The organism is Geodermatophilus sp. SYSU D01036, assembly GCF_054050435.1.
Genome location: NZ_JBJGZJ010000013.1, coordinates 1 through 55,901 on the forward strand (window position 1 = coordinate 1; position 55,901 = coordinate 55,901).

The following is a 55,901-nucleotide window of genomic DNA, read 5'->3' on the forward strand; positions in this document are numbered from 1 at the left end:
AGACCTCGGCGGCGGGCCGGTCGGCGAAGGTGAGCAGCAGGGTCGGCGTCCGGTGCCGGGCGCGGGACCACAGCGTGACGCCGGGGAGCTCCGCGACCCCCTCCTCGATGCGCTCCGGGCATCTCCGCGGTAGTGCACGGGCGTCAGGACTCGGCGATGCGCTTGATCGCGGCCAGCGTCGCCGGGATGCCCTCGTGCGCCGCGCGCGTGCGCTGCTCGATCTGCCGCGGGGCGTCCTCGCCGTAGCGCTCGGCGAAGAACTCCAGGCCGGCGGGCAGGAACTCCCACGTCTCGGTCAGCCGGGTGCCGCCCTCGACCGGCTCGAGCAGGTAGCCCCACCGGACCAGCCGCCCGCTGACGAGCCACGCGAACTCCCGGCCGCGGTCGGCCGCCACCACCTGGCTGCGCGTCTCCCAGGTCCGCTCGGGCGTGACGTTGCGGCCGGTGAACCAGTCGCCGACCTGCCCGGTGGCGCCCTCGTCCCACCAGCAGGCGGCGCAGATCGGGCTCCACTCGCCGGTGCGGGTCACGTCGCTGACCAGGTCGTACACCTCCTCCGGGGAGGCGGCGACGACGATCGAGTCGGAGTGCGTCAGGGAGTCCACGCCCGGGAGTGTGCACGGGCGGCGCCAGGCCGCCGGGCATGCTGCCCCCGTGCACACGAGCTACGACGTCGCCGCCGTCCGCGCTGACTTCCCGGCCCTGCGCGCCGGGGCCGCCCACTTCGACGGGCCGGGCGGCTCCCAGGTGCCGCGCCAGGTCGCGCACGCGGTGGCGGCCACCCTGGGGTCCCCGATCGCCAACCGCGGCCGGCTGACCGAGGCCGAGCGCAACGCCGACGACGTCGTCCTGGCCGCCCGCGCCGCCGTCGCGGACCTGGTGGGCGGGGACCCGGGCGGGGTCGTCTTCGGCCGCTCGATGACCCAGCTGACCTACGACCTCTCCCGCACGCTGGCCGCCGCCTGGGGACCCGGCGACGAGGTCGTCGTCACCCGCCTGGACCACGACGCCAACGTGCGGCCGTGGGTGCAGGCCGCCGCCGCCCGCGGCGCGACCGTCCGCTGGGCCGACCTCGACCCGGACACCGGGGAGCTGACCGCCGAGGCGCTGCGGGCGGTGCTGTCGGAGCGCACCCGCCTGGTCGCGGTCACCGGCGCCTCGAACCTCATCGGCACCCGGCCCGACGTCGCGGCGCTCACCGTCCTCGCCCACGACGCCGGGGCGCTCACCTACGTCGACGGGGTGCACCTCACCGCGCACGCGCCGGTCGACGTCGCCGCGCTCGGCGCGGACCTCTACGCCTGCTCGCCGTACAAGTTCCTCGGCCCGCACCTGGGCTGCGTGACCGCCGCGCCGGCGCTGCTGGAGACGCTGCACCCGGACAAGCTGCTGCCCTCGACCGACGCCGTCCCGGAGCGGTTCGAGCTCGGCACGCTGCCCTACGAGCTGCTGGCCGGGACCACCGCGGCCGTCGACTACCTCGCCGCCCTCGGCGGCCCGGAGGGCGACCGGCGCGCCCGGCTGACCGCCGGGATGGCCGCCGTCGAGGCGCACGAGGACCGGCTGCGCGAGCGCATCGAGGAGGGGGTCGCGGAGCTCCCCGGCGTCACGCTGTGGTCCCGCGCCCGGCACCGGACGCCGACCCTGCTGCTCACCTTCGCCGACCGGCCCGCCGCCGAGGTCTCGCGTGCGCTGGCCGAGCGGCGGGTCAACGCCCCGGCCGGCAACTTCTACGCGATCGAGGCCTCCCGCCGGCTGGGGCTCGGCGACGCCGGCGGGCTGCGCGTCGGGCTCGCGCCCTACAGCGACGACGACGACGTCGACCGCCTGCTCGCGGGCCTGCGCGCCGCGCTCTAGCGCAGGTCGGGGAAGCCCTCCGCGAGCTGGGCGAACGCCGTCCGCAGCGCCTCCGCGAGGGAGCCGTTGCCGCCGGCCAGCCAGACCTCGAACGCGGTGGTCGCGGCCGCGCGCGTGGCGGTGGCGACCAGGCGGGGGAGCAGGTCGGCGGGGCTCTGGCCGCGGCGGCGGGCGACGTAGCGCGCCACCACCTCGTCGACCTCGGCGTAGCGCAGCTGCGAGTGCGCCAGCAGCGCCGGCTCGGTGAGGATCAGCCGCATCCGCTGCCGCAGCACCGGCAGGTCGGCCTCGGCGTAGTCGTTGACCTCGACGTAGGCGCCGAACACGGCGGGCAGCACCGGGACGTCGTCGCCGGCGGCGTCCAGCAGGGCGGCCAGCCGGGACACGTGGCCGGCGAAGTCCCCCCACACGGCGTCGGCCTTGCCGCCCACGTGCCGGAAGAACGTGCGCCGGCTGGTGCCCGCGGCGGCGGCGACCTCCTCGATGGTCACCTGCTCGAAACCCGCGGCGGTGAACAGCTCGAGGGCCGCGCGCTCGATCCGGGCGCGGGTGCTGCCGAGGCCGTCGTCCACGGCCGGTGGGACGGCGGTCATCGTCGGCGGGCTCACGCGCCCATCCTGTCCCACCCGGCCGCGCCGGTCAGCCCCTCGCCGGCCGGCGGCCACCCCCCTCGCTTGCCGGTGGCACCCGGTGTCTCTAACGTCCCCCGCATCCCGTTCCGCCGCTCTCCGGAGGCCCCGCATGCCCGAGACGACCGCCCAGACCGAGACCCAGGACGCGGTCGCGACCGCTGCGGCCGAGGAGGAGCTGGTCGAGGAGTCCCTCGTCGAGGAGGTCTCCATCGACGGCATGTGCGGCGTCTACTGAGCCGACCGGTCCCGTGACCCCCGCCGCTCCCGCCGCGGACGTCTTCGACCCGGCCCGACCCTGGCGGCGCACCCGGTCGGTGGCGCTGCGGCCGGAGCCGTTCGGGGCTCTCGTGTACCACTTCGGCAACCGGAAGCTGTCCTTCCTCAAGTCGAAGACGCTGGTCAGCGTCGTGGAGACCCTCGCCGACCACCCCAGCGCCGACGCCACGCTCGCCGCGTGCGGCGTCCCCGAGGCCCAGCGGCCCGCCTACGTGAGGGCGCTCGCCGACCTCGCCCGTTCCCAGATGATCGAGGTGCGCGCATGACCGCCGTCGTCCCCCAGCGCCCCACGGGTGGCCGGCTGGTCGACCAGTTCGAGTACGGCCTGGACGCCCCGATCTGCCTGACCTGGGAGCTCACCTACGCCTGCAACCTGGCGTGCGTGCACTGCCTGTCCTCCTCGGGCCGGCGTGACCCCCGCGAGCTGACCACCGCCGAGGCCGAGGCGGTGATCGACGAGCTGCAGCGGATGCAGGTCTTCTACGTCAACGTCGGCGGCGGCGAGCCGACCGTGCGGCCGGACTTCTGGCACCTGCTCGACTACGCCATCGGTCACGACGTCGGCGTCAAGTTCTCCACCAACGGCGTCAAGCTGAACGCCGAGCGGGCGCGGCAGCTGGCGGCCACCGACTACGTCGACGTGCAGATCTCCCTCGACGGCGCCACCGCCGAGGTCAACGACCGCGTCCGCGGCACCGGCTCGTTCGCCACCGCGGTGAAGGCCCTGGAGAACCTGGCCGAGGCCGGGATGCGCGACTTCAAGGTCTCCGTCGTCGTCACCCGGGAGAACGTCTCCCAGCTCGACGACTTCAAGGCGCTGACCGACCGCTACGGCGCGCAGCTGCGGATCACCCGGCTGCGCCCGTCCGGGCGCGGCGCCGACGTCTGGGACCAGCTGCACCCCACCCTGGCCCAGCAGCGCGAGCTCTACGCCTGGCTGCTCGCCAACGGCGACCGGGTGCTCACCGGCGACTCGTTCTTCCACCTGTCCGCCTACGGCGAGGCGCTGCCCGGCCTGAACCTGTGCGGCGCCGGGCGGGTGGTCTGCCTCATCGACCCGGTCGGCGACGTCTACGCCTGCCCGTTCGCCATCCACGAGCAGTTCCTCGCCGGCAACGTCCGCTCGCCGGGCGGCTTCCAGCGGGTCTGGCAGCAGAGCGAGCTGTTCGCCGAGCTGCGCAGCCCGCAGACCGGCGGCGCCTGCACGAAGTGCGCGCACTTCGACGCCTGCCGCGGCGGCTGCATGGCGGCCAAGTTCTTCACCGGCCTGCCGCTCGACGGGCCCGACCCGGAGTGCGTGCAGGGCTACGGCGAGACCGCGCTGGCCGCGCGCGACGCCGACCTCGTCGCGCCGCGCAGCCACCTGGACCACTCGCACACCGGCCCGGTCCGCGGCCAGCCCACGCTGCTGGGCATGCCGTCGCTCCCGCCGGCCAAGGCGTGCGACGAGTCGCCGCTGGCCGGCCTGCAGCCGGGCTGAGGCCTCAGCGGATCGGCGCCACCCCGGCGGGGCCCGGCCCGTCGGGGAGCAGGCCGGGGGCGAGGTCGGCCAGGGTCATGGTCAGGAGCAGGGCGACGAGCAGGGCGAGGGTGAGCACGGGGCACCTCCGGGACGACGTGCCCCCAGGCTGACCGCCGTCCCTGACCGGGCCCGGTGACCCGCCTGGGAGTCCGCTGGGTGCCCCTGGCCCCCTCGCAGGGCCCCGGCCCGCGCGGAGCGTGGGCCGGGGGCCGAGGGGGTCCTCCCTCAGGGGAGGTCGACGACGTCCTTCTCCCCGGTGTCGGGCTTCGAGCCGGTGGTCTTGGCCTTGACGAAGCTCAGCGCCGTCGCCAGCCGGTTGCCGGGGCTGTCCCAGTACTCGGCGGTGTCGCCGTCGACCTTCACCAGGACGACGGACGGGTCCTCGGGCCCCTGCGGCAGCCACGCCTCGACGCCGCCGTTCCACAGCTCCTTCTTCTTCGCGACGTCGTCGACGACGCGCGCGGTCCCGGTCAGCGACACCCAGGTGCCGCCCGAGCCGATGCCGACGTTGACCTGCGGCGAGGCCTGGACGTGCGCGAGCCACGGGGCGTCGTGCTCGGCGAAGAACCAGAGGCCGCCGTCGAACTCGACCTCCTGGAGCGCCATGGGCCGGCTGGTCAGCCGCCCGTCGGGCATGGTCGTGGTGAGGAAGCCGAACTTCTGCCCCTTGATGAGCCCGGCGACCTTGGCGGTGGCGTCCTGCGAGTCGGTGGTCATGCCCCTGCCCTTCCCCGGATCGGCCGCGCGACACGGGCGACACCCCGGCGTCCCGGAATGCACCGGCACCCGGTTGCCTTGCGCAACGTCGTGACGACGATCCAGGACCGGCCGGCGACGAGACCGGCCACGACCCCCGACCGGCCCGGGACCGCCCGCACCGCGCTCACCCTCGGCGCCTTCGTGGCCCTCGGGCCCCTCACCGTGGACATGTACCTCCCGGCGCTGCCCACCATCGCCGACGACCTGCGGACCAGCTCGGCCACGGTGCAGCTGACCCTCACCGGCACGCTGGTCGGCCTGGCGCTCGGCCAGCTCGTGCTCGGGCCGCTGTCGGACGCCCTGGGCCGGCGCCGCCCGCTGCTGGCGGGCACCGCGCTGCACGTCGTCGCCTCGCTGCTGGTGCTCGTCGCGCCGTCGATCGCGGTGCTCGGCGCGCTGCGCTTCCTGCAGGGCGTGGGGACGGCGGCCGGCGCGGTCATCGCGCTCGCCGTCGTGCGGGACCTGTTCGAGGGCCGGGCCGCGGCCACCATGCTCTCCCGACTGTTCCTCGTCCTCGGCGCGGCGCCGGTGCTCGCGCCGACCGTCGGCGGGGAGGTGCTCCGGGTCACCTCGTGGCGCGGCGTGTTCCTGCTGCTCGCCGTCTACGGCCTGGCGCTGCTCGCGGTCGGCTGGTTCGCGGTGCGCGAGACGCTGCCGCCCGAGCGGCGGCGCAGCAGCGGCGTCGCCGGGACGCTGCGCGGCTACCGGGCGCTGCTGCGCGACCGCGCCTACGTCGGGCTGGTGCTGGTCGCAGGGCTGACGATGGCCGGGCTGTTCAGCTACGTCTCGGGCTCCTCGTTCGTCTTCCAGGACCAGTTCGGCCTCGACGAGCAGCAGTTCGGCCTGCTCTTCGGCGCCGGCGCCGTCTGGCTGATCGGCGCCACCCAGCTCAACCCGGTCGTGCTGCGCTGGTTCTCCCCCGCCCAGGTGCTCGTGACCGGCGTCGTCGTCGGGGCGCTCGCGGGCGCGGTGCTGCTGGTGCTCGCGGGCACCGGCACCGGCGGGCTGTGGGCGATCGCGCTGCCGCTGTGGGCGGTGCTGTTCGCCTCCGGCCTGGCGCTGCCCAACGCCCCGGCGCTCGCGCTGTCCCGGCACGGCGAGGCGGCCGGCACCGCGGCGGCGCTGCTCGGCGCGGTGCAGTTCGGCGTCGGCGCTGCGGTCGCCCCGCTGGTCGGCGTGCTCGGCAACGACGCGGTCGCGATGGGCGTCGTCGTCCTGGCCGCGCTGGTCGTGGCGATCGCGGTCCTGCTGCTCGTCGTCCGGCCGTGGCGGCTGCCCGTCGACGCCGAGGCCGTCCCCGCCTGAGCCGCCCGGCCGCGGGGAACTGCCTAGGCTGACCCGGTGCCCGACCTGGCCGGCGCCGCGTGGCCGGAGCTGCCCGAGCGCCCGCTGCTGGTCGTCCCGCTCGGCTCGGTCGAGCAGCACGGGCCCGGCCTGCCGTTCGCCACGGACACGGTCGTGGCCGAGGCGGTGGCGCGGGCGGCGGACCTCGACGGCGTCCTGGCCCCCGCCCTCCCCTACGGCGCCAGCGGCGAGCACGAGGGCTTCCCCGGCACCGTCTCGATCGGCACCGAGGCGCTGACCACGCTGCTGGTCGAGTACGGCCGCTCCGCCTGCCGCTGGGCCGGCCGGCTGCTCGTCGTCAACGGGCACGGCGGCAACCTCGACGCGCTGCGCCGGGCCGTGCCGCTGCTGCGCGCCGAGGGCCGCGACGCCGCCTGGTCCCCCTGCGGCGTCCCGGGTGGCGACGCGCACGCCGGGCGCACCGAGACCTCGCTGGTGTTGCACGTGGAACCGGGGTCGGTCCGGTGCGGGGCCCTGGTCGCCGGCGTGACGACGCCGATCGGCGACCTGCTGCCCCGGCTGCGCGCCGAGGGGGTGCACGGGGTGAGCCCCACCGGCGTGCTCGGCGACCCGGCCGGCGCCTCGGCGGAGGAGGGCGCCCGCCTGCTGGCCGGCCTCGCGGCCCGCCTCGCGGCGGCGGTGGCCCGCTGGGACGTGGGCGACGACGGGCGGCTCCGCTAGCCCCGCGGGCCGCGGTCCCCCCGGCGCGCCAGGATGGCGGGGACACGACACGGGGAGGAGCCGCCGATGACCCAGCAGCCGGCCGTCGACCGGGGCGCGGAGGTGGCCGCGGGGCGCGGCGCCGTCGAGACCAACGGCATCAACGTCATCTCCGAGGAGGAGCGCCGCGGCCGCCCGCGCCAGCTGTTCTGGCCGTGGTTCGGCGCCAACGTGAGCGTCCTCGGCCTGGCCTACGGCTCGTTCCTGCTCGGCTTCGGCATCTCCGCCGGGCAGGCGCTGGTCGCCGGGACCGTCGGCATCGTCGTCTCGTTCCTGCTCTGCGGGCTCGTCGCGATCGCCGGCAAGCGCGGCTCGGCGCCCACCCTCGTGCTCAGCCGCGCCGCGTTCGGCGTGCACGGCAACCGGGTCCCGGCCGCGCTGTCCTGGGTCCTCACCGTGGGCTGGGAGACGGTGCTGGTCAGCCTCGCCACCCTCGCGACGGCGACGGTGTTCGGGCAGCTGGGCTGGAGCGGCGGGACGGCGACCCAGGTGGTCGCGCTGCTCGTCGTCGCCGCGCTGGTCGTGGCCGGCGGCGTGCTCGGCTTCGACGCGATCATGCGCATGCAGGCGGTGATCACCGTCGTCAGCGGCGTGCTCACCGTCGTCTACGTGGTGCTGGTGGTGGACGACGTCGACTGGTCGGCGGTGACCGCGGTCCCGGGCGGTACGACGGCGGCCGTCGTCGGCGCGCTCGTGCTGGCGATGACCGGCTACGGCTTCGGCTGGGTGAACGCCGCGGCCGACTACTCCCGCTACCTGCCGCGGACGGCGTCGACCGGCGGCGTCGTCGGCTGGACGACGTTCGGCGGCGCGCTGGCCCCGGTGGTCCTGCTGGGCACCGGCCTGCTGCTGGCCGCCTCGGACCCGGAGCTGTCGGGCGCGATCGGCGCCGACCCGATCGGCGCGCTCGGCGCCATCCTGCCGACCTGGTTCCTCGTGCCGTTCGTCGTCGTCGCGGTGCTCGGCCTGGTCGGCGGCGCGCTGCTGGACATCTACTCGTCGGGGCTGTCGCTGCTGGCCGCCGGGGTGCGGGTGCCCCGCCCGGTCGCCGCCGGCATCGACGGCACCCTCATGGTGCTGGGCGCGATCTGGGTGGTGTTCCTGGCCGACGCGAGCTTCTCGGTCCAGTTCCAGGGCTTCCTCATCACCCTCGGCGTGCCGATCGCCGCCTGGTGCGGGATCTTCCTCGGCGACCTCGCGCTGCGCCGCCGCCACTACGCCGAGGCCGACCTCTACGACGCCCGCGGCCGCTACGGCGCCGTCCCGCCGGTGCCGCTGCTGCTGCTCGCGGTGGGCACCGTGCTCGGCTGGGGGCTGGTCACCAACACCTACGCCGGCTGGCTGGACTGGCAGGGCTACCTGCTCGGCCCGCTCGGGCTCGGCGGCCGCGAGGGCGACTGGGCCTTCGCCAACCTCGGCGTGCTGGCCGCCTTCCTCGTCGGGCTGCTCGGCACGCTCGCGCTGCGCCGGGGGGCGGTGCGGACGCAGGAGGCCGCCCCGGCGGTGCCGGGACGGCCTCCTGCGTACTGAGCCGGTCAGCCCTGCAGCGTCTCCGCGAACAGCGGCACCGCGTTGTCCAGGGCGTACTCCGTGCCGAGGACCGAGCCGCTGGAGAAGGCGTTGACCAGCGTCTCGTCCTCGAGCACGAGCGCGTTGCCCTGCTGCACCGAGGGCAGCGTCTGCCACAGCGGGTTCGAGGTGATCTGCGCCGGGTCGACGAAGATCGGGAAGACGACGGTCAGCGGCGCGTCGAGCACGGAGACCTGCTCGTCGGAGACGGGGACGAAGAAGCTCTCCGTGGAGAGGTCCTGGATCGCCTGCTTGTTCGTGAAGCCCAGCGCCTCCATGAAGTCGACGCGGGTGTCGCCGCGGACGTAGGCGCCGAAGCCCTCGGAGGTGTACGCGCCGACGGCGACCTCGGTGCCGTCGAAGGCCGGGTTGGCCGCCGCGGCGTCGGCGAAGCGCTGCTCGAGGTCGCTCCGCAGCTGCGCGGCCTCGTCGCTCTTCCCGAGCGCCTGCCCGACCAGCTCGAGCTGCTGCTGCCAGGTGGTCACGTACTGCTCGGCGCCCTCGGGGATCCCCACGGTCGGCGCGATCGCGCTGAGGGAGTCGTAGCGCTCCTGGGTGCCGTCGGAGCGGGTGTCGAGGATGAGGTCGGGCTCCAGCGCGGCGATCGCCTCGAGGCTGGGCTCGAGCGTCTCGATGATCTCCGGCGCCTCGTCGTAGAGCCCCTCGGCCCACGGGCCGACGCCCTCGCCGCCGAAGCCGAGCCAGTCGCTCGCGCCGACCGGCTGCACGCCCAGCGCCAGGGCCGTCTCGGCGTCGGACCAGCCGAGGGCCACCACGCGCTGCGGCTCCTCCTCGATCTCGACGTCGCCGAAGGCGGTGCTGACGGTGACGGGGAAGGCGCCGTCGCCGCCGGCCGCGGGGGAGGACGCCGAGGACCCCGCCGTCGAGCCCCCGTCGTCGGAGCCGCAGGCGGCCAGCGCCGCGGCGGTGGTGAGGGCGGCCGCGGCCAGGGCGGCGCGCCGGGTGAGGGGACGGGACATGGACGGGCTCCTTCGGTCGGTCGGGGTAAGGGTAGCCTGACCAAACCTGGCCGCGGCACCGCGGGCGGTTAGGGTCCGGCCGTGACGCCCCCCTCCGGCTGGCTGGTCGTCGTCGACCCGCAGCGGGTGTTCGCCGACCCCGGCTCCCCGTGGGCGGCGCCCCGCTACGAGGAGGTCCGCCCGCGCATCCGGCGCCTGGTGGCCGCCTTCGGCGACCGCGTCGTCCTCACCCGGTTCGTCGCGCCGCGGGAGCCCGCCGGCGCCTGGGTCGACTACTACGAGCGGTTCCCGTTCGCGCTGCAGCCGCCCGACGCCCCGCTGTGGGACCTGGTCGAGGACCCCGGCCCGGCCCGGGTGCTCACCGCGACCACCTTCGGCAAGTGGGGCCCGGAGCTGGCGGAGGTGGTCGGCGCCGGGCCGCTGACCGTGGCCGGCGTGGCCACCGACTGCTGCGTCGTCTCCACCGTGCTGCCCGCCGCCGACGCCGGCGTGCCGGTGCGCGTGGTCGCCGACGCCTGCGCCGGCAGCACCGACGACGACCACCGGAAGGCGCTGGGCCTCATGGGCCTCTACGCGCCGCTGGTCGAGGTCACCACCACCGACGCCGTGCTGGCCGGGTGAGGCTCCCGCCGCCCCCGGACGCCCGGCTGCCCGACGGCTGGGCGGTGTGGCTGGACCCGCGCACCCGCCGCCTGGAGGACGGCGCGGCGCTGCTCGGCGGCTCGCCGCTGCGGCTGCTGCGCCTCGCGCCGCGCGCCCGCGACCTGCTCGCCGGCGACCGCCTCGTCGTCACCGGCCCGGCGACGGCGGCGCTCGCGGCGCGCCTGCAGGACGCCGGGGTCGCCGTCCCCGAGCCCGCCGGCCCCGCGCCCGGCCCGGACGGCGTCACCGTCGTCGTCCCGGTGCGCGACCGCGCCGCCGGTGTCGCCCGCCTGCTGGCCGCGCTGCGCGCCGACCCGGACACCGCCGCCGTGCGCGTGCTCGTCGTCGACGACGGCTCAGCCGACGCCCCCGCGCTGGCCGCGGCCGCCGCCGCGGGCGGGGCGGAGGTGCTGCGGCACGACCGCCCGCTCGGGCCGGCCGCCGCGCGGAACACCGGGCTGCGCGCCGCGACGACCGCCGCCGTCGCCTTCCTCGACTCCGACTGCGTGCCCCGGCCCGGCTGGCTGGCGACGCTGCTGCCGCACCTCGCCGACCCGCGGCTGGCCGTCGTCGCGCCGCGGATCACCGCCCTGCCCGCCGCGGACCCCGGGTGGGTGACCGCCTACGAGACGGCGGTCAGCGCCCTGGACATGGGCCCGGACCCGGGGCCGGTCGCGCCGCTGTCGGGCCTGTCCTACCTGCCCAGCGCGGCGCTGCTGGTCCGGCGGGCGGCGCTGGGCGCCGGCTTCGACGCCGGCATGCGGGTGGCCGAGGACGTCGACCTGGTGTGGCGGCTGGCCGCGGCCGGCTGGCGGGTGCGCTACGAGCCGGCCGCGCGCGTGGACCACGAGCACCCCTCGGCCACCGGCGCGTGGCTGCGCCGGCGGGCGGTCTACGGCACCGGGGCGGCGCCGCTGGCCGCCCGGCACGGCCGCGCCGTCGCGCCGGTCGTCGTGAGCCCGTGGTCGGCCGCCGCGCTGGCCCTCGCGCTGGCCGGCGGGCGCGCCGGCCGGGTGCTCGCGGCCGCCGTCCTCGGCGACGCGACGGTCCGCCTGGCGCACCGCGTCGCCGGCCCGGGCCGCCGCTCCCCGTACGGCCTCGCCGCGGCGCTGGTGCTGCGCGGGACGGCCGCGGCCGGCCGCACGCTCGCCCGCTCGGCCACCCGGCACCACTGGCCGCTGACCGCCGCCGCGGCGCTGGTGTCCCGCCGCGCGCGGCGGACCGCGCTGGCCGTCGCCGCCGCCGACGCCGTCCTCGCCTGGTGGCCGCACCGGGCGGAGGTGGACCTCGTGCGCTTCGCCGCCGCCCGCCGGCTGGAGGACCTGGCCTACGGCGCGGGCCTGTGGGCGGGCGCGCTGCGCCGCCGCGACCCGGCCGCGCTGCTGCCGGCGCGGCCCCCGTCGGTCTGACGCCCGGTTCGGTCGCTGGTGGAATCGTGCGATCCGGGTCACCATGTGCGGGCCATGACTCTCAGCCCGGGGGACACGTCGTGACCAGCGTCAGCCCGTGGCTCGCGCTGCCCGAGGGGCGCCCCACGCCCGGGCTCACCCGTCGCCTGCGTGCGGCGCACGAGACGCTGGTGACCCGCGGTGCCCCGCCGCCCCGGCCGGACGTGCGGTCGGTGGTCTGGGACTCCTGGCGGCGCAGCCTGGGCAGCGGCGTCGACCCGGACGGGCAGGGCCCGCCGGTCGACCTGCTCGACGACGACCTGGCCGCCTACCGCGCCGCCCACCCGCTGGCCCCGGTGCTGCCGGTGATCCGCCGGCTGCTGGTCGAGGACGCCGAGGCCGACCGGATGATCGTCGCGGTCACCGACGCCGACGGCCGGATGCTGTGGGTGGAGGGCGAGCACCGCCTGCGCTCGCTGGCCGAGACCATGAACTTCGTCGCCGGCGCCCGGTGGTCCGAGGAGGTCGCCGGCACCAACGCCCCCGGCACCGCGCTGGCCCTCGACCACCCGGTGCAGATCTACGGCAGCGAGCACTACCGCCGCCCGGTGCAGCCGTGGAGCTGCTCGGCCGCGCCGGTGCACCACCCGGTCACCGGGGTGCTGCTCGGCGCCATCGACGTCACCGGTGGCGACCACGTGGCCAGCCCGCACGTGCTCACCCTCGTCCGCGCCACCGTGGCCGCCGTCGAGTCGGAGCTGCGCTGGCTGCACCGCGAGGAGCAGCGCGACGCCGCCCGCGGCCCCCGGCCCGCGCCGCCGGTGCGGCCCGCCGCGCCCCGGCTGGACGTGCTCGGCCGCGAGCGCGCCCGGCTGACCCTGCCCGGCGGCCCGGTCGAGCTCTCGCTGCGCCACTCCGAGCTGCTGCTCCTGCTCGCCGAGGCGGCCGCCGCGGGCGAGGGCCGCAGCACCGAGCAGCTGGCCGCCGAGTGCCACGCCGGCGACACCGCCGCGGTCACCGTGCGCGCCGAGCTGTCCCGGCTGCGCCGGCTGGTCGGCGACGACCTGGTCGGCTCGCGCCCCTACCGGCTGCTGCGCCCGCTGGAGACCGACCTGGAGGCGGTGCGCCGGCTGCTCGACCGCGGCGCCGTCGCCGCGGCGCTGGACCGCTACCCCGGCCCCGTGCTGCCCCGCTCGACCGCGCCCGGCGTCGTCCTCGCCCGCCGCCGCCTCGTCGCCGCGCTGCGCGGCGCCGTGATCGCCAGCCGGCGGCCCGAGCTGCTGCTGCGCTGGACCGCCCTGCCCGAGGCCCGCGACGACGCCGCTGCCTGGCAGGCCTGCCTCGAGGTGCTGCCGGCCGGGTCCCCGCGCCGCGGCGCGGTCGCCGCCCACCTGCTCGCCCTCCGGCGGACCTCCCGCGCCTGACCCCGGGGCCCGTGGGGCGGAAATGGCCATTTCTGCCGCCCGGGGAATACGGCCCGGCGCGGTCCGCTTGGCACCGTCACGTGAGTGCCAGCACCGCCGCCCCGCCCGCTCCCGCGACCACGTCCCTGGCCACCCCGCGGGTGGCGGTCGCGCTGGTCGCGCTCGCGCTCGGCGGGTTCGCGATCGGCACCACCGAGTTCGTCACGATGGGGCTGCTGCCCGACATCGCCGACGGCGTCGGCGTGGACATCCCGACCGCGGGCCACGTCATCTCCGCCTACGCCCTCGGCGTCGTCGTCGGCGCGCCGGTCATCGCCGCGCTGGGCGCCCGGCTGCCCCGCCGCGCGCTGCTCGTCGGGCTCATGGCCGCGTTCCTCGCCGGCAACGCGCTGAGCGCGCTCGCCCCCGGGTCGGCGTCGCTGCTGCTGGCCCGGTTCGTCAGCGGCCTGCCGCACGGCGCCTACTTCGGCGTCGCCTCGCTCGTCGCCGCGTCGCTGGTGCCGCCGTCGCTGCGCGGCCGCGCGGTGAGCACGGTGATGCTCGGGCTGGCCGTGGCCAACGTGGCCGGCGTCCCCGCGGCCACCTGGCTCGGGCAGACGCTGGGCTGGCGCTCGGCGTACTGGGCCGTGGTGGTCCTCGCCGCGCTCACCGTCGCGGCCGTGCTCGCCGTCGTCCCCTCCTCGCCCGGGGCCCGGGACGCGAGCGTGGGGGGGGTGCTCGGCGCGCTGCGCCGCCCGCAGGTGCTGCTCACCCTGGCCGTGGCCACCGTCGGGTTCGGCGGCATGTTCGCCGTCTACAGCTACGTCGCGCCGCTGACCACCGAGGTCACCGGGCTCTCGCGCGGCGTCGTCCCCTGGGTGCTGCTCGCCTTCGGCATCGGCGGCGTGGTGGGGACCGCGCTCGGCGGCCGGCTGGCCGACATCGCGCTGTTCCGCTCGCTGGTCGCCACCCTCGTCGCGCTCGCCGTCCTGCTGGCACTGGTCGGCCCCGCCGCCGCCACCGGCCCCACGCTGCTGGCCGGGATCTTCCTGCTCGCCGTCGCCGCGTCGACGCTGGTCGTCTGCCTGCAGCTGCGGCTGATGGAGGTGGCCGGGGAGGCGCAGATGCTCGGCGCCGCGCTCAACCACTCGGCCCTCAACGCGGCCAACGCGCTCGGCGCGTGGCTCGGCGGCGTGGTCATCGCCGCCGGGTACGGCTACACCGCGCCGAGCCTGGTCGGCGTCGGGCTGGCCGTCCTGGGCCTGGTCGCGCTGGCCGGCAGCGCGGCCCTGCGGCGGCGCGAGCTGCGCGCCGTCGCCGCCTGACGCACGCTGCAACGGGCCTGCAACCTCTCTCCTGCGGCGGAGCTGCCACCGCCCGGCCGCACCTGCGGCTGTGTGACGTAATAGGATCCGCAACTGCGGATCCGCAGGTCACCCGGTCACAGGTAAGCGTGGCCTAAGTCACTCCGCCGTTGACAGACTCCGCCGCGGAGCGCCCGTGGAGCCGGGCGCGATCGCCTGCTGCAACGGAGCGGAGGATCCATGACCCAGGTCAGCATGAGGGTCGACGGCGTGACCTACACCGACGAGGTCGAACCCCGGACCCTGCTGGTCCACCACCTGCGCGAGGCCCTCGGCAAGGTGGGCACCGTCGTCGGCTGCGACACCAGCAACTGCGGCGCCTGCACCGTGCACCTGGACGGGCAGGCCGTGAAGTCCTGCACCGTCCTCGCCGTCCAGGCCGACGGCGCCGAGGTCACCACCATCGAGGGCATCGGCAGCGAGGGCGCCCTGCACCCGGTGCAGAAGGCCTTCCACGAGATGCACGGTCTCCAGTGCGGCTTCTGCACGCCCGGGATGATCATGGCCTCGATCGACCTGCTGAAGGAGAACCCGAGCCCCAGCGAGACCGAGGTCCGCGAGGGCATCGAGGGCAACCTCTGCCGCTGTACCGGCTACCAGAACATCGTCCGCGCGGTGCAGCAGGCCGCGGGGGAGATGTCCGGCTCCTCCGAGACCCTGGGAGCGCAGGCATGACCGTCACCGAGGACGCGGCCACCACCCAGACCCCGGCCCCGGACAAGGAGGTCGGGAAGGCCCGCCGCCGCAAGGAGGACGCCCGCCTCATCACCGGGCGCACCACCTGGACCGACAACATGGTCCTGCCCGGGATGCTGCACCTCAGCGTCGTGCGCAGCCCCGTGGCGCACGCCCGCATCACCGCCATCGACGTCTCCGCGGCCAAGGAGGCCCCCGGCGTCGTCGCGGTGTTCACCGGCCGCGACCTCGCCGACGAGCAGGGCTCCATCCCCTGCGCCTGGCCGGTCACGCCGGACATGAAGAACCCCGGCCACCCCTCGATCGCCGTCGACGCCGTGAACCACGTCGGCGAGGCGGTGGCGGTCATCGTCGCCCGCTCGCGCACCGCGGCCGCCGACGCCGTCGAGCTGGTCGACGTCGACTACGAGACGCTGCCGCCGGTCCTCGACATGGAGGAGGCCGTCCGCGACGGCGCCGAGCTGGTGCACGACGAGCTCGGCACCAACACCAGCTACCACTTCGTCTTCGACGCCGGCGAGGCCGGCACGGGCGTGGACACCGAGCAGGCCTTCGCCGACGCCGAGGTCGTCGTCAGCCGGCGGTTCGTCAACCAGCGGCTGATCCCGGCGTTCATGGAGCCGCGGTCGGTCGTCGTCCAGCCCCAGGGCGAGAACTTCACGCTGTGGTCGGCCACCCAGATCCCGCACGTGCTGCGCGTGATGCTGGCGATGGTCACCGGCATCCCGGAGCACAAGCTGCGCGTCGTCGCCCCCGACGTCGGCGGCGGCTTCGGCGGCAAGCTGCAGGTCAACCCCGAGGAGGTCCTCGCGCTGCTGATCGCGCGCCACCTCGGCAAGCCGGTCAAGTGGACCGAGACCCGCAGCGAGTCGCTGATGACCGCCCACCACGGCCGCGACCAGATCCAGTACATCGACATCGCCGCCACTCGGGAGGGCGACGTCAAGGGCCTGCGCGTGCGGCTGCTCGCCGACATGGGCGCCTACCTGCGGCTGATCACCCCGGGCGTGCCGGCGCTGGGCGCGTTCATGTTCCCCGGCATCTACAAGTTCCCGGCCTACCGCTTCGAGTGCGACGGCGTCTTCACCAACAAGGTCCCCACCGACGCCTACCGCGGCGCCGGCCGGCCCGAGGCCACCTTCGCCGTCGAGCGGATCATGGACGAGCTCGCCGTCGAGCTCGGGATGGACCCGCTGGAGCTGCGGCGGAGGAACTGGATCGACGCCGCGGAGTTCCCGTTCACCACCGTCGCCGGCCTCGAGTACGACAGCGGCGACTACGACTCGGCCACCCAGCAGGCCCTGGAGCTGCTCGGTTACGACGAGCTGCGCGAGGAGCAGCGCCGCCGGCGGGAGTCGAACGACCCGGTGCAGCTGGGCATCGGCTTCTCCACCTTCACCGAGATGTGCGGCCTGGCACCCTCCCGGGTGCTCGGCTCGCTGTCCTACGGCGCGGGCGGCTGGGAGTCGGCGTCGATCCGGATGCTGCCCACCGGCAAGGTCGAGGTGGTCACCGGCTCGACGCCGCACGGCCAGGGCCACGAGACGGCGTGGAGCCAGCTGGTCGCCGACCAGCTCGGCGTGCCGTTCGAGGACGTCGAGGTGCTGCACGGCGACACCGCCGTCTCGCACAAGGGCATGGACACCTACGGCTCGCGCTCGCTGGTCGTCGGCGGCACCGCGGTGGTCAAGGCGGCCGACAAGGTGATCGCCAAGGCCCGCCGGGTCGCCGCGCACCTGCTCGAGGCCAACGAGGACGACCTGGACTTCTCCGGCGGGAAGTTCACCGTCCGCGGGACGCCGGGCACCGGGATGTCGATCCAGGAGATCGCGCTCGCCGTCTTCGCCGCGCACGACTACCCCGAGGACATCGAGCCCTCGATCGACGCGGACGCGACCTTCGACCCGGTCAACTTCTCCTTCCCGCACGGCACGCACGTGTGCGCGATGGAGGTCGACACCGAGACCGGGTTCGTGAAGATCCGCAAGTACGCCTGCGTCGACGACGTCGGCACGATCGTCAACCCGCTCATCGTCGAGGGGCAGGTGCACGGCGGCCTGGCCCAGGGCATCGCGCAGGCGCTGTACGAGGAGGCCGTCTACGACGCCGACGGCAACCTCACCACCGGCACGTTCGTCGACTACCTGGTCCCCTCGGCCGCCGACCTGCCGCACTTCGACACCGGCAACACCGTGCACGTGGCGCCGGGCAACCCGATCGGCGCCAAGGGCGTGGGCGAGGCCGGCTGCATCGCCAGCACCCCGGCGGTGGTCAACGCCGCGCTCGACGCCGTCCGGCACCTCGGCGTGGAGGACATCCGGATGCCGCTGACCCCGGAGCGGGTGTGGCGGGCCATCCACGAGGGCGGCGACGGCGGGGACCGGGCCACGGCCGGGTCCAACGCCTACGGCGGCGCCCAGACCGAGACCACCGCCGGTGTCTCGACCCCCCAGTCCGCTCTCGGAGGTGACCGGTGATCTGCCGATACGACGAAGGAGTAGAGCCGTGATCCCCGCCCCGTTCGAGTACGTCCGGCCGACGACGGTCGAGGAGGCCGTCCAGGCGGTCGCCGAGGGCGGCGAGGACGTCAAGGTCATGGCCGGCGGGCAGTCGCTCATCCCGGTCATGCGGCTGCGCCTGGCCGCGCCGGAGACGATCGTCGACCTCGGCCGGGTGGCGGAGATGCGCGGCGTCCGCGAGGAGGGCGACTCCCTCGTCATCGGCGCGATGACCACGCACGCCGACGTCCTCACCGACCCGCTGATCGCGCAGCACGCGAAGCTCATCGCGGAGGCGACCGAGACGGTGGCCGACCGGCAGACCCGCCGGCGCGGCACCTTCGGCGGCGCCCTGGCGCACGCCGACCCGGCCGGTGACCTGCCGGCGGTGGCCCTCGCGCTGGACGCCGAGATGGTCATCGCCGGGCCGGGCGGGCGCCGGACGGTGCCCGCGCGGGAGTTCTTCGTCGACTACCTGACCACCGCCCTCGACGAGGGGGAGGTCCTGGTCGAGATCCGGGTGCCGAAGCTGGCCGGCGACTGGGGCGTGCGCTACGAGAAGTTCAACCGCGTGGCGCAGGCGTGGTCGATCGTCGCGGTCGCCGCGGCGGTGCGGCGCGAGAACGGGCACATCGCCGAGGCACGGATCGGGCTGACCAACATGGGCCCGACCCCGCTGCGGGCGTCGGCCACCGAGGCCGCGCTGTCCGGCGCCGCCGCGTCCCCGGACACGGTGGCCTCCGCGGCGCGGTCGGCGGCCGAGGGCACCAGCCCGAGCAGCGACCTCAACGCCCAGGCCGACTACCGCGAGCACCTCGCGCAGGTGCTCACCCGCCGCGCGGTCACCGCCGCCGCCGGGCTGTAGCGTCCGGCACAACCCCGGCTCCCGCCCGTCCCCTCGGCCGGCCCGCCCTCCCGGGCGGACCGGCCGAGGTCCGTTCCCACCCCGGAGGTCGCACCGTGCAGCTGGAGAACTCGTTCACCGTCCCCGTGCCCGTCGACGAGGCCTGGCGGGTCCTGCTCGACATCGAGCGGATCGCGCCGTGCATGCCCGGAGCCGCGCTCGACTCGGTCTCCGGTGACGACTTCACCGGCCGGGTCAAGGTCAAGCTCGGCCCGATCAACCTGACCTACCAGGGCAAGGCGTCGTTCGTGGAGAAGGACGAGGCCGCGCACCGCGCCGTCATCGACGCGCGCGGCAAGGACCAGCGGGGCAACGGGACGGCGGCGGCCGTCATCACCGCCCGGCTCCAGGGCGAGGGGACGACGACGCGGGTCGACGTCCTCACCGACCTCAACATCACCGGCCGCCCGGCCCAGTTCGGCCGCGGCGTCATGACCGACGTCGGCAACAAGCTGCTCGGCCAGTTCGCCGACAAGCTCGCCGCCCAGCTGGCCACCGGCGACGACGTGACCGTGGACCGGGCGGCGGCCGCCGAGCAGCAGGAGCCGACCGTCGCCGGGACGGTCGCCGCCACCGCGGCGGGGGCCGCCGAGGAGGTCGCCCAGTCGGTCGAGCAGGTGCCCGGCGACAACGCGGTCGCGGAGAAGGTGCGCCAGACCGGCACCGCCGCGCGGGAGGCCGCGGCGTCCGCGACGGAGGCCGCGCGGAAGCCGGGGAAGAAGTCGCCGACGAAGAAGGCCGCCGCGGCGTCGTCCCCGTCGCCCACGGAGACCGCGCCGATCACCGCCCCGGTCACCGGCGCCACCGACACCGTCTCGATCCCCGCGGTGTCGGACACCGCGCCGGCCGCGTCCGACGCCGCCCCGGCGGCCTCGGACACCGCGCCGGCCGCCGCGGTCGGCGGGCCGGTGCCGAGCACGCCGCCGTCGCGGAACACCGCCCCGCCGAGCCGGCCGGGCACCGGCGCCCCGCCGCGCAGCACCCCGGCCGCGACCCCGGTGCGCCCCCAGCCGGCCGCGGAGCCCGAGCCGATCGACCTGCTCGAGGTGGCCGGCGGCGCCGCGCTCGCCCGCTACGCCGGTCCCGGCGCCGCCGTCCTCGCGGTGCTGCTGCTCATCCTGTTCGCCGCCCGCCGCCGTCGTTCCTGAGCGCCGGGCGCCGGCGAGGAGCCGCGGGCGCGTTGATCATCGAGTTGTCGCCGCCGACACGCGCGGGCGCGCCACTGCGAGCGGCAACGTCTCGATGGTCACGCCGGCGGCATGTGCGTCGGTGGGCGGAGGCGGGTGTCAGCCCCGCCCGCTGTGTTGATCATCGGACGCGTGCACGGTGTTGCGGCGTGTCCGGCCGTGTCCCGTGCACGCGGCCGATGATCGACTCCTGACGGCGGCCAGCTCCTCCAGCCAGGTCAGCGCGGCGGCGGCCACCGCCTCGGGCGCCTTCCCCAGCGAGTGGTCGCCCGGCACCGCGGACACGGTGGCCACCGGGACGCCGTCCAGCGCCGCGACGACCTCCGCGGGCCGGCCGAACGCGTCGGTCTCCCCCTGCACCACGACCAGCGGCACGCCGGCGCCGGTCAGCTCGCCCGCGCGGCTGCGCTCGGGCCGGCCCGGCGGGTGCAGCGGGAACGCCAGCGCCAGCACGCCGTCCGCCCCCAGCGCCGTCGCCGTCCGGCAGGCCACCCGGGCGCCGGCGCTGCGCCCGCCGAACACCAGCGGGCCGGTCAGCGCGCCGCCGGCCCGCAGCGCCTCCACCACCGCGGTCCAGGCGACGTCCAGGCGCGGCGGGGCGGGTGCGATCCGCTTGCCGGCCACCCGCCACGGCTGCTCCACCCGCAGCACCCGCCAGCCCGCCGCGGCAGCAGCGGTCGTGACGGCGACCAGGTCGGCCGACCCGGCGCCCCCGCCGGCGCCGTGCCCGAGCACGAGGGTGCCGCGGGCGCCGTCGGCCGGTCCGTCGGCGTGCACCGCGGCCGGGCCGAGCGGGGTGCCGACCGGTGCGGGGGAGCTCACCGGGCCAGCAGCGCGTCGACCGCCCCCGCGAGGCCCGGGGCGACGACGGCCGGCGCGGGGTAGCCCGGCGGGTAGACGCGCTCGCTGCGCGGGAACCACGCCCCGGTGAGGCCGGCGCGCTCGGCGCCCAGCACGTCCCAGCCGTGCGCGGCCACCAGCGCCATCCGCGACGGCTCGACCCCGCAGGCGCCCGCGGCCCACAGGTAGGCCTCGCGGGAGGGCTTCCAGGCGCGCACGGTCTCGCTGGTCAGCGTCCGCTCGACCAGCGGGGTGACCCCGCCCCGCTCCAGCCCCGCCTCGGCGACGCCGGGGGAGCCGTGCGACAGCGTCACCACGCGCACGCCGGCGTCGTGGAGACGGCGCAGCGCGGGCTCGACGTCCGGGTGCGGCGACAGCTCGAGGAAGGCGTCGGCGACCTCCGCGCGGGCGCCGTCGGGCAGGTCGGTGAGCTGGGCCAGCGCCGAGTCGAAGGCGGCGCGGAAGGGCAGCCAGACGCCGGCCACCGTGGCGGCCGTCCCGGTGTGCAGGGTGCGGCCGAACACGGTGGGCAGCAGCCCCGCGGGCTGTCCGTGCTCGACGAGCGCGGCGCCGACGGGGGAGAGGTCGAGCAGCGTCTCGTTGACGTCGAACGCGACGACCTCGGGGCGCGTCACGCGGCGGGGAGGTCGCCGGCGCCGCGCCGGTCCTCGGCACGGCCCGCGGTGGTCTGCCGCCGCCGGTGGTGGCGGATGTCCTTCACCCGCTTGTAGACCAGGTAGCCCACCGCCAGGACGACGACGGCGACGACGACGTAGTCGAGGTAGTGCAGGTTGGCCTCGATGAAGTCGCGGGCCAGCCAGCCCAGCGTCACCAGGACGGTGTTCCAGATGAGGCTGCCGGCCGCGGAGTAGAGGAGGAACTGGCCGAACGGCATCCGCACCACGCCCGCGGGCACGGAGATGAAGCTGCGCACGATCGGCACCATGCGGCCGAAGAACACCGCGGAGCGGCCGTGCCGCTCGAACCAGGCGAAGGTCTTGTCGACGTCGGCGGTCTCGACCAGCGGCAGCCGGTCGAGGAACGCGTGCGAGCGGCGCGGGCCCAGCGCCCGGCCGACGTAGTAGAAGAAGATCGCCCCCAGGATCGAGCCGATCGTCGCGCAGCCGACCACCGCGACGAACGCCCACGGGCTGTCGATGAGCACACCGGCCGCCCCGAGGACCGCCTCGCTGGGGATCGGCGGGATGACCGTCTCCAGCAGGATGCTGAAGCCGACGCCGATCGGACCCAGCGAGTCCACGAGCGACAGCAGCCAGGCGGTGAGCCCACCCTGGTCGGGGGACGCTGCGGCGGCCAGGAAGGACATGGCTCCCACGGTACGGGCGGGGCCTGGACGTCGCCCGGACCTGCGGGGCGCTGCCCGGACGGCCGGGACGGATGGGGCTAGCGTGCCGCCATGCGCCAGCGACTCACCGCCCGGGCCGTCGTCGTGGGGGACCGGGCGGGCACGGTCGTGCCGGACGCCGTCGTCGACGTCGAGGACGGGCGCATCGCGTGGGCCGGCGCGGCCGCCGACGCCCCGCCGGCCGGGGACGCCGAGGTCGTGGCGCTGCCCGGCCTGCTCGTGCCGGGGCTGGTGAACGCCCACTCGCACGCGGCGATGGTGCTGTTCCGCGGGCAGGGCGAGGGGCTGCCGCTGGACCGCTGGCTGCGCGAGGTGATGTGGCCGCGGGAGGCGCGGCTGACCGGCGACGACGTCGAGGTGGCGATGACCGCCGCGTCGGCGGAGATGCTGCGCGGCGGGGTCACCACCAGCGTGGAGATGTACTTCTCGCCCGAGCGGATCGCCGCGGCGGTCGGGGCCACCGGCGCCCGGGCGGTGGTCGCGGCGCCGATGGTGCCGCTGCCGGGCCTGCCGCCGCTGGAGGAGCAGATGGCCGCAGCGGTCGACCTGGCCGGGCACGCCGACGCGGACGGCCTGGTGGAGTTCGGCCTGGGCCCGCACGCGGCCTACACCGTCCCGCTGCCCCTGCTGCGCCGCGCCGCCGAGCTCACCCGCGAGCACGGGATGCTGCTGCACCTGCACGTGGCCGAGACCGCCACCGAGGGCGCCGGCCTGCTCGCGGCGCACGGGCTGTCGGTGCCCGCGCTGCTGGCCGCGCACGACGTCCTGGGCGGGCGGGTGCTGGCCGCGCACTGCGTACACCTCGACGACGCCGACCTGGAGCTGTGGGCCGAGTACGACGTCGCGGTCGCGCACTGCCCGGCCAGCAACGCCAAGCTCGCCAGCGGCATCGCGCCGGTGCGGGCGATGCTCGACCGCCGGGTCCGGGTGGGCCTGGGCACCGACGGGCCGGCGTCCAACGACGGGCTGGACCTGCTCGCCGACGTCCGCCTGGCCGCGGGGCTGGCCCGGCTGCGCGAGTCCTCGGCCACGGCGCTGACCGCCGCGGAGGCGTTCTGGCTGGCCACCGGCGGGGCCGCCGCGGCGATCGGCCGCCCCGACCTCGGCCAGGTCGAGGCGGGCCGGCGCGCCGACCTCGTGCACGTGGACACCCGCGACCTCGGCTTCGAGCCGGTCGGGGACCAGACCGACCTGCTCACCCACCTGGTCTGGTCGGGCGCCTCCCGGCTGGTCCGCGACGTCTGGGTCGGCGGCCGGCAGGTGGTCGCCGGCGGCGCGGTGACCACCGTGGACGTGGACGCGCTGCGCACCGAGGTCGCCGGGCGGGCGGCCCGGCTGGCCCGCTAGGACCGCGGGGTGGGGCCGGTCCAGGTGTAGAGGTGGCCGTCGACGACGACGGTCACCCAGCCCTCGCACAGCAGCGCCGGCTCGCCGGTGAGGTCGGGCCAGGTGCCGCCGCCGTCCCACGGCATCCCCGGCCGCGGCAGCGGCGTGCAGTCCTCGGATGGGACGGTGCCGGGCGGGAGGGCCATGTCGGCCCGGACGCTGCCGTCGGCCGGGCCGTACGCCTCACCCGGCTGGACGACGGTGACCTCGGAGCCGGCCGCGCGGGTCCACCACGGCACGGTGTCCTCCGGCGCCCCGGCGGCCTCGGCGACCGCGACCGTCCCCGCCGGCGTGCCCAGGACCACCTTCGCCGCCGTGCCGGGCACCGCGGGCCTCCTCTCGTCGGGCCACCGGCCGGTGGCGGGACGAGCCTCGGCCCGGAGGCCCTGCGCGGGCGTCGGCGCCCGGGCTGATCCCGCCGAGGGCCGGCCGTCCACCCGGGGGAGGACCCGGGGGTGCGACGCGGGCTGGAGGACCGGGCCGCGCGGCGGTTGACTGCGGCGCATGGTGGCGTCCCTGCGGGTCCTGACCTTCAACGTGCTCGGGCCGGCCAACCCGGACTGGGCGCGGCGCAGCGAGCTGATCGGGGAGACGCTGCGCGCGCTGGACGCCGACGTCGTCGCGCTGCAGGAGGTGCCCGTCGCCGACGGCACCGTCGAGGAGTTGCTCGGCCCCGGGTGTCACGTGACCCCCTTCTCCCGGGCCGCCGACGACGGGGTGGGCGGTGTGCTGGCCACGCGGGCGCCGCACCGCGTGGTCGAGGAGGTCGACCAGCGCTGCACGGAGCGGGCGGGCGACCTCCCGTGGTGCGCGACGCTGCTCGCCGAGGTGGACACCGCGGTCGGCCGCGTGCTGGTCGCCCACCACAAGCCGAGCTGGCAGTTCGGCTACGAGGTGGAGCGCGAGCAGCAGGCGCTGGCCGCCGCGCGGGCGGTCGAGCGCCGGGCCGGCGGTGTGGACCACGCCGTCCTCCTGGGCGACCTCGACGCCACCCCGGACGCCGCCAGCACGCAGTTCCTGCGCGGACGCCGGTCGCTGGACGGGACGAGCGTGTGCTTCCAGGACGCCTGGGAGACCCTGCACCCGGCCGACCCCGGGTTCACCTTCGACGCCCGGAACCCGCTGGTGCGGGCGGGGGAGGTGGCCACCGCGGTGAGCCGGCGCATCGACTGGGTGCTGGTGCGCAGCGGTGTGCACGGGCCGACGCTGCAGGTCCGCTCCTGCGCCCGGGTGCTCGACGAGCCGGTGGCCGGCGTGTGGGCCAGCGACCACTCCGGCGTCGTCGCCGACCTCGACCTGCCCGGCCACCCGCCGGGTTCGTGGGCTCCTCAACCGAACGGTTGACAAGCGTGGGCAGGAGGTCCTACCGTCGTTCTCAACCGAGAGGTTGAAGAAGGAGGTCGCAGGTGACGGCGGATCCGCTCTCCCGGGTGTTCGCGGCGCTGGCCGACCCGACGCGGCGCGACATGGTCGCGCGGCTGGCGGTCGGTGACGCGACGGTGGGCGAGCTCGCCGCCCCCTACGACGTGACCGTGCAGGCGGTCTCCAAGCACCTGAAGGTGCTCGAGGACGCCGGCCTGGTCAGCCGCAGCCGGGAGGCCCAGCGCCGCCCGGTGCACCTGGAGGCGGAGGTGTTCGACCTGATGACGAAGTGGATCGAGCGCTACCGGCGCCAGGCCGAGGAGCGCTACAGCCGCCTCGACGACGTCCTCCGGTCCCTGCCGGAGGACGCAGCCCCACGAGAGGAGAACCGGTCATGACCACCAGCACGCGTCAGACGCAGATCGCCGCCGACCCCGAGGTCCCGCTGATCCGCATCACCCGCGAGTTCGACGCCCCGCCCGCCAAGGTGTTCCGCGCGCACACCGACCCGGACCTGCTCGTGCGGTGGATGGGCCCGCGCGGGCTGGAGATGCGCATCGACCACTACGACTGCCGCACCGGCGGCTCCTACCGCTACGTGCACAGCGACGCGAACGGCGAGTACGGGTTCCACGGCTCCTTCCACGAGGTCCGGCCCGACGAGCTGATCGTGCAGACGTTCACCTTCGAGGGGCAGCCCGACGGCGTCGCCCTGGAGAAGCTCGTGCTCGAGGACCTCGGCGACGGCCGCACCCGGCTCACCGCCACCTCGCTGTGCGACTCGTTCGCCGACCGCGACGCGATGCTCGCCAGCGGCATGGAGGTCGGCGTCGTCGAGGGCTACGAGCGGCTCGACGAGGTGCTCGCCCGTGGCTGAGCGCGCCCTGGAGATGAAGCTCGAGCTCGTACCGATCCCGGTCGCCGACGTCGACCGGGCGAAGGCCTTCTACGCCGACCGGCTGGGCTTCACCGTCGACGTCGACGTGCGACCGGCCGACGGCGTGCGGGTCGTCCAGCTGACCCCGCTGGGTTCGGCCTGCTCCGTCGGCTTCGGCACCGGCCTGGCGGCCTACGAGGGCACTCCCGGCTCGGTCCGGGCGCTGCACCTCGTCGTCCCGGACATCGAGCAGGCCCGTGCGGACCTGGTGGGCCGCGGTGCCGACGTCGGGCCCGTGGTGGACGTGGGAGGCGGGGTGAAGTACGCGGCGATCACCGACCCGGACGGCAACACCCTGACCCTGCAGGAGATGGCCTGGCGGACGGGCGACGCCTTCTAGGTGCGACGCCTTCTAGGTGCGACGCCTTCCAGGTGCGCAGCCTCCTAGGCGCGCAGCGAGATCGTCTCCCCGCGCACGACGGTCCGCAGCTGCCCGGGCGCCCGCCGCTCGGCGACCTCCCGCACGAAGTCGCCGAGCGGCGAGGCGAACCGGTCGTAGTCGTCGTAGTGCACCGGCACGGTCACCGGCGGCTTCAGCAGCTCGACCAGGTCGGCGCCCTGCCGGCCGTCCATGGTCACGGTGACGCCCAGCGCCTTCGTGCCGCCCAGGTGCGGGACGACGACGTCGAGCGGCCCGCAGCGCTCCAGCACCTCGCCCAGCCACGGCCGGAACAGCGTGTCCCCGGTGATGTACCCGCGCCAGGACACCTCGCCGTCGCGGAGCAGCTCCAGCACGCTGCCCATCACCGGCGGCAGCACCTTGGCCAGCGGGCCGGGGCCGTGGACGCCGGGCACCGAGGTGATCCGCAGCCTCTCCTCGCCGCGGGCGAGCTGGTGCACCTGCCAGGGCCGCAGGTCCGCGGTGGCCGAGAAGCCGCGCGAGGACAGCGTGCGCGCGGCCGCCGGCGTGGTGACGACCGGCGTGGCCTTGTCGATCGTCGCGTAGGCGACCCGGTCCCAGTGGTCGCCGTGCAGGTGGGACAGCAGGACGGCGTCGAGGTCGGGCAGGTCCTCGGGCAGCAGCGCCGGGTCGGTCAGCCGCTTCGCGAACAGCCCCTTGCCCAGGTAGACCCGCTCGCCGCGCCGGACGAAGTTCGGGTCGGTGAGCAGGGTGAACCCGCCCAGCCGCAGCAGCGTCGTCGCGTTGCCGCCGAAGGTGAGGGTGACGTCGGCGGCGCTCTCGTCGGTGGGCGCGGAGCTGCGGTCGGCGCTGCCCGGGTCGGCGGTCATGTCCCGGCGGCTACCCGTCAGCCGTCGTCCTGCAACCCCGGCCGGCCTTGTCGGCGGGTCCGTGGCCGCGGGAGGGTGCCTCCGGGGAGGACCCGTCGCAGGAGCCAGGAGGAGCCCCGATGAGCCAGGTCGATCCGTCCGTCCCGCCGAGCGGCACCGGCTGCGCCGACTGCGACGCCACCGGCGGCTGGTGGTTCCACCTGCGCCGGTGCGCAGCCTGCGGCCACGTCGGCTGCTGCGACTCCTCGCCGTCGCAGCACGCCTCGGCGCACGCCGCGGCCACCGGGCACCGGGTCGCGCAGAGCTTCGAGCCCGGTGAGGACTGGACGTGGGACTACGTCGCCGGGGAGTTCGGCGGGGACCTCCGGCTGGCGCCGCCGACCTCGCACCCGGTGGGCCAGCCGGCGCCGGGGCCCGCCGGCCGGGTGCCCGCGGACTGGCAGCGCCACCTGCACCACTGAGGGCCGGGCGGGGAGGGCCCGGCTGGTAGACAGGGGCGGTGGTGTCGTCCCGGGACGTCGACGAGTCCTTCCTCGCCCTGCCCCTGTCCGCGCTCACCGAGGCGGCGCTGACCCGAGCGGTCGACCTCGGCTGCGAGCACGCCGACATCCGGGTGGAGCGCATCCGCACCCAGTCGATCAGCCTGCGCGACGCGCGGCTGGAGGCGCTGGCCGACGGCGAGGACCTCGGCCTGGCCGTCCGCGTGGTGCACGAGGGCACCTGGGGGTTCGCCGCGGGCGTCGTCCTCACCGCGGCCGAGGCGGTGCGGCTGGCCGAGCAGGCGGTCGCCGTCGCGCAGGTGTCCGCGGCGCTGGCCACCGACCGGGTCGAGCTCGCGCCCGAGCCGCGGCACGAGGGCTCCTGGGTGTCCTCCTACGAGGTCGACCCCTTCGAGGTCCCCGACGCGGAGAAGACCGCGCTGCTCACCGAGCTGTCCGAGCGGCTGCTGGCCGCCGACGGCGTCGAGCACGTGCAGTCGAGCTGCATGCACGTCAAGGAGCAGAAGTACTACGCCGACACCAACGGCACCCGCACCCGCCAGCAGCGGGTGCGCATCACCCCGGAGTTCACCGCGCTCACCGTCGACCGCACCACCGGCGCGTTCGAGAGCATGCGGACCCTCGCCCCGCCGGTGGGCCGCGGCTGGGAGTACCTCACCGGGGACTCCTTCGACTGGGACGCCGAGCTCGCGCAGATCCCCGAGCTGCTGCGGGAGAAGACCAAGGCGCCGTCGGTGGAGCCGGGCCGCTACGACCTCGTCGTCGACCCGTCCAACCTGTGGCTGACCATCCACGAGTCCGTCGGCCACGCCACCGAGCTGGACCGGGCGCTGGGCTACGAGGCCGCCTACGCCGGCACGTCCTTCGCCACCGTCGACGGGCTGGGCAGCCTGCGCTACGGCTCGGAGCTCATGCAGGTCACCGGCGACCGGACCGTCGAGCACGGGCTGTCGAGCATCGGCTGGGACGACGAGGGCGTCGAGGCCCAGCAGTGGGACATCGTCCGCGACGGCGTGCTGGTCGGCTACCAGGTCGACCGCAACACCGCCCGGCTCGGCGGGATGGCCCGGTCCAACGGCTGCTCGTTCGCCGACTCGCCGCGGCACGTGCCGGTGCAGCGGATGGCCAACGTGTCGCTGCAGCCGGCCGCCGACGGCCCGGACCTCGCGGGGCTGATCGGCGGGGTCGAGCGCGGCATCTACGTCGTCGGCGACAAGAGCTGGTCGATCGACATGCAGCGCTACAACTTCCAGTTCACCGGCCAGCGCTTCTACCGGATCGAGGGCGGGCGGCTGGCCGGGCAGCTGCGCGACGTCGCCTACCAGGCCACGACGACGGACTTCTGGGGCTCGATGCGTGCCGTCGGCGGGCCCTCCACCCACCGCCTCGGCGGCGCGTTCAACTGCGGTAAGGCCCAGCCCGGGCAGGTCGCGCCGGTCAGCCACGGCTGCCCGGCCGCGCTCTTCGAGGGCGTCACCATCCTCAACACGGTCCAGGAGGGCGGGCGATGAGCCAGCTGACCGCGCAGCAGCTGGTCGAGAAGGCGCTGGCCGCCTCGACCGCCGACGGCTGCGTCGCCTACGTCGTCGAGAGCACCGAGGCCAACCTGCGGTGGGCGTCGAACAGCCTGACGACCAACGGGGCGATGCGCTCGCGCCAGGTCGTCGTCGTGTCGTTCGTCGACGGCGGGGCCGGGATGGCCACCGGCACGGTCGCGCGGACCGGCACGCCGGACGTCGCCGAGCTGGTCGCCGCCAGCGAGCAGGCCGCCCGGGACGCCGGCCCCGCCGAGGACGCGGTGCCGCTGATCGCCGAGACGCCGCCGGGCGCGGGGGACTGGGAGGCCGAGCCGGCCGAGACCTCGATCGAGGTGTTCGCCGAGTTCGCGCCGGCCCTCGGGGAGGCGTTCGGGGCCGCGCGCGACCGCGGCGACCTGCTGTTCGGCTACGCCGAGCACGCCCTGACGACGACGTACGTGGGCACCTCCACCGGCCTGCGGCTGCGCACCGACCAGCCCAGCGGCCGGGTGGAGCTCAACGGCAAGAGCACCGACTTCTCGCGGTCGGTGTGGTCCGGCGTCGGCACCCGCGACTTCCGCGACGTGTCGGTGGCCGACCTCGCCGCCGACGTGCAGCGCAAGCTCGGCTGGTCGCAGCGGCGGGTCGAGCTGCCGGCCGGGCGGTACGAGACGCTGCTGCCGCCGTCGGCCGTGAGCGACCTGATGATCTACGCCTACTGGACGATGGAGGCCCGGGATGCCGACGAGGGCCGCAACGTCTACGCCAAGGCCGGCGGCGGCAACCGGATCGGCGACCGGCTGGCCCAGCTCCCGCTGACCCTCCGCAGCGACCCGCACGCCCCCGGGCTGGAGACGGCGCCGTTCCAGGTGGTGAGCACCTCGTCCGGCTCGGCCAGCGTGTTCGACAACGGGATGGCGACGCCCGCCGTCGACTGGATCCGCGACGGCGTCCTCGCCAACCTGATCCGGCCGCGGGCCTGGGCGCTGAAGACGACCGCGCCCGCGGTGGCCGCCGTCGACAACCTGATCCTCGAGCAGCCCGGCGCGACGGCGTCGCTGGAGGACATGGTCGCCGCCACCGACCGCGGGCTGCTGCTGACCACGCTCTGGTACATCCGCGAGGTCGACCCGCAGACGCTGCTGCTCACCGGCCTGACCCGTGACGGCGTGTTCCTCGTCGAGGGCGGCGAGGTGACCGGCGCGGTGAACAACTTCCGGTGGAACGAGTCGCCGGTGGACCTGCTGGCGCGGATCGGCGAGGTCGGGCGCACCGAGCGGACCCTGCCGCGCGAGTGGAACGACTGGTTCACCCGCGCCGCGATGCCGCCGGTGCGCGTGCCGGACTTCAACATGAGCTCGGTGTCCCCGGCCAGCTAGGCGCCGTCGCCCCCGCTCCTGGGGGTCCACGCCGGCTCTTGCGGTGTCCCGCGTGCTCCTGCGGTGCTGCCATGCCGCGGGAGCACCGGGAACACCGCAGGAGGCCCACCTCCTGGGGCGTTCTCGCAGCGGCCCAGGAGTGCGCACTCGGCCCCCAGGAGCGGACCGCTGCGGCCGGTCCTTGCGCGTCGACGTCGGGTCCCGGACGGGGGCTCGTGGGACGGCTGTGGCGGCAGGAGTGAAACTGAGCACCTGTACCGCTCGGCTGCTGCCCTCAAACACGGATCCCGGATATTTTTCCGGCGGACCGCAGAGAGCCCCCGCTTCGCCGGGGGCGTCGAGGGGAGCACGCCATGACCCGCAACCAGAAGCCCTCGGTGTTCCAGGTGGGCAAGATCTGGGACGACGGCCGCACGATCGTCGTCTCCGGGTGGGGCATCGGGCTGTGCGCCTCCGCCTGCGCCTGTCACCGTTCGCCGATGGGCGGGCACCTCGCCATCGACGAGGACCAGGCCGGCGGCACGCTGGGCCTGCGCTGCTTCGACGAGGACGGCTGCGACTGCTGCGAGCCGTGGACCGCCGACGAGCTGTCCGCCGTCCTGCGGGACCTGCAGCGCGTCGCCGGGCTCGACGCCGAGGAGCCGCTCGCCGGCTGACGGCGAGGCCGCAGCCAGACCGATCCGCGGGGCGGGCGCCGTTCGGCCCCCCCCCCCCCGCCCCCCCCCCCCCCCCCCCCCCCCCCCCCCCCCCCCCCCCCCCCCCCCCCCCCCCCCCCCCCCCCCCCCCCCCCCCCCCCCCCCCGCGGGGTATGCGGACCCCGTGCTGGGACGAGCGGCTGTGCGCGGAGCCCTGGCCGGTCTGGCCGGCACCGCGGCGATGACCCTGGCCACGAAGGCCGAGCAGCAGGTGACCGGCCGGCCGGACTCCTACGTGCCGGCCCGCACGCTCACCGCGCTGACCACCCGGCGGCGGCCGCCCGGGTCCGAGCGGCCGTTCGTGCGCAACCACCTCATGCACTGGGGCACCGGCGCCGCCGTCGGTGCGCTGCGGGGGATCTGGTCGGCCAGCGGCCTGCGCGGCTGGCGCGCCTCGGTCTGGCACGCCTCCATCCGGCTGGCCACCGACCAGACGCTGGAGAACGCCACCGGCGTCGGCGACCCGCCGTGGACCTGGTCGCGGCAGGACCGCGTCGTCGACGTCGCCGGCAAGACCCTCTACTCGCTCGTCACCGGTGCGGTGTCCGACGCGCTGGTCCCGCTCGCCCCCGACCGCCGCCGCAGCACCTCCCCCTGACAGGACCGGCCCGGTCGTGGAACGGCCGGGACGGGTGGGGCGGACGGGACGCAGGAGGTCACGCCCGCCCCGGGCACCGCGCGCCCTGCACACGCTCCGCTGACGACCTCCCTACGGTCCGTACCGACGAGACCAGGGGGAGCGCCGCCGGGAGGCGGCAGGGGGAGGCCGATCGTGCAGCGCAACCGGACGACGGGACGGCGCTGGACGGGTGCGGTCGTCGCCGCCACCGGCCTGGTGGCCCTCGTGCTCGCCCCCTCGTCCGCCTCCGCCGAGCCCGGCACACCGCCGGCCACCGCCGCGGAGGCCGCGCAGCTGGTCGAGGAGGCCGGCCGGCAGCTGACCGCCCTCGACGAGCAGGTGCACCAGGCCGAGCTCGCGGTCGCCGCGCAGCAGCAGGCCGCCACCGCCGCCGACGCGGCCGCCGACACCGCCGAGGCGACGCTCGCGCAGTACGCCCCGGCCATCCGCGCCATCGCGCAGAGCGGCTACACCGGCACCACCCGGTCCCGTCTGGCCGCCTTCCTGGGCAGCGACTCCGCCGACGACCTCGTCGCCCAGATGACCATGATCGACCTCATCGCCGAGCACACCGACGGCGTCCTCACCGAGGTGGCCGCCGCCCAGGCCGCGGCCGAGCAGGCCCGGGCCGACGCCGACGCCGCGGCCGCCGAGGCCACCACCGCGCTGACCGTCCTGAGCGACCAGCAGGCGCAGGTCCGGGCGCAGGCCGACGCGTACGAGGCCGACTTCGAGCGGCTGACGGCCGCCGAGCAGGCCCGCGTCACCACCGCGCTGGCCGGCCCGGTCCTCGACGCGCCGTCGGCGGCCGCCGCCGCGGCCGCCGCCCCCGGCCCCGCCGCCGCGATCGCCGTGCAGACGGCGCTGGCGCAGATCGGCGACCCCTACGTGTGGGGCGCCTCGGGGCCCGACGGCTTCGACTGCTCCGGGCTGACCTCCTACGCCTACGCCGCCGCCGGCATCGCGCTGCCGCACTCCAGCAAGGCGCAGTCGACGCTGGGGACGCCGGTGGCGCGGGCGGACCTCCTGCCCGGCGACATCGTCTACTTCTACTCGCCGGTCAGCCACGTCGGCCTCTACATCGGCGACGGCAAGATGGTGCACGCGCGCACCTACGGCCAGCCGGTCGCGGTGACCAGCGTCGACCAGTCCGGCTACCGCGGCGCCGTCCGCGTCGCCTGACGCCGCCGCGCGCTGACCCCCGCGGCGGGCCGTACCGTTGCCTGCCGTGACCCGGGCACTGCCGCGTGAGGAACCCGCCCTGCGGCCCGAGGCCATCGGCTTCCTCGACTCGCTCGTCATCGGCCTGGCCGCGACGTCGCCGGCCTACTCGCTGGCGGCGGTCATCGGGCCCGTCGTCGCCCTGGTCGGGGTGCACGCCCCCGGGGTCATGCTCGCGTCGTTCGTCCCGATGCTGCTCATCGCCGGGGCGTTCGCCGCGCTCAACCGTGCCGACCCCGACTGCGGGACCACGTTCTCCTGGGTGACCCGCGCGTTCGGCCCCACGGCGGGCTGGATCGGCGGATGGGCGATCACGATGACCGGCGTCCTGGTGGTCGGGTCGCTGGCCGAGGTCGGCGTCCGGTTCACCCTGCTCGTGCTCGGCCTGGACGCCCTGGCCGACTCCACGCCCGCGGTCGTCGCGCTGAGCGTGCTGCTGGTCGTCGTCATGTCGGCGATCTGCGTGCTCGGCACCGAGATCTCCGCCCGGCTGCAGAACGGGCTGATCCTCGCCCAGACCGCGGCGCTGCTGGTGTTCGCCGTCGTCGCGGTCGTCCGCGGCGTCCGGGGCGACTCGCCGTTCGGCGGGCTGACGCCGTCCTGGGACTGGCTGGACCCCTTCGGCGCCGGCGGCGCCGCGCTCACCGGCGGCCTCCTGCTCGGCGTCTTCGCCTACTGGGGCTGGGAGTCGGCGGTCAACCTGACCGAGGAGACCACCGACTCGCGAGTCGCCCCCGGCCGGGCGGGCGTGCTGGCCACGGTGGTCCTGCTGCTCACCTACGTCGGTGTCGCGGTCGCCGTCGTCTCCTTCGCCGGGACCTCCTTGCTGGCGGGCAACGCCGACGAGGAGGAGGCGGTCTTCGCGCTGCTGTCCACGCAGGCGCTGGGCGGCTGGGACTGGGTGGTGCTGGCCGCCGTCGCCACCTCGGCGATCGCCTCCACCCAGACGACGATCATCCCGGCCTCGCGCACCGGCCTGTCCATGGCGCGGCGGGCGGCGCTGCCGGCGCGGTTCGGGTCGGTGTCCGAGCGGTTCCGGACGCCGGACGTGTCCACCTGGTGGGTCGCCGGTGTGGCGATCGCCTGGTACGTGGGCGTGCACCTGGTCAGCGAGAACGCGCTGTTCGACTCGATCACCGCGCTGTCGCTGCTGATCGCGCTGTACTACGCGCTCACCGGCCTGGCCTGCGCCTGGTACTTCCGCCGCCGGCTGGCCCGCAGCGTGCGCGACGCGCTGCTGCTGGGCGTCGGGCCGCTGGTCGGCGCGGCGATGCTCGGCTGGCTGCTGGTGCTGTCCGTGCGCGACCTCGCCGACCCGGAGAACAGCTACACCGGCCAGGCCTGGCTCGGTCTCGGCCCGCCGCTGGTGATCGGCGTCGGGATCATGGTCGCCGGGGTCGTGCTCATGCTGCTGTGGCGGTGGCGCGACGCCCGCTTCTGGCGCGAGCGCCCCGGCGTCGCCCCCCAGGACGCGGATCCCCTGGCGGACTGAGCGTTCACCCCGGTGTCCCCGGGCCTCCTGCAGGGGCCCGCCGCGAGCGGGCGAGCGGTGGGGGGGGGGGCAGGAGGATCCTCTCAGTGGGGTGTGCGGCCCTCCGCGAGCATCGCGACCAGGGCCGCGATCCGCTTCGCCCGCGTGGCCGGGCTCGCGGCGGTGTGCACCCGCCAGAGGACGGCGTAGCGGTTGGTGCCGTCGAGCGCCGCGAACGCCTCCTGCGCGGCGGGCTCGGCGGCCAGCGCCGCGGCGAGGTCGTCGGGGACGGTGATGGTGGCCGGGCCCGCGTAGGCCCGGTCCCAGCGGCCGTCCGCCTGCGCCGCCTCCACCTGCGCCAGGCCGGCCGGGCGCATCCGGCCGGCGGCCACGAGGTCGGCGACGATGCCGACGTTCTTCTGCGACCACACGCTGCGCGGCCGCCGCGGCGTGACCCGGGTCAGGTACCAGTGCCCGTCCACGCTGTTGCTGCGGCCGTCGATCCAGCCGAAGCACAGCAGCGACTCGACCATCTCGTCGCGGGTCAGCGACGGCACGCCCGCGCCCTTCTTCGCCAGCTTCACGTAGACGCCCGGTGCGGTGGCGTGCTCGGCCTCCAGCCACGCCTCGAACGCCGCCTGGTCGGGGAAGCTCAGCACCGGGAGGTCGGTCGGCAGGGTCATCCCAGCCCGCCCCGCAGCACCTCCGCCGCCTGCGCGAGCGACCGCATCTTGCCCTCGGCGGAGGTCCGCGGCAGGTACTTGAGGCCGCAGTCGGAGGTGAGGACCAGCCGGTCGACGTCGACGTCGTCGAGGGCCCGCCGCACGCGGTCGGCCACCACCTCCGGCGTCTCCACCTCCGGCGTGGACAGGTCCAGGACGCCGAGCGCGATGCCCTTGCCGCGCAGCGGCCGCAGCTGGGCCGGGTCCAGGTGCGCCTGCGCCGTCTCCACCGACACCGTGTCGACCGGGGTGTCGGCCAGCTCGGGCAGGAACGAGTAGCCCTCCGGGCGCTCGCTCACCATGGCCGCGTAGCCGAAGCACAGGTGCAGGTGCACGGGGCCGGGCGCGCCCTCGACCGCGCGGGTCACCGCCTCGGCGCCGTACCGGCGAGCCACCTCCGGCCGGGCCTGCAGCCACGGCTCGTCGATCTGGACGACGTCGGCGCCCGCGGCGAACAGGTCGGCGATCTCCTCGCGGACGACGTCGGCGTAGGCCAGCGCCAGGGCCCGGTCGTCGCCGTAGTGCTCGTCGGCGGCCTGCTGGGCCATGGTGAACGGGCCGGGCAGCGTGATCTTGACCGGCCGGTCGGTGGCGGCGCGGAGGAAGCGCACGTCGCGGGCCTGGATCGGGCCGCGGCGGCGGAGCTCGCCGACCACCCGCGGGACGGGGATCGGCTTCCCGGAGCGGTTGAGCACGGTGCCGGGGGTGTCGACGTCGACGCCGTCGAGCGCGGTGGCGAAGTGGTTGGAGTAGGACTCCCGCCGCTGCTCGCCGTCGCCGACCAGGTCCAGGCCGGCCGCCTCCTGGGCGCGCACCGCCAGCAGCGTCGCGTCGTCCTGCGCCTCCTCGAGCAGCTCCGGCGCCGGCCGCCACAGCTCCCGGGCGCGCACCCGGGGCGGGAACTGGTGCGCCAGGCGCTCGTGGTCGATGAGCCACCCGGGCTGGGGCAGGCTCCCGACGACCGTGGTGGGCAGCGGCGGCAGGGAAGCGGGCACGGGGTGATCCTGCCCGCGCCGAGGGGGCTCCGGGTGTGCTGGGGTGGACGCCGTGGCGGACAACTACATCGCGGAACTGCCCTTCGGCGCCCCGGCCATCGACGAGGAGGCCTTCGTCGCGCCGACGGCGGTGGTGGTCGGCGCGGTCACGATGGGACCGCGCTCCAGCATCTGGTACGGCGCGGTCGCGCGGGCCGATCACGAGGTCATCGAGATCGGCGAGGGCTCGAACGTCCAGGACGGCAGCACGCTGCACTCCGACCCCGGCTTCCCGCTGCTGATCGGCCGCGGCGTCACCGTCGGGCACCGCGTCGTCCTGCACGGTGCCCGCGTCGACGACGACGTGCTGGTCGGCATGGGCAGCATCGTCATGAACGGTGCGCACATCGGGTCGGGGTCCATCGTGGCCGCGGGCGCCGTCGTCACCCAGGGCACGGTCGTGCCGCCGGGGTCGCTGGTGGCCGGCGTCCCGGCGAAGGTGCTGCGGCCGACCACCGACGACGACCTCACGCACATCCGGCTCAACGCGGCCAGCTACACCGAGCGGCTGGACGCGGCGCGGAAGGTGCGGCCGGTGGTGCGTCGTCCGCTGCCCCCGGCCGGCTACACCCCCGGCGACGCCGCCGACTGAGCTCCCCGGGCGGAGTCAGCGCGCGAGGACGAGGACCCAGCGGTTGCGGTTCCCGTCGCGCTCGTAGTGGACGGCGTCCACCGCGGCCCGGGCGAGCTCCAGACCCCGGCCGCGCTCCGCGTCGTCCGGTGGCCACCCGCCCGGTCCCAGGGTGACGGGGCCGCCGTCGTCCTCGAACACGGCCTCGACCCGGTCGGGCAGGCCGCGCAGCCGCAGCACCAGTTCGCGCGCCCCCGAGGCGGCGGCGTGCTCGACGATGTTCGCCGCGACCTCGGCGACCGCCGTCTCGAAGCGCGTCCGCGCCGCCCTCCCGACGCCGTCCTCGTCCAGCCACAGCTCGGCGAGCAGGTCGTGGACGGGACCGAGGACCTCGGGACGCGCGGCAGCCCGCAGCACGTGCGTCGGGCCGGGCACGTCAGTCGCCGGCGAAGGCGCTGGCCACGTCCGGCCGCGGACGCAGCACCCGGCCGAGGTTGGTCAGCTCCAGGACCGCCTGCACCTGTTCGCCCGCACCGGCCAGCCGGAGGTCCCCACCGGCCTGGCGGGTGGTCTTCAGGCCGGCGATCAGCGCACCGAGGCCGGAGCTGTCCATGGACTCCGTGCTGGAGAGGTCGACGACGACCCGGGGCGTGCCCCCGGCGACCAGCCGCCCGACGAGGGTGCGCAGCTGCGGCGCGGCCACCATGTTGAGCCGCCCCACCGGCCTGATCACCCCGATGTCGCCGTCGAGGGTCTCGGTCTGGAACTCGGTCATGTCCCCGCTCCCGCGGTCTGCTCGGGTCCGCGGTAGCGGACGGCCTGCACGATCACACTGAGGACGGCGAGGTCGAAGGCGACCCACACCAGGTTGGTCATGGTCCCGAGGACCGACGCGTCGGCCACCACCATGCGCACCGTGCCCACGACGGCCGCGATCACCAGCAGGACGACGACCGCGAGCTGGAGACGCACCAGGTGCCAGGGCCGGCGGTCCACCGACTGGCGCTCCTTGGGCGTGACCGCGAAGGCCAGGCTGCGGCTGAGGACGACGTTCCCGACCGCCGAGGTCACCGACCGGATCCACACCGGGAACAGCGCGAGGGAGTACTGCTGCCCGCGCCACGTCCGCCGGCCGCGTCCGACCACCCAGAACAACAGCTGGTTCACCAGGAGGAACGGCACCAGGCGGAGGAAGAACTCGGCCGTCAGGCCGGTCACGGGCAGGATGCCGAACACGAGGTAGACCGCCGGGGCGGCGAAGTAGACGACGGCGGCGAAGCCGGACAGGTAGCTCCACATCGTCGCCCAGTACATGAGCCGCTGCGCGACGGTCAGCCCGCGCTGGACGAGCGGGTTCTCGCGCAGCATGACCTGGACCGTCCCCTGCGCCCAGCGCAGTCGCTGGGTGAGCATCGTGCCGAGGTCCTCAGGGGCGAGGCCGAGCGCGAGGGTCTCGTCGTGGTACGCGGTGCGCCAGCCCAGCGCGTGCAGCCGCATGCAGGTGGCCATGTCCTCGGTGACCGAGATCGTGGCCATGGGCATGACGGGCTGGGCCTCGTCGTCGCGGTCGACGTCGACGGAGCGCACCAGGGTCCGGACGGTCTCGATCGCACCGAGCGGGGACCAGTCGCGGGCGGCGAGCCGGGCGAGCGCGTCCTGGTCGACCGCGGCGAGCCCGTGGTCCTCGCCGTCGAGCTGCGCCGAGAGGGCGGCGATGGCGGCGAGGTCCGCCTGGACCTGGTTGACGTCGGTCGCCACCACGGTCGCGGCGGCGGCCTCGACGCGCTGCTGGAAGCGGTAGGTGACGTCGGCGAGGGCGTCCCCGTTCCGCAGCTCCGCGCGCGCCCGGGCCACAGCCTCCTGCACCTGGGCGAGTGCCGCCAGCGCGCTGCCCTGCGCGGGGTCCAGGGACCGGCGCGCCCGTGCCAGCACCCGGTCGGCCGTGCGCAGCGCCCGGGCGACGGCGAGCTGCACCTCCGTGACGTACCGGGTGATACCCAGCTGCATGAGCGCCTCGCGGCGCAGGACCGCGTTCGACCCGCAGAAGAAGGCGGCGTTCCAGCCGTCCTTGCCCTGCTGGATCGGGCCGTAGAACAGCGGCGCCTGGCTGCCCAGCGGGTCGTCCCCGGGCACGTTGACGAAGACCTGCGGCGTCTGGACGAGCGCCATGCGGGGATCCCGGAAGTACCCGAGCGTGCGGTCGAGGATCTCCGGCTCGGGCACCTGGTCGGCGTCGAGGATCAGGACGAACTCGCCGTGGGTCGTCATGAGGGCGTTGTTCAGGTTGCCGGCCTTGGCGTGGCGGGACCGGCCGGTCCAGTCGGCCGAGCGGGTGATCACCCCGATGCCGGCCGCCTCGGCGCGCGCCCGCAGCTCCGGCCGCGCGCCGTCGTCGAGGATCCAGGTGCGGTGGGGGTGGCGGATGCGCTGCGCGGCCTCGGCGGTTGCCATGACCAGGTCGATCGGCTCGTCGTACGTGGTGATGAAGACGTCGACGGTGGCGCCGTCCGGTGGCGGCGGCGGTTCCCCGCGCCGGCGCAGCCGCCACATGGTCAGCCCGAACAGCAGCGAGTCGACGAGGCTGTAGGTCTCGGCGAGCACGAGGGGGACGGCGATCCACCACGCCGACCAGTTGACCGACTCCAGCCACCGCCAGACGACGTAGTCGATGCCGAGCACCGCGGTGACGAGGATCAACAGCCGGAGCACCAGCAGCCGGCCGGTCAACGGGATGCGCTCCGCCGCCGCGGTCACCGACGCGCCGGACAGCGGGTCCCGTCCGCGGGCCGCCCGGTGGGTGGTCACGGCGCCTCCGCCCGGCGCAGGGCGATGGCGGTGACGTCGTCCAGCGGAGCGGCGGCGGCCGTCAGGGCGCGGACCTGGTCGAGCAGGTCCTCCGGGTCGGGGTGCGCGCGGAGCAGCCGGGCGACGTGGTCGAGGGCCTCGCGGGTGCCGCCGAGGACGTCGAAGAGGCCGTCGCTGAAGACGAGGAGCGTGTCGCCGGGGTCGAGGACCAGCTCGTGCGCCGTCCACGCGAGGTCGGGATCCACCCCCAGCGGCAGGTCCTCGCCGGTCAGGTGCCGCGTGCTGCCGTCGGCCCGGCGGACCAGGGCCAGCCCGTGGCCGGCGTCGGCGTAGCGCACCCGCCCGGTCGCCGGGGTCAGCCGGCCGTGGAAGAGGGTCACGAAGGAGCCGGCCCGGCTAAGGTCGGGCTGCAGCGTCCGGGCCGCCGCAGCGAGCACGGCGCTCTCCGGTGATCGTCCGGGGGGCGGCGGCGCGAGGCGTGAGGTGGTCCGCAGGACGGCGCGGACGGTCGCCATGAGGATCGCCGCGGCCGCGCCCTTGCCCATGACGTCGGCCAGGGTGAGCACCAGGTCGCCGTCGACGAGGTCGAGGTCGAGCAGGTCCCCGCCGACGGCGGTGGCCGGCCGGCAGCTCCCGGCGACCGCGTACCCGGGCACCTCGGGCGGCTCCCCGGGCAGCAGGGCGCGCTGCACCTCCCCGGCGCGGTCCATGTCGGCCGAGTGGGTCAGCTCGGCCTCGGTCCAGGCGGCGAGCTCCTCGAGCACCGCGACCTGGCGGTCGCCCAGCGTCCGCGGACGGGTGTCGAACAGGCACAGCGTCCCGACGACCAGACCCCCGGGGCCGGTCAGCGGGTGACCCGCGTAGAAGCGCACGTACGGCGGCCCGGCGACGGCCGGCGCCTCCGCGTAGACCGGGTCCAGGCGGGCGTCCGGCACCACGTGGGTCGTGCGCAGTGCCATCGTGCGGTCGCAGAAGGACGCCTGCCGGTCGGCCTGGCGATCCGGCATCCCCTGGGCGGACTTGAACCAGAGGTGGTCCTCGGCGATGAGGGTCACCGTCGCGATCGGTACGTCGAAGACCTTCAGCGCCAGCCGGGTGATCCGGTCGAAGCGCTCCTCGCGCCCGGTGCCGAGCAGCTGGAGCTGGTCGAGCGCGTCCAGCCGCCGGTTCTCGTCGGCGTCGGCGCGGTGACCGACCGGGAGTGGTACGAGGGGGCGGGCCGGTGCCGCGCTCACCGGCCGCTCCCCACGAGGCTGCGGGCGGCGAGCGCTCGGCGGATCGCCCGGGCGCTGGCCGGACTGCTGGCCAGGCGCCAGTCGGTCTCCTTGTCGTGGTCGAACCACACGAAGGCCTCGACGTCGGCCTGGGCATCGAGCCAGGTCACCAGGTCGGTGATCCAGGCCGCCTTGTCACCGCCGGACTCGGCGCAGCCGACCTCGGCCACCAGGACGGGCGTGCCCGGCGCCAGGTCCCGCAGCTCGTCGAGGCTCGGGCCGAAGAGGTCGGCGGGCGCCTGCCAGCCGCCGTGACCGGGTACCGCGCCCCAGTTGTAGCCGTCGAGCGCGACGCGGTCCACGGTAGCGGCACCGGGCCAGGTGTCGGCCATCGGCGAGGCGCCCCGGTACCGGACGTTGGGGTTCCACACGAGCTCGACGTTCCCCGCACCGGCCTGCCGGAACACATCGGCGAGGTGCTGCCACGCGGCGACGTGGTGCCGCGCCGTCGTCCCGGCCACCCCGACCGCCCACGGGTACCAGTCGCCGTTCTGCTCGTGGGCGAAGCGCAGGAGCACCCGTCGCCCCCAGTCCCGCAGCGCCTCGGCCCACCACCACAGCTGGCCGTCCCAGGCGCCTGCAGCGAGGCCGGCCAGGGTGGAGCGTCCGCCGTCGGCCGGATCCCACGGCTCCCAGGTGAGCACCGGGGTGGCGCCGCGGGCGGCGACGGCGTCGAGGTCGGCCAGCGGGGGAGGGGCCGCCAGAGCGGCGTAGGAGAGCACGAGCGAGGGCGGCTCCCCGGACACCGCTGCCACCGTGTCGAGCTCGGCGACCGCCGTCGGGCCGCCGGGTGTCGTCACGCCGAAGGCCAGCGGCTGCCTACGCGCCGGCCGCTCCGGCCGTCCTGCACAGCCGGCCACGCCCAGTGCCGCCACGGTCACGCCGGCGGCCAGGACCGACCGGCGGGTCCGTCCTCGTTCCCCGTCCACGGGGCTCTCGTTCCCCACGGATGCGTAACGAACCCGTCCCGTTCCGGTCACGGGTCCCGCGCGGGTCCGTACCGGTCAGACCGCGCCGGCGAGGCGGGCGACGGCGTCGCGGACCTCGTCCAGGGACAGCGCCAGCGTGGCGTCGCCCACGGGCAGCTCCACGCGCACCACGCCCGGGTCGCCGGTGACCGCGGCCTGCACCCAGGTCCACAGCCCCTCCTGCGCCAGCGCGCGGACCGCGGCCCCGAAGGCCTCCGGCGTGGTCGACAGCAGCAGGTGCAGCATCGGCGTCTGCGGCGGGTCGGGCACCACCCGCACGCCGGGCAGGGCGCGGACGGTGTCGGCGATCTCCCGCGCCCGCTCGAGGTACGCGGGGAACAGCGGCAGCCGGCGGCGCAGGCAGGTCAGCGCCGAGGCCGCACCCGGCCACAGGCCGAACAGCGTGCCGCCCATCCGCCCGCGCCACTCCCGGACCTCGGCGACGACGTCCAGGGGCCCGGCCACGCAGCACCCGGCCAGCGCGCCGATCCCCTTGTAGAAGCTGACGTAGACCGTGTCGAACGGCGCCGCCACGTCGGCCGGAGACATCCCGTAACCGGCGGCGGCCTCCCACAGCCGGGCGCCGTCGAGGTGGGCCACCGAGTGCACGTCGTGCGCCCACGCGGCCTGCTCGACGACGTCGTCCCACGGCGGCAGCGGCCCGCCCAGGTCCCGTTGCGGTAGCTCCACCACCAGCGCGGCCGGCGCCTCGGCGACGCCGTCGAGGTCGGCGCGCAGCAGCATGCGGTGCCGGTCGCCGACCGGGCGCTCGACCAGGCCCTGCAGCCGCGCGAGCGCGCCGCCCTCGTGCCGGAAGAGGTGGCACTCGGGGTGCCCGACGACGGTGGACCGGCGGCTGCGCCCGGCGTGCACCCGCAGCACCGCCTGCTGGGCCATCGTCCCGCTGGGCAGGTAGACGGCGGCCGGCTTGTCCAGCAGCTGCGCGACCTCCGCCTCCAGCTCCGCGACGACGCCGCCCGCGCCGTACCGGTCCAGCGCGGTGCCCGCCGGGATGGTGGCCAGCAGGTCGGCGGCGCGCTGCACGCCGTGCCCGGTGAGGGCGCGGTCGCAGGCCAGCCGCAGGGCGTCGAGGTCGTCGTCCACGGGCCCAGTCTCCCGGGAGTCCGGGGTCCCGGCGGACCGGGGCCCGGGCCCCGGCCCCGTCAGGCGTCGAGCAGCTCGCGGAGGAGCGCGCCGACGGGGCCGGCCTCGATGAGGAAGCCGTCGTGCCCGTACGGCGAGGACACCACCCGCAGCGGCACGCCGAGCGCGTCGGCCACCCGCTGCTGCAGCTCCAGCGGGTAGAGCCGGTCGGAGTCGACGCCGGCCACCACCGCCCGCGCGGTCACCCGGGCCAGCGCCGCCTCCACCCCGCCCCGGCCGCGGCCGACGTCCCAGGTGTTCATCGCCTCGGTGAGCACCAGGTAGCTGCCGGCGTCGAACCGGCGGGTGAGCTTGTCGGCGTGGTGGTCGAGGTAGGAGGCGACGGCGAACCGGCCGTCGGCCTGCACGGCCGCGCCGAAGCGCTCCTCCAGCTCGAACGCGCTGCGGTAGGTCAGGTGCGCGATCCGCCGCGCGACGCCGAGCCCGGCGACCGGGTCGGCGCGGATCGCGGCCTGCTGGGTGGTCTGGGTGCCGATCTGGTCGGCGGTGGCCGCCGCGCCCGAGGCGAGGAAGAACAGCCCGGCCACCCGGTCGGGCAGCGCGACCGCCCACTCCAGGGCCCGCATCCCGCCCATCGACCCGCCGACGACGGCGGCCCAGCGGTCGATGCCCAGCGTGTCCGCGAGCGCCGCCTCGACCAGCACCTGGTCGCCGACGGTCACCTCCGGGAACCGCGCGCCCCACGGCCGGCCGTCCGGCGCGGTCGACGACGGCCCGGTGGTCCCCTGGCACCCGCCGAGCACGTTGGCGCAGACGACGAAGAACCGGTCGGTGTCCAGCGCCGCGCCCGGCCCGACCAGCGACGCCCACCAGCCCGGCGTCGGGTGGCCGGGCCCGGCCGGGCCGGTGACGTGGCTGTCGCCGGTGAGCGCGTGCTCGACCAGCACCGCGTTGCCGCCGTCGGGGGCGAGCGTGCCCCAGGTCTCGTAGGCCACCCGGACGCCGGGCAGCACCCCGCCGCGTTCGAGCCGGACCGGTCCGTCCAGGTCGAGGAACAGCCGGTCCCCGGCGGGGTCGCCGTCGCGCCACCCGCCGGTGCGCGGCGGGGTGCGGGACCCCGGGAGGTCCCGCACCCCGCCCACGTCAGGCGCCCTTCGCGGCGCGGAACCCGGCCTCGAGGTCGGCGAGGATGTCCTCGATCCCCTCCAGGCCGGCGGCCAGGCGCACCAGGCCGGGGGTGACGCCGGTGGTCCGCTGCTCCTCCGGCGTCAGCTGCGAGTGCGTCGTCGAGGCCGGGTGGATGACCAGGCTGCGGACGTCGCCGATGTTGGCCACGTGGCTGTGCAGCTCCAGCGCCTCGACGAAGCGCTTGCCCGCCTCGACGCCGCCGCGGATCTCGAACGCCAGCACCGCGCCGGCGCCGCGCGGGGCGTAGCGCTGCTGGGCGGCGTGCCACGGCGAGGACGGCAGGCCGGCGTAGTGCACCGACTCCACCTCGTCGTGCGCCTCGAGGAACTCGGCCACCCGCTGGGCGTTGGCCACGTGCCGCTCCATGCGCAGCGACAGCGTCTCGATGCCCTGCACGACCAGCCAGGCGTTGAACGGGCTGATCGCCGGGCCGAGGTCGCGCAGCAGCTGCACCCGGGCCTTGAGCGCGTAGGCCGGCGCGCCGAGGTCGGCGTAGACGACGCCGTGGTAGGTCGGGTCCGGCGTGGTGAAGCCGGGGAACCGGCCGCGGGTCCAGTCGAAGTTGCCGCCGTCGACGATGACCCCGGCGATCGCGGTGCCGTGGCCGCCGAGGTACTTGGTGGCCGAGTGGACGACGACGTCGGCGCCGTGCTCGAGCGGGCGCACGAGGTACGGCGTGGCGATGGTGTTGTCGACGATCAGTGGCACCCCGTTGCGGTGCGCCACCTCCGACACCGCGGAGATGTCGAGGACGTCGCCCTTCGGGTTGCCGATCGACTCCCCGTAGAACGCCTTGGTGTTCTCGCGGACCAGCGACTGCCAGTTCTCCGGGTCGTCGGGGTCCTCGACGAAGGACACCTCGACGCCGAGCTTGGGCAGCGAGTGGTGCAGCAGGTTGTACGTGCCGCCGTACAGCGACGCCGAGGCGACGACGTGGCTGCCGGCCTCGGCGACGTTGAGGATCGCCAGGGTCTCGGCGGCCTGGCCGCTGGCCACCGCGAGCGCGGCGACGCCGCCCTCGAGGGAGGCCACCCGCTGCTCGAGCGCGTCCTGCGTCGGGTTCATGATCCGCGTGTAGATGTTGCCCATCTCGGCCAGCGCGAACAGGTCGGCGGCGTGCTGGGCGTCGCGGAACTGGTAGCTGGTCGTGGCGTAGATCGGCAGGGCGCGGGCCCCGGTGGTGGGGTCGGGGCTGGTCCCGGCGTGGATCTGCCGGGTCTCGAAGCTCCAGCTCTGCTGGTCGGGCACGGCGCCGTCTCCTCTCGCTCGCGGAGACCCCGCGGCGCACGGAGGGCTCCGTCTTGCCGCGCGGCGGGCGCCGCGCGGCCGGCTCTTCCCCTGGGAGCACCTCGGACGGAGGAGAGGTTGCCGGGCAGCCAGCCAGGTACTTGTCGCTGCCTCTCGTGAGCCTGCGCGGAACCCTAGCGCCCGGTCAGGAGGCGCCGGGCCGGGGGGAGGCGAGGGCGGCCGCGGCGCCGTCGGCGAGACGGGCGACGAGCTCGCCGGCGGGCAGCGCCTCGGCCAGCGCGTACGCCTGCCCGGCCCACATGCTGACCGCCTCCGGGTCGCCGGCCTGCCGCGCCGCTGCGCGCAGCGGCGTCGTCAGGTGGTGGACCTGCGGGTAGGCGGCCGGGGCCGCGGCGGTGTGCTCGGCGAGGAAGCGGTTGACCAGCCCGCGGGCGCGCCGGCCGCTGAACGCGCGGGTGAGCGCCGTCGGCCGGCCGCCGCCCAGGGCCGCCCGGTGCGCGGCGCCGGTGCCCGCCTCGGGGCACAGCAGGAACGCCGTGCCCAGCTGCGCGGCCTCCGCCCCGGCGACGAGCACCGCGGCCACCGCGGGGCCGTCGACGATCCCGCCGGCGGCGACCATCGGCAGGTCCACCGCCCGGGCGACCAGCCGCAGCAGCGGCAGCAGCCCGTACTCGCCCGCCCCGTCCTCGTCGCGGAGGCCGCCGCGGTGTCCGCCGGCCTCGACGCCCTGCACCACCAGCGCGTCGGCGCCGGCGTCGCGGGCGGCCACGGCGTCCTCCGGCGAGGTGACGGTGACCAGCACGGTGGCGCCGACGTCGTGCAGCGCGGCGACCATGTCCGGCCGCGGCAGGCCGAAGGTGAACGACACCACCGGCACCCGCTCCTCGGCGAGGACCGCGACCTTGGCCTCCCACGCGTCGTCGTCGGCGCGGGGCTCGCCGAGGTCCACGCCCCACCGCCGCGCCTCGGGCCGGAGCCGCTCGGCGTAGCGGCGCAGGGCGCCCTCGTCGGCGGGCGGCCCGGGGACGAAGACGTTGACGCCGAACCGCTCCCGGGTCCGCGCCCGGACGGCGCGGACCTCCTCGCGCACCGCCTCCGGCGTCCGGTAGCCGGCGGCGAGGAAGCCCAGGCCGCCGGCCCCGGACACCGCCGCGGCCAGCTCCACCGTCGACGGCCCGCCGGCCATCGGCGCCTGCACGACCGGTCGACGCAGCCCCAGCACCATGCCGGGCATCCTGCGCCCCGCGGCTCAGGCGGGGGTCAGCCGGGCCAGCACCTGGTCCAGCGCCACGCGGTCGCCGGGGGCGACGAGCAGGTCGACGACGCCGTCGGCCGGGGCGCGCAGCGTGTGCTCCATCTTCATCGCCTCGACGACGACCACCGGGTCGCCCGCGCCGACCGCCTGACCGTGGGACGCCGGGGTGGCGATCACCGTGCCGGGCATCGGGCTGGTCAGCTCGGGGGCGTGCGCGGCGGCGTCCGGCCGCAGCACCAGCCGCCGGGCCCGCCGCAGTGCCCAGTCGGCGCCGCCGGCGTGCACGAACAGCGCGTCCCCGTCCTCGGCCACCCGGCAGTGCGACCGCACGCCGTCGCGGACCAGCGCCAGGCCGCCGTCCTCGGGTGCGCAGCTCAGCGGGCCGGCGTCGGCGCCGTCGAGGCCGGCCCGCGCGGCGGCGGGCGTGCCGCTGAGCGTCACCGTCCGCTGCCGCCCGCCGGTCTCCAGCCGGACGACGAACGGGGCCGACGGCGCGCCGGCGCGGAAGCCGGTGGGCGCGCTCCACGGGTCGGCCGGGTCGGCGGCGGCCCAGGCGGTCAGCCACACGTGCGCGGCGGCGGCGAGGACGGCGTCGTCGGGGACGGCGGGCGGCTCCCACGCGGCGGCGAACCGGTCGAGCAGCGCGGTGTCCAGGTCACCGGTCCGCACCGCGGGCTCGGCGAGCAGGGACCGCACGAACCCGACGTTGGTGGTCACGCCGAGCACCGCGGTCTCCGCGAGCGCCCGGTCCAGCGCGGCCAGCGCGGTGGCGCGGTCGGGGCCGGCGGCGACCACCTTGGCGAGCATCGGGTCGTAGTCGGAGCCGACGACGGTGCCGGCGGCGATGCCGGAGTCCACGCGGGCGCCCTCGGGTTCGGCCAGGGCCAGCACCCGCCCGCCGGTGGGGAGGAAGCCGCGGGCGGGGTCCTCGGCGTAGACCCGCGCCTCGACCGCCCAGCCGGTCAGCGCGACGTCGTCCTGGGTGAAGGCGAGCGGCTCCCCCGCCGCCACCCGGAGCTGCTGCTCGACCAGGTCCAGGCCGGTGACCAGCTCGGTGACCGGGTGCTCGACCTGCAGCCGGGTGTTCATCTCCATGAAGAAGAACTCGTCGGGCCGGTCGGCCGAGACGATGAACTCCACGGTGCCCGCGCCGGTGTAGCCGACGCTGCGGGCGGTGGCGCAGGCGGCGGCGCCGATCCGCTCGCGGGTGGCGGCGTCCAGCAGCGGCGACGGCGCCTCCTCGACCACCTTCTGGTGCCGCCGCTGCAGGCTGCACTCGCGCTCGCCGAGGTGGACGACCGCGCCGTGCGCGTCGGCGAGCACCTGCACCTCGACGTGCCGCGGCCGCTGCACGAACCGCTCGAGGAACAGCGTGTCGTCGCCGAACGCCGCGCGGGCCTCCCGGCGGGCCGACGCCAGGGCCGCGGGCAGGCCGGCGGCGTCCTCGACCACCCGCATGCCCTTGCCGCCGCCGCCCGCCGAGGGCTTGACCAGCACCGGGAACCCGATGCCGGGGGCGGCGGCCACCAGGTCGGCGTCGGTGAGGCCGGGCTCGGCGACGCCGGGGACGACCGGCACCCCCGAGGCGACCACGGTCTTCTTGGCGGTGATCTTGTCGCCCATCACCCGGATCGCCTCGGCCGGCGGGCCGACGAACACCACGCCGGCGTCGGCCAACGCGGAAGCCAGGGCCGGGTTCTCCGAGAGGAAGCCGTAGCCGGGGTGCACGGCCTGCGCGCCGGTGGCGAGGCACGCCTCGACCACCCGCTCCACCGACAGGTAGCTCTCCGCGGCCGGGGCGGGGCCGAGCCGGTAGGCGACGTCGGCGGCGCGGACGTGCGGGGCGCCGGCGTCGGCGTCGCTGTAGACGGCGACCGAGCGGATGCCCAGCCGGCGCAGCGTCCGGACGACGCGGACGGCGATCTCGCCCCGGTTGGCGACGAGGACGGTGTCGAACACGCTGCTGCTCACATCCGGAAGACGCCGTAGGCGACGTCGTCGAGGGGGGCCTGCGCGCACGCGGACAGCGCCAGGCCGAGGACGGTGCGGGTGTCGGCGGGGTCGAGGACGCCGTCGTCCCACAGCCGCGCCGTCGAGTAGTAGGGGTTGCCCTGGGCCTCGTACTGGCCGCGGATCGGCGCCTTGAACGCCTCTTCCTCCTCCGGGGGCCAGTCGGTGCCGCGGGCGGCCAGCCCGTCCCGGCGGACGGTGGCCAGCACCGAGGCGGCCTGCTCGCCGCCCATCACCGAGATGCGGGCGTTGGGCCACATCCACAGGAAGCGGGGGGAGTAGGCCCGGCCGCACATCGAGTAGTTGCCGGCGCCGTAGGACCCGCCGATGACGACGGTCAGCTTCGGCACCCGGGCGCAGGCGACGGCGGTGACCATCTTGGCGCCGTGCTTGGCGATGCCGCCGGCCTCGTAGTCGCGGCCGACCATGAACCCGGTGATGTTCTGCAGGAACAGCAGCGGGATGCGCCGCTGGTCGCACAGCTGGACGAAGTGCGCGCCCTTGAGCGCGGACTCGCCGAACAGCACGCCGTTGTTGGCGACGATGCCCACCGGGTGCCCGTGCAGCCGGGCGAAGGTGGTCACCAGGGTGGGCCCGTAGAGGGCCTTGAACTCCTGGTGCTCGCCGCCGTCGACCAGCGTGGTGATGACGTCGCGGACGTCGTAGGGCGTGCGCGGGTCGACCGGCACCAGGTCGTAGAGGTCGGTCTGCGGGCGGACGGCGTCCCGCGGCGGGGCCACCTCCCAGGCCGGCGGCGCGGGCGGGGCCAGCGTGGAGACGATGCCCCGGACGATCTCCAGCGCGTGCTCGTCGTCGTCGGCCAGGTGGTCGGTCACGCCGGAGACGCGGCTGTGCAGGTCGCCGCCGCCGAGGTCCTCGGCGCTGACCACCTCGCCGGTGGCCGCCTTCACCAGCGGCGGCCCGCCCAGGAAGATCGTGCCCTGCTCGCGGACGATCACCGACTCGTCGGCCATCGCCGGCACGTACGCGCCGCCGGCGGTGCAGGAGCCGAGGACGGCGGCCACCTGCGGGATGCCGCGCGCGCTCAGCGTGGCCTGGTTGAAGAAGATCCGGCCGAAGTGCTCGCGGTCGGGGAACACCTCGTCCTGCATCGGCAGGAACGCGCCGCCGGAGTCGACGAGGTAGACGCACGGCAGCCGGTTCTGCAGCGCCACCTCCTGCGCGCGCAGGTGCTTCTTCACCGTCACCGGGTAGTAGGTGCCGCCCTTGACCGTGGCGTCGTTGGCGACGACGACGCACGGGCGGCCCGCGATGCGGCCGATGCCGGTGATGATCCCGGCGCCGGGGGAGTCGCCGTCGTACATGTCCTCGGCGGCCAGCGGCGAGAGCTCGAGGAACGGGCTGCCGGGGTCGAGCAGGTGCGCGACGCGGTCGCGGGGGAGCAGCTTGCCGCGCTCGACGTGCCGGGCACGGGCGGCCTCGGAACCCCCGAGCGCCCGCCGGGCGAGCCGCTCGCGCAGCTCGGCGACCAGGTCCTCGTGCCGGGCGCGCGACGACTCCGGCGCGGCCACCGCCATGTTGTGCCTCCTGTGTGGGATCTCCGCCCCCGACGTTAACGGCCGTTCACATGCGCTGTCCACGTGCCGCGTCAGGTGGTCGGGGTGCTGTCCGTCGTCGGCGGGGGCTCCTCGGCGGGGGACGGAGGCTGCTGCGTCGTCGGCGTCTCCGTCCCGGGCTCCGTCGTCCGCGGGGCGGTCGTCGTCGGCAGGGTCGGGGTCGCCGGCGCGGTGGTGGTGGGAGCCGACGGCGGCGCCGTCTCCTCCGGCTCCGTCGTCGGCTCGGGCTCGGGCCCGGTCGTCGTCGGCCCCGGCTCGGTGGTCGTCGGGGGTGCCGTGGTCTCGGGCGCGGGCGCCGGGGTGGTGACCTCGGTCGTGCCGCCCGCCGGGACGGTCGCCGGGTCCGGCGGCTTCACGTACAGGTAGAGCACGCCCAGGCCCACGAAGAGCGCGGCCAGCACCAGCGTGGAGGTGCGGGCCCGGCCGATGTGCCCGGGTGAGCGGCGGAAGACGTTCGACAGGCCGAAGCGGCCGCGGCCGGCGGGGTCGCCGCCGCCGGTCTCCTCGGGACGCGGGGCGCCGGGGACGGTCACTGCTGCGCCCCCTGCCGGGCCGGGGCGGGCGCCGGCGCGGGTGCCGGCTCGGGGGTCACGTTGAGGCCGGCGTGGCCGAAGGCCAGCACGATCCGGGCGCGCAGGTCGCGGCTCACCTCGAACTGCCGGCCGGGCAGCGTGCGGGCGACCACCCGCACGTTGACCTGCTCGAGGTCGATGCTCTCGACGCCCATCACGCTCGGCTCGTCGAGCAGCAGGCGGCGCAGGGTGTCGTCGGCGAAGGCCTGCCGGCCCACCTCGCGGAGGATCTCGTTGACCCGCGTGACGTCGGCCGTCGTCGGCACGGGGACGTCGACCACCGCGCGCGCCCAGTCGCGGGACAGGTTGACCACCTTGACGATCTGCCCGTTCGGGATGGTGACCACCTCGCCGTCGGCCGAGCGCAGCCGGGTGATCCGCAGCGTGACGTCCTCGACCGTGCCGTCGGCCGGGTCGCCGCCGCCGACCACCTGGATCGAGACGACGTCGCCGAAGCCGTACTGCCGCTCGGTGATGAGGAAGAACCCGGCCAGGACGTCGCCGACGATCCGCTGCGCGCCGAAGCCGAGCCCCACGCCGAGCACGGTGGCCGGGGCGACCAGGCCGGTGACCGGGACGCCGAGGCGGTCGAGCACGTAGAACGCCGCCACCGCGTAGACCATCACGATGAGCGTCCAGGTGACGACCTGGGTGAGCGAGTGCCGGTGCTTGGCCGCCTCGGAGCGGACCAGCACGTCCCCGCCGGTGGAGCGGGCGTCGATGCGGCTGGTGATCCGGTCGCCCACCCAGCTGACGAACCGGGCCACCAGGACCGAGCCCAGGACGATCAGCACGATCTCCAGGCCGCGGCCGGCCAGCCAGTCGAGCAGGTCGGTGAACGGTGCCATGCGGGATCCGGTCCTCCGGTGGCTCGTGGGGGGTCGGTGCCCATCCAACCCGGTGCGGCCGGGAGTTGCCGCTACCTCGGCTCGACGAACAGCGAGGCGACCGAGCGCCCGATCCGCCCCGTGGTGTCGTGCAGCTCGGCCGAGCACTGCCCGACGCCGCCGGGCCCGATCGTCGTCGTCGCGTCCATGCCCAGCCACTCGCCCGCCGGCTGCCGGAACAGCGCGACGACGAGGTCGACGTTGGCGAAGGTCGCCCGGTCCCAGGGGAGCTCGGCGGAGATGCCGCTGGCCGCGTCGGTCATGACCAGCAGGTGCTCCAGCGGCGTCATCGGCTCGCCCTCGACCAGCGCGCACAACGGCCGGGTCCAGGCCGCGGCCGGCCCGGTGCCGGTGAGCGAGCCCGTCGCCTCCCGCCAGTCCAGCGCGCGGTGGTAGGCGACCTCCTGGCGGAACACGTCGAACACCGCCGGGCGGGCGTCCTCCGGGCCGACGGCGGCCGGCTGCGGGGGCGTGGCGGTGTCGGCCGCGTCGCGGCTGCGCATCCGCCAGGCGGTCGCCCGCATCGCCGTGCGCCCGCCCGCGGTGAGCGTGGCCTCCACCAGCTCGATCCGCCGGCCCGGGCGCAGCACCCGCGCCTCCACCTGCACCGGCCCCACCGGCACCGGCCCGAGGACGTCGTAGGCCAGCCGCACCGTCTGCCCGCCGGGGATGCCGCCGGTGCGCTCGACCTCGCGGGCGAGCAGCGCCGCCGGCGGCCCGGCGTGCTGGAGGCCCGGGTCCCACGGACCGATGGTCAGCGCGGTCGCGACGTAGCCGTCGCCGTCCGGGAGGTAGCAGGCGGTGGGCAGGTGCACGTCCCGCAGTCTCGCCCGGCCCGGGCCGGGGCCGTCCCGCGGGTCAGCCGGAGCGGGCCAGCCACAGCGCGGAGACCAGCCAGACCGCGCCCACCCCGGCGGCCAGCCACCACAGCGGCTGCCCGTCCGCCGACAGTGCGACGAGGACCCCCACCACGAGCACCGCGCCGGCCACCGGCGTCGACCGCAGCAGGGCGCCTGCGGTGTCCGGCCCGGGGAAGGCGACGAAGACCACCGCCGCGGCGACCAGCAGGAACGCGCACAGCGCCCCGAGGTAGGCCGCGGTGACGCCGAACTCCGCGGGCAGCACGAGCGCCCCGACCCCGCCGACGACGGCCCCCGCGCCCAGCCAGAGGAGCAGGCGGCGGCGCCGTCGGGACCACGGGGGGCGGGGTTCGGTCACGCCGTCGAGGGTGCCCGCCCTCCCTGTGGGTCACCCGTGCCGTGACCGCGATCATGGCGCCGGAACCGCGACGCGCCGGGCGGGCGTGGTCACCGCGCCATGATCGCGGGGAGCCGCACCGCCGCCGGTGACGCGTCGGTAGGTGGCGTCCGGCTCTACGACCGCTACGCTCGGACGGGTGCCGCACACCCGCCGCCCTGCGATCGGCTACCTGACCACCGTGGCGGCGGCGGGGCTGTTCGCCGTCAACGGCACCGTCTCCACGCTCGCGCTGCAGGCCGGCGTCCCGCCCACCTGGCTGACGGCGATGCGCTGCGGCGGGGCGGCGGTCGGCCTGCTGGCCGCGCTGGCGCTCGTCTCCCCGCGGCGGCTGCGGCTCACCTGGCGCGAGGTGCCCTTCCTCGCGGTGTTCGGCGTGGTCGGCGTCGCGCTGACCCAGTTCCTCTACTACGTGGCCATCGGCCGGCTGCCCGTCGGCATCGCGCTGGTGTTCGAGATGACCGCGCCGGTCGGGATCGCGTTGTGGGTCCGGCTGGTGCGCCGGGAGCCCGTGCGCCCCCGGATCTGGGTGGCACTGGCGCTGTCCCTGTCCGGGCTGGTCCTCGTCGCGCAGGTGTGGGAGGGCGGCGGCTCGCTGAACCCGCTCGGCGTCGCCGCGGGCCTGGCCGCCGCCGTCTGCCTGGCGACCTACTACCTCATGGGCGAGCGCGGGACGGCCACCCGCGACCCGGTCGCGCTCACCACCTGGACGTTCGTGGCCGCCGCGCTGTTCTGGGCGGTCGTCGCCCCGTTCACCGCGTCGTTCGACGCCGGCGTGCTCGGGGAGCGGGTGCCGGTCTCGCTCGGCTCGGCGCAGCTGCCGCTGTGGGTGCTCGTGGCCTGGATCGTCGTCCTCGGGGCGATCACGCCGTTCTGGCTGTCGATCGCCGCGCTGCGCCACCTGCCGCCGACGACGGCCGGGCTGGTGGCCACCGTCGAGCCGGTGTTCGCCTCGGTCGTCGCCTGGCTCTGGCTCGAGCAGGTGCTCACCGGCTGGCAGGTGGCCGGCGGGCTGGTGGTGCTCGGCGGCATCGCGCTCGCCCAGACCGCCCGCACCGCCGCGCGGCCGGCCCCGGCGCCGGCGCCCGTCCCCGAGACGCCGGCGCCCCTGTGAGCCCTCCTCCGATGGCCGTCGGCCCCTCGCGGGTCCCGCCGCGAGCCTGCGAGCGGTGGGGGAGGGGTCCTTCGACTAGCTGACCTTCTGCGCGTCGGCGAGCCAGCCGGCCAGGCGCTCCATGTAGCGGGCCTGGGCGGCGTGGTCCATGCCGACGTACTCCCACGGGTACACCTGCTGCGCCTGCGCGGCGGGCAGCAGGCCGTAGGTCGGCTGGCCGGCCATCTCCTCCGGGGTCATGGCGCCGCGGCGCGAGTAGAGGATCACGTCGCTGCGGTACTGCGGCACCTGCTCCCAGCTCGCGGTCTGCCAGAAGTAACCGTCGCCGCCCGGGTCGACGAACTGCACGCCGAGGTCGGAGTAGAGGCGCAGCGACGGGTCGTCGGGGGCCTTGGCCATGTAGAAGCCCTCGTCCGGGTAGGCGGCCACCGGCAGCACGGTGACCCCGGAGGAGGCGGCCTCGGTCAGCGCTGCGGAGGCCTCCGCGTAGTCCCGCCGGGCCGCGCTCGCCTCCGCGCCGTCGATGTCCGCGCCGAGGGACTCCGCGAGCTCGGCGGTGCGCTCGATGACGTCGGCGGCCGAGCCGCGCCAGGCGATCGCCACGACCGGCGCGATCCGCCCGACCTGCTCCTGCTGCTCCAGTGACTCGAAGCCGTAGAGGGGCTGGGTGTCGTCGAGCGTCCCCTCCGAGTCCACCGGGTAGACGGTGGTGACGATCAGGTCGGGGTCGGCGGCGGCCAGCGCCTCGAGGTCGATCTGCCCGTAGCTCTCGCCCACGATCTCGACGCCGGAGAGGTCGCGGCCCTCGAACTGCACGTCGTCGGCGGCCGAGGTCTGGCCGAAGGTGGCCACCGGCTCGATGCCGTGGTTCCACAGCGACGACACGACGTCGTTGAGGCCGGCCACCCGCTCCGGCGCGGCGTCGAGCTCGACGGTGGTGCCCACGTCGTCGGTGAACGACCAACCCCCGGCCGCGGCCTGCGCCCCGTCGTCGGTGCCGGGTCCGGCGCAGGCGCCCGCGGCGAGCAGGGCCGCCAGCGCGAGGGGGGCGCCGGGCAGGCGCGGGGGTCGGGACACCGGGGTCCTCCTCCGGTTCGGGCAGGGGCTTCCCCCTGCGGGCGAAGGGAGGTTAGCCTTGCCTCAGTTCCGGTCCGCGAGGGCCGTCCCCGAGCGGAGCGGAGACCCGCGTGACGACGACGATCGAGGCCCCGGCAGCGGCGGTGGCCGAGCTGCCGCAGTGGCTGTTCTTCGAGACCGTCGTCGCCCGCGTGCGCCCGCTCGGCCCGTCGACGGTGCGGATCACGCTCACCGGCCCGCAGCTCGAGGACTTCGGCGTCGCCGGGGACGACCAGCGGGTCAAGCTCGTCCTCGCCCCCGACCCGACGGCGCTGGCCGAGCTGCAGGCCGCCGGCGCCGAGTGGTACCCCGCCTACTGCGCGCTCGCCGAGGAGCGGCGCCCGGTCCTGCGCACGTACACCGTGCGCGCCGCCCGCCCCGAGCGGGCCGAGGTCGACCTCGACGTCGTCCTGCACGGCGTCGCCGACGGGCACGCCGGCCCGGCCGCCACCTGGGCCGCGCAGGCCCGCCCGGGCGACCCGATGGTGCTCATGGGCCCCGACCGGCCCGGCCGCGGCCGCGCCTGGGGCGTCGAGTGGGCGCCGCCGGCCACGGCCTCCTGCCTGCTGCTCGCCGGCGACGAGACCGCGGTGCCCGCCGTCAGCGCGATCCTCGAGGCGCTGCCGCCCGGCCGGCGCGCCGTCGCCGTCCTCGAGGTGCCCGAGGCCGGGGACCTGCAGGACCTGCGGCTGCCCGAGGGCGTGCAGGTGCGCTGGCTGGCCCGCGCCGACCGCCCCCGCGGCGAGCTGCTGGTGCCCGCGATGCACGCCGCGCTGGTCGACCTCGGCGTCTGCGCCGCGCCGGCGCCCGCCCCCGAGGACGTCGACCTCGACACCGGCCTGCTGTGGGAGGTCCCCGAGGACCCCGCGGCCGGGACCGGCTGCTACGCCTGGCTGGCCGGCGAGGCCGGGATGGTCAAGCGGCTGCGCCGCCGC

Annotated in this window: 57 protein-coding genes and 1 riboswitch (1 of these 58 running past the window's edge); of the genes, 30 read left to right on the forward strand and 27 right to left on the reverse strand. The window is 76.1% G+C overall.

The annotated features are described in order from the left end of the window. Positions 1-143 precede the first annotated feature (143 nt). A complete protein-coding gene (locus ACI8AR_RS14035; protein WP_456937567.1) occupies positions 144-605 on the reverse strand; it encodes an SRPBCC family protein in 462 nt (153 codons plus the stop codon). A gap of 49 nt (positions 606-654) precedes the next feature. Here ACI8AR_RS14035 and ACI8AR_RS14040 point away from each other — a divergent pair, with 49 nt between their 5' ends. After that, positions 655-1,857 carry a cysteine desulfurase-like protein gene (locus ACI8AR_RS14040; protein WP_457051574.1) on the forward strand — a complete coding sequence of 401 codons (1,203 nt, stop codon included), beginning with the start codon at positions 655-657 and terminating at the stop codon, positions 1,855-1,857. Here the strand turns inward: ACI8AR_RS14040 and ACI8AR_RS14045 are convergent. Beyond that, entirely contained in the window at positions 1,854-2,465 is a 612-nt protein-coding gene (locus ACI8AR_RS14045) for an acyl-CoA-like ligand-binding transcription factor (RefSeq protein WP_456937569.1), read from the reverse strand. The genes ACI8AR_RS14040 and ACI8AR_RS14045 overlap by 4 nt on opposite strands. Positions 2,466-2,598: 133 nt before the next feature. Between ACI8AR_RS14045 and mftA the strand changes: the two genes are divergently transcribed. From mftA to mftC, 3 genes are read left to right on the forward strand one after another with little or no spacing between them, the layout of a single operon-like run. After that, positions 2,599-2,724 carry a mycofactocin precursor MftA gene (gene mftA, locus ACI8AR_RS14050; RefSeq protein WP_456930111.1) on the forward strand — a complete coding sequence of 42 codons (126 nt, stop codon included), beginning with the start codon at positions 2,599-2,601 and terminating at the stop codon, positions 2,722-2,724. Between the two features lie 13 nt (positions 2,725-2,737). After that, entirely contained in the window at positions 2,738-3,031 is a 294-nt protein-coding gene (gene mftB, locus ACI8AR_RS14055; RefSeq protein WP_457051575.1) for a mycofactocin biosynthesis chaperone MftB, read from the forward strand. Continuing rightward, positions 3,028-4,245: a mycofactocin radical SAM maturase gene (gene mftC / locus ACI8AR_RS14060; protein WP_457051576.1), complete on the forward strand. Its 1,218-nt coding sequence runs from the start codon at positions 3,028-3,030 to the stop codon at positions 4,243-4,245. The genes mftB and mftC overlap by 4 nt, the downstream gene beginning before the upstream one ends. 267 nt (positions 4,246-4,512) lie before the next feature. On the opposite strand, the gene ACI8AR_RS14065 is transcribed toward mftC, so the two are convergent. Then, on the reverse strand, positions 4,513-5,004 hold the full coding sequence (locus tag ACI8AR_RS14065; protein ID WP_457051577.1) for a pyridoxamine 5'-phosphate oxidase family protein: 492 nt from the start codon (positions 5,002-5,004) through the stop codon (positions 4,513-4,515). 78 nt (positions 5,005-5,082) lie between these two features. Between ACI8AR_RS14065 and ACI8AR_RS14070 the strand changes: the two genes are divergently transcribed. The 3 genes from ACI8AR_RS14070 (at position 5,083) to ACI8AR_RS14080 (ending at position 8,640) form a co-directional block, all read left to right on the forward strand. Further along, a complete protein-coding gene (locus ACI8AR_RS14070; RefSeq protein ID WP_457051578.1) occupies positions 5,083-6,351 on the forward strand; it encodes a multidrug effflux MFS transporter in 1,269 nt (422 codons plus the stop codon). Between the two features lie 36 nt (positions 6,352-6,387). Next, positions 6,388-7,071: a mycofactocin biosynthesis peptidyl-dipeptidase MftE gene (gene mftE, locus ACI8AR_RS14075; protein WP_457051579.1), complete on the forward strand. Its 684-nt coding sequence runs from the start codon at positions 6,388-6,390 to the stop codon at positions 7,069-7,071. 66 nt (positions 7,072-7,137) lie between these two features. Next, positions 7,138-8,640 (forward strand): purine-cytosine permease family protein, encoded by a 1,503-nt coding sequence (locus tag ACI8AR_RS14080; protein WP_457051580.1) that lies wholly within the window; start codon positions 7,138-7,140, stop codon positions 8,638-8,640. A gap of 5 nt (positions 8,641-8,645) precedes the next feature. Here ACI8AR_RS14080 and ACI8AR_RS14085 read toward each other — a convergent pair whose 3' ends face one another. After that, on the reverse strand, positions 8,646-9,659 hold the full coding sequence (locus tag ACI8AR_RS14085; RefSeq protein WP_457051581.1) for an iron-siderophore ABC transporter substrate-binding protein: 1,014 nt from the start codon (positions 9,657-9,659) through the stop codon (positions 8,646-8,648). Between the two features lie 81 nt (positions 9,660-9,740). On the opposite strand from ACI8AR_RS14085, the gene ACI8AR_RS14090 reads away from it, so the two are divergent. The 8 genes from ACI8AR_RS14090 (at position 9,741) to ACI8AR_RS14125 (ending at position 19,702) form a co-directional block, all read left to right on the forward strand. Beyond that, positions 9,741-10,280, forward strand: a complete 540-nt coding sequence (locus tag ACI8AR_RS14090) for a cysteine hydrolase family protein (protein ID WP_457051582.1) — start codon at positions 9,741-9,743, stop codon at positions 10,278-10,280. Continuing rightward, positions 10,277-11,710, forward strand: coding sequence for a mycofactocin biosynthesis glycosyltransferase MftF (gene mftF / locus ACI8AR_RS14095; protein ID WP_457051583.1), 1,434 nt, complete (start codon positions 10,277-10,279; stop codon positions 11,708-11,710). The genes ACI8AR_RS14090 and mftF overlap by 4 nt, the downstream gene beginning before the upstream one ends. Positions 11,711-11,790: 80 nt before the next feature. Continuing rightward, positions 11,791-13,113, forward strand: a complete 1,323-nt coding sequence (locus ACI8AR_RS14100) for a GAF domain-containing protein (protein WP_457051584.1) — start codon at positions 11,791-11,793, stop codon at positions 13,111-13,113. 80 nt (positions 13,114-13,193) lie between these two features. Beyond that, positions 13,194-14,417 (forward strand): MFS transporter, encoded by a 1,224-nt coding sequence (locus ACI8AR_RS14105; RefSeq protein ID WP_457051585.1) that lies wholly within the window; start codon positions 13,194-13,196, stop codon positions 14,415-14,417. Between the two features lie 219 nt (positions 14,418-14,636). After that, the gene (locus ACI8AR_RS14110; protein WP_456937581.1) at positions 14,637-15,131 is read left to right on the forward strand and encodes a (2Fe-2S)-binding protein; all 495 of its coding nucleotides are present in this window, start codon (positions 14,637-14,639) and stop codon (positions 15,129-15,131) included. After that, positions 15,128-17,629 carry a xanthine dehydrogenase family protein molybdopterin-binding subunit gene (locus ACI8AR_RS14115; protein WP_457051586.1) on the forward strand — a complete coding sequence of 834 codons (2,502 nt, stop codon included), beginning with the start codon at positions 15,128-15,130 and terminating at the stop codon, positions 17,627-17,629. Before ACI8AR_RS14110 ends, ACI8AR_RS14115 begins: the two co-directional genes overlap by 4 nt. 28 nt (positions 17,630-17,657) lie before the next feature. Beyond that, a complete protein-coding gene (locus tag ACI8AR_RS14120) occupies positions 17,658-18,515 on the forward strand; it encodes an FAD binding domain-containing protein (RefSeq protein ID WP_456937583.1) in 858 nt (285 codons plus the stop codon). 95 nt (positions 18,516-18,610) lie between these two features. Beyond that, the gene (locus ACI8AR_RS14125) at positions 18,611-19,702 is read left to right on the forward strand and encodes an SRPBCC domain-containing protein (RefSeq protein ID WP_457051587.1); all 1,092 of its coding nucleotides are present in this window, start codon (positions 18,611-18,613) and stop codon (positions 19,700-19,702) included. 138 nt (positions 19,703-19,840) lie between these two features. Here the strand turns inward: ACI8AR_RS14125 and ACI8AR_RS14130 are convergent, their stop codons facing one another. Genes ACI8AR_RS14130 through ACI8AR_RS14140 form a run of 3 tightly spaced genes read right to left on the reverse strand, consistent with a single transcriptional unit; the run spans position 19,841 to position 21,908 of the window. Next, the gene (locus ACI8AR_RS14130) at positions 19,841-20,563 is read right to left on the reverse strand and encodes an alpha/beta hydrolase family protein (protein WP_457051588.1); all 723 of its coding nucleotides are present in this window, start codon (positions 20,561-20,563) and stop codon (positions 19,841-19,843) included. After that, a complete protein-coding gene (locus ACI8AR_RS14135) occupies positions 20,560-21,216 on the reverse strand; it encodes an HAD family hydrolase (protein ID WP_457051589.1) in 657 nt (218 codons plus the stop codon). Before ACI8AR_RS14135 ends, ACI8AR_RS14130 begins: the two co-directional genes overlap by 4 nt. Continuing rightward, on the reverse strand, positions 21,213-21,908 hold the full coding sequence (locus tag ACI8AR_RS14140) for a DedA family protein (RefSeq protein ID WP_457051590.1): 696 nt from the start codon (positions 21,906-21,908) through the stop codon (positions 21,213-21,215). Before ACI8AR_RS14140 ends, ACI8AR_RS14135 begins: the two co-directional genes overlap by 4 nt. A gap of 90 nt (positions 21,909-21,998) precedes the next feature. Here ACI8AR_RS14140 and ACI8AR_RS14145 point away from each other — a divergent pair, with 90 nt between their 5' ends. Then, positions 21,999-23,294 (forward strand): amidohydrolase family protein, encoded by a 1,296-nt coding sequence (locus ACI8AR_RS14145; protein ID WP_457051591.1) that lies wholly within the window; start codon positions 21,999-22,001, stop codon positions 23,292-23,294. Here the strand turns inward: ACI8AR_RS14145 and ACI8AR_RS14150 are convergent. Further along, positions 23,291-23,659, reverse strand: a complete 369-nt coding sequence (locus tag ACI8AR_RS14150; protein ID WP_457051592.1) for a hypothetical protein — start codon at positions 23,657-23,659, stop codon at positions 23,291-23,293. The genes ACI8AR_RS14145 and ACI8AR_RS14150 overlap by 4 nt on opposite strands. Before the next feature lie 178 nt (positions 23,660-23,837). On the opposite strand from ACI8AR_RS14150, the gene ACI8AR_RS14155 reads away from it, so the two are divergent. From ACI8AR_RS14155 to ACI8AR_RS14170, 4 genes are all read left to right on the forward strand, one after another. Next, a complete protein-coding gene (locus ACI8AR_RS14155; protein WP_457051593.1) occupies positions 23,838-24,677 on the forward strand; it encodes an endonuclease/exonuclease/phosphatase family protein in 840 nt (279 codons plus the stop codon). A gap of 62 nt (positions 24,678-24,739) precedes the next feature. Beyond that, entirely contained in the window at positions 24,740-25,093 is a 354-nt protein-coding gene (locus ACI8AR_RS14160) for an ArsR/SmtB family transcription factor (RefSeq protein WP_456929944.1), read from the forward strand. Continuing rightward, a complete protein-coding gene (locus ACI8AR_RS14165; protein ID WP_457051594.1) occupies positions 25,090-25,572 on the forward strand; it encodes an SRPBCC family protein in 483 nt (160 codons plus the stop codon). Before ACI8AR_RS14160 ends, ACI8AR_RS14165 begins: the two co-directional genes overlap by 4 nt. Continuing rightward, entirely contained in the window at positions 25,565-25,972 is a 408-nt protein-coding gene (locus ACI8AR_RS14170; protein WP_457051595.1) for a VOC family protein, read from the forward strand. Before ACI8AR_RS14165 ends, ACI8AR_RS14170 begins: the two co-directional genes overlap by 8 nt. Before the next feature lie 44 nt (positions 25,973-26,016). On the opposite strand, the gene ACI8AR_RS14175 is transcribed toward ACI8AR_RS14170, so the two are convergent. After that, positions 26,017-26,862 (reverse strand): MBL fold metallo-hydrolase, encoded by an 846-nt coding sequence (locus ACI8AR_RS14175; protein WP_457051596.1) that lies wholly within the window; start codon positions 26,860-26,862, stop codon positions 26,017-26,019. Positions 26,863-26,981: 119 nt separating this feature from the next. Between ACI8AR_RS14175 and ACI8AR_RS14180 the strand changes: the two genes are divergently transcribed. From ACI8AR_RS14180 to ACI8AR_RS14210, 7 genes are all read left to right on the forward strand, one after another. Next, positions 26,982-27,323: a UBP-type zinc finger domain-containing protein gene (locus tag ACI8AR_RS14180; RefSeq protein WP_456937594.1), complete on the forward strand. Its 342-nt coding sequence runs from the start codon at positions 26,982-26,984 to the stop codon at positions 27,321-27,323. A gap of 38 nt (positions 27,324-27,361) precedes the next feature. Then, positions 27,362-28,873: a TldD/PmbA family protein gene (locus ACI8AR_RS14185; RefSeq protein WP_457051597.1), complete on the forward strand. Its 1,512-nt coding sequence runs from the start codon at positions 27,362-27,364 to the stop codon at positions 28,871-28,873. Then, positions 28,870-30,258 (forward strand): metallopeptidase TldD-related protein, encoded by a 1,389-nt coding sequence (locus ACI8AR_RS14190; protein ID WP_457051598.1) that lies wholly within the window; start codon positions 28,870-28,872, stop codon positions 30,256-30,258. The genes ACI8AR_RS14185 and ACI8AR_RS14190 overlap by 4 nt, the downstream gene beginning before the upstream one ends. Before the next feature lie 353 nt (positions 30,259-30,611). Beyond that, positions 30,612-30,914, forward strand: a complete 303-nt coding sequence (locus ACI8AR_RS14195) for a hypothetical protein (protein WP_387992366.1) — start codon at positions 30,612-30,614, stop codon at positions 30,912-30,914. A gap of 181 nt (positions 30,915-31,095) precedes the next feature. Beyond that, entirely contained in the window at positions 31,096-31,551 is a 456-nt protein-coding gene (locus ACI8AR_RS14200) for a hypothetical protein (RefSeq protein ID WP_457051599.1), read from the forward strand. Between the two features lie 174 nt (positions 31,552-31,725). Next, entirely contained in the window at positions 31,726-32,754 is a 1,029-nt protein-coding gene (locus ACI8AR_RS14205) for a C40 family peptidase (RefSeq protein ID WP_457051600.1), read from the forward strand. A 46-nt stretch (positions 32,755-32,800) separates the two neighbouring features. Further along, a complete protein-coding gene (locus tag ACI8AR_RS14210) occupies positions 32,801-34,285 on the forward strand; it encodes an APC family permease (RefSeq protein ID WP_457051601.1) in 1,485 nt (494 codons plus the stop codon). 83 nt (positions 34,286-34,368) lie between these two features. Here ACI8AR_RS14210 and ACI8AR_RS14215 read toward each other — a convergent pair whose 3' ends face one another. Together ACI8AR_RS14215 and ACI8AR_RS14220 are read right to left on the reverse strand one after the other, a co-directional pair. Further along, on the reverse strand, positions 34,369-34,947 hold the full coding sequence (locus ACI8AR_RS14215) for a YdeI/OmpD-associated family protein (protein ID WP_457051602.1): 579 nt from the start codon (positions 34,945-34,947) through the stop codon (positions 34,369-34,371). Then, positions 34,944-35,981, reverse strand: coding sequence for a uroporphyrinogen decarboxylase family protein (locus ACI8AR_RS14220; RefSeq protein WP_457051603.1), 1,038 nt, complete (start codon positions 35,979-35,981; stop codon positions 34,944-34,946). Before ACI8AR_RS14220 ends, ACI8AR_RS14215 begins: the two co-directional genes overlap by 4 nt. Positions 35,982-36,024: 43 nt before the next feature. Between ACI8AR_RS14220 and ACI8AR_RS14225 the strand changes: the two genes are divergently transcribed. Next, on the forward strand, positions 36,025-36,612 hold the full coding sequence (locus ACI8AR_RS14225) for a gamma carbonic anhydrase family protein (protein WP_457051604.1): 588 nt from the start codon (positions 36,025-36,027) through the stop codon (positions 36,610-36,612). A 15-nt stretch (positions 36,613-36,627) separates the two neighbouring features. On the opposite strand, the gene ACI8AR_RS14230 is transcribed toward ACI8AR_RS14225, so the two are convergent. The 15 genes from ACI8AR_RS14230 to ACI8AR_RS14300 all read right to left on the reverse strand — a co-directional run bounded on the left by ACI8AR_RS14230 (position 36,628) and on the right by ACI8AR_RS14300 (position 52,697). Next, complete coding sequence (locus ACI8AR_RS14230; RefSeq protein WP_457051605.1) at positions 36,628-37,026, reverse strand: ATP-binding protein; 399 nt, start codon at positions 37,024-37,026, stop codon at positions 36,628-36,630. 1 nt (position 37,027) lies between these two features. Continuing rightward, positions 37,028-37,366 carry an STAS domain-containing protein gene (locus ACI8AR_RS14235; RefSeq protein ID WP_457051606.1) on the reverse strand — a complete coding sequence of 113 codons (339 nt, stop codon included), beginning with the start codon at positions 37,364-37,366 and terminating at the stop codon, positions 37,028-37,030. Further along, complete coding sequence (locus tag ACI8AR_RS14240; protein ID WP_457051607.1) at positions 37,363-39,396, reverse strand: glycosyltransferase family 2 protein; 2,034 nt, start codon at positions 39,394-39,396, stop codon at positions 37,363-37,365. Before ACI8AR_RS14240 ends, ACI8AR_RS14235 begins: the two co-directional genes overlap by 4 nt. Next, a complete protein-coding gene (locus tag ACI8AR_RS14245) occupies positions 39,393-40,631 on the reverse strand; it encodes a PP2C family protein-serine/threonine phosphatase (protein WP_457051608.1) in 1,239 nt (412 codons plus the stop codon). Before ACI8AR_RS14245 ends, ACI8AR_RS14240 begins: the two co-directional genes overlap by 4 nt. Beyond that, positions 40,628-41,599 carry a glycoside hydrolase family 26 protein gene (locus ACI8AR_RS14250; protein WP_457051609.1) on the reverse strand — a complete coding sequence of 324 codons (972 nt, stop codon included), beginning with the start codon at positions 41,597-41,599 and terminating at the stop codon, positions 40,628-40,630. The genes ACI8AR_RS14245 and ACI8AR_RS14250 overlap by 4 nt, the downstream gene beginning before the upstream one ends. Before the next feature lie 75 nt (positions 41,600-41,674). Then, positions 41,675-42,742 carry a threonine aldolase family protein gene (locus ACI8AR_RS14255; protein ID WP_457051610.1) on the reverse strand — a complete coding sequence of 356 codons (1,068 nt, stop codon included), beginning with the start codon at positions 42,740-42,742 and terminating at the stop codon, positions 41,675-41,677. A 59-nt stretch (positions 42,743-42,801) separates the two neighbouring features. Then, positions 42,802-43,875, reverse strand: coding sequence for a homoserine O-acetyltransferase MetX (gene metX / locus ACI8AR_RS14260; protein ID WP_457051611.1), 1,074 nt, complete (start codon positions 43,873-43,875; stop codon positions 42,802-42,804). Positions 43,876-43,885: 10 nt separating this feature from the next. Continuing rightward, on the reverse strand, positions 43,886-45,178 hold the full coding sequence (locus ACI8AR_RS14265) for a bifunctional o-acetylhomoserine/o-acetylserine sulfhydrylase (protein WP_457051612.1): 1,293 nt from the start codon (positions 45,176-45,178) through the stop codon (positions 43,886-43,888). 44 nt (positions 45,179-45,222) lie between these two features. Continuing rightward, positions 45,223-45,339: riboswitch (SAM riboswitch) on the reverse strand. A gap of 23 nt (positions 45,340-45,362) precedes the next feature. Continuing rightward, positions 45,363-46,403 carry an NAD(P)H-dependent flavin oxidoreductase gene (locus ACI8AR_RS14270; RefSeq protein ID WP_457051613.1) on the reverse strand — a complete coding sequence of 347 codons (1,041 nt, stop codon included), beginning with the start codon at positions 46,401-46,403 and terminating at the stop codon, positions 45,363-45,365. A 24-nt stretch (positions 46,404-46,427) separates the two neighbouring features. Then, on the reverse strand, positions 46,428-48,392 hold the full coding sequence (locus ACI8AR_RS14275; protein WP_457051614.1) for an acetyl/propionyl/methylcrotonyl-CoA carboxylase subunit alpha: 1,965 nt from the start codon (positions 48,390-48,392) through the stop codon (positions 46,428-46,430). 8 nt (positions 48,393-48,400) lie between these two features. Continuing rightward, positions 48,401-49,981: a carboxyl transferase domain-containing protein gene (locus tag ACI8AR_RS14280; RefSeq protein ID WP_457051615.1), complete on the reverse strand. Its 1,581-nt coding sequence runs from the start codon at positions 49,979-49,981 to the stop codon at positions 48,401-48,403. Positions 49,982-50,052: 71 nt separating this feature from the next. Further along, entirely contained in the window at positions 50,053-50,553 is a 501-nt protein-coding gene (locus tag ACI8AR_RS14285; RefSeq protein ID WP_457051616.1) for a hypothetical protein, read from the reverse strand. Beyond that, complete coding sequence (locus ACI8AR_RS14290) at positions 50,550-51,440, reverse strand: mechanosensitive ion channel family protein (RefSeq protein WP_457051617.1); 891 nt, start codon at positions 51,438-51,440, stop codon at positions 50,550-50,552. The genes ACI8AR_RS14285 and ACI8AR_RS14290 overlap by 4 nt, the downstream gene beginning before the upstream one ends. A 71-nt stretch (positions 51,441-51,511) precedes the next feature. After that, the gene (locus ACI8AR_RS14295) at positions 51,512-52,294 is read right to left on the reverse strand and encodes a thioesterase family protein (protein ID WP_457051618.1); all 783 of its coding nucleotides are present in this window, start codon (positions 52,292-52,294) and stop codon (positions 51,512-51,514) included. A 43-nt stretch (positions 52,295-52,337) separates the two neighbouring features. Beyond that, a complete protein-coding gene (locus tag ACI8AR_RS14300) occupies positions 52,338-52,697 on the reverse strand; it encodes a hypothetical protein (RefSeq protein ID WP_457051619.1) in 360 nt (119 codons plus the stop codon). Positions 52,698-52,875: 178 nt separating this feature from the next. Here ACI8AR_RS14300 and ACI8AR_RS14305 point away from each other — a divergent pair, with 178 nt between their 5' ends. Continuing rightward, entirely contained in the window at positions 52,876-53,850 is a 975-nt protein-coding gene (locus ACI8AR_RS14305; RefSeq protein ID WP_457051620.1) for an EamA family transporter, read from the forward strand. Positions 53,851-53,925: 75 nt separating this feature from the next. Here the strand turns inward: ACI8AR_RS14305 and ACI8AR_RS14310 are convergent, their stop codons facing one another. After that, positions 53,926-54,927, reverse strand: a complete 1,002-nt coding sequence (locus ACI8AR_RS14310) for an ABC transporter substrate-binding protein (protein ID WP_457051621.1) — start codon at positions 54,925-54,927, stop codon at positions 53,926-53,928. Between the two features lie 110 nt (positions 54,928-55,037). Here ACI8AR_RS14310 and ACI8AR_RS14315 point away from each other — a divergent pair, with 110 nt between their 5' ends. Next, positions 55,038-55,901, forward strand: the 5' portion of a protein-coding gene (locus tag ACI8AR_RS14315) for a siderophore-interacting protein (RefSeq protein ID WP_457051622.1). 78 nt of this gene lie beyond the right edge of the window; 864 of the gene's 942 nt are visible here — the first part of the coding sequence; the start codon lies at positions 55,038-55,040; its stop codon lies beyond the right edge, outside the window.

Excerpts from the sequence above, each read along its gene's own strand:
- ACI8AR_RS14155 (WP_457051593.1), top strand. The coding sequence starts at position 23,838 with ATGGTGGCGTCCCTGCGGGTCCTGACCTTCAACGTGCTCGGGCCGGCC.
- mftC (WP_457051576.1), top strand. The coding sequence starts at position 3,028 with ATGACCGCCGTCGTCCCCCAGCGCCCCACGGGTGGCCGGCTGGTCGAC.
- ACI8AR_RS14190 (WP_457051598.1), top strand. The coding sequence starts at position 28,870 with ATGAGCCAGCTGACCGCGCAGCAGCTGGTCGAGAAGGCGCTGGCCGCC.
- ACI8AR_RS14235 (WP_457051606.1), bottom strand. The coding sequence starts at position 37,366 with ATGACCGAGTTCCAGACCGAGACCCTCGACGGCGACATCGGGGTGATC.
- ACI8AR_RS14270 (WP_457051613.1), bottom strand. The coding sequence starts at position 46,403 with ATGGTGCTGGGGCTGCGTCGACCGGTCGTGCAGGCGCCGATGGCCGGC.
- ACI8AR_RS14215 (WP_457051602.1), bottom strand. The coding sequence starts at position 34,947 with ATGACCCTGCCGACCGACCTCCCGGTGCTGAGCTTCCCCGACCAGGCG.
- ACI8AR_RS14290 (WP_457051617.1), bottom strand. The coding sequence starts at position 51,440 with ATGGCACCGTTCACCGACCTGCTCGACTGGCTGGCCGGCCGCGGCCTG.
- ACI8AR_RS14085 (WP_457051581.1), bottom strand. The coding sequence starts at position 9,659 with ATGTCCCGTCCCCTCACCCGGCGCGCCGCCCTGGCCGCGGCCGCCCTC.
- ACI8AR_RS14140 (WP_457051590.1), bottom strand. The coding sequence starts at position 21,908 with ATGTCCTTCCTGGCCGCCGCAGCGTCCCCCGACCAGGGTGGGCTCACC.
- ACI8AR_RS14145 (WP_457051591.1), top strand. The coding sequence starts at position 21,999 with ATGCGCCAGCGACTCACCGCCCGGGCCGTCGTCGTGGGGGACCGGGCG.
- ACI8AR_RS14280 (WP_457051615.1), bottom strand. The coding sequence starts at position 49,981 with ATGGCGGTGGCCGCGCCGGAGTCGTCGCGCGCCCGGCACGAGGACCTG.
- mftA (WP_456930111.1), top strand. The coding sequence starts at position 2,599 with ATGCCCGAGACGACCGCCCAGACCGAGACCCAGGACGCGGTCGCGACC.
- ACI8AR_RS14175 (WP_457051596.1), bottom strand. The coding sequence starts at position 26,862 with ATGACCGCCGACCCGGGCAGCGCCGACCGCAGCTCCGCGCCCACCGAC.
- ACI8AR_RS14115 (WP_457051586.1), top strand. The coding sequence starts at position 15,128 with ATGACCGTCACCGAGGACGCGGCCACCACCCAGACCCCGGCCCCGGAC.
- ACI8AR_RS14180 (WP_456937594.1), top strand. The coding sequence starts at position 26,982 with ATGAGCCAGGTCGATCCGTCCGTCCCGCCGAGCGGCACCGGCTGCGCC.
- ACI8AR_RS14080 (WP_457051580.1), top strand. The coding sequence starts at position 7,138 with ATGACCCAGCAGCCGGCCGTCGACCGGGGCGCGGAGGTGGCCGCGGGG.
- ACI8AR_RS14065 (WP_457051577.1), bottom strand. The coding sequence starts at position 5,004 with ATGACCACCGACTCGCAGGACGCCACCGCCAAGGTCGCCGGGCTCATC.
- ACI8AR_RS14110 (WP_456937581.1), top strand. The coding sequence starts at position 14,637 with ATGACCCAGGTCAGCATGAGGGTCGACGGCGTGACCTACACCGACGAG.
- ACI8AR_RS14165 (WP_457051594.1), top strand. The coding sequence starts at position 25,090 with ATGACCACCAGCACGCGTCAGACGCAGATCGCCGCCGACCCCGAGGTC.
- ACI8AR_RS14195 (WP_387992366.1), top strand. The coding sequence starts at position 30,612 with ATGACCCGCAACCAGAAGCCCTCGGTGTTCCAGGTGGGCAAGATCTGG.